At 59.5% G+C, this 57,671-nt stretch carries 46 protein-coding genes and 1 pseudogene (1 of these 47 cut by a window edge); 17 read left to right on the top strand and 30 right to left on the bottom strand.

Annotation, left to right across the window (positions count from 1 at the left end; translation table 11 throughout):
* Positions 1-226, bottom strand: partial view of a cytochrome oxidase putative small subunit CydP gene (cydP, locus tag WM40_RS05925; protein WP_024904983.1) — the 5' portion only. 86 nt of this gene lie to the left of the window's left edge; the window shows 226 of its 312 coding nt (coding positions 1-226); it begins with the start codon at positions 224-226; the stop codon falls past the left edge of the window.
* A gap of 12 nt (positions 227-238) precedes the next feature.
* Positions 239-880 (bottom strand): OmpW/AlkL family protein, encoded by a 642-nt coding sequence (locus WM40_RS05920; RefSeq protein WP_082102453.1) that lies wholly within the window; start codon positions 878-880, stop codon positions 239-241.
* On the opposite strand from WM40_RS05920, the gene WM40_RS29965 reads away from it, so the two are divergent.
* On the top strand, positions 879-1,019 hold the full coding sequence (locus WM40_RS29965) for a hypothetical protein (protein WP_157685731.1): 141 nt from the start codon (positions 879-881) through the stop codon (positions 1,017-1,019). The genes WM40_RS05920 and WM40_RS29965 overlap by 2 nt on opposite strands.
* Before the next feature lie 65 nt (positions 1,020-1,084).
* On the opposite strand, the gene WM40_RS05915 is transcribed toward WM40_RS29965, so the two are convergent.
* Positions 1,085-1,897: a helix-turn-helix domain-containing protein gene (locus tag WM40_RS05915; protein WP_024904985.1), complete on the bottom strand. Its 813-nt coding sequence runs from the start codon at positions 1,895-1,897 to the stop codon at positions 1,085-1,087.
* A gap of 184 nt (positions 1,898-2,081) precedes the next feature.
* Positions 2,082-3,410: an oxygen-independent coproporphyrinogen III oxidase gene (locus WM40_RS05910; protein WP_024904986.1), complete on the bottom strand. Its 1,329-nt coding sequence runs from the start codon at positions 3,408-3,410 to the stop codon at positions 2,082-2,084.
* A 254-nt stretch (positions 3,411-3,664) separates the two neighbouring features.
* On the opposite strand from WM40_RS05910, the pseudogene WM40_RS31210 reads away from it, so the two are divergent.
* The 3 genes and pseudogenes from WM40_RS31210 to hemF all read left to right on the top strand — a co-directional run.
* A pseudogene (locus WM40_RS31210) lies at positions 3,665-4,840 on the top strand (PAS domain-containing sensor histidine kinase); the annotation flags it as partial.
* A 167-nt stretch (positions 4,841-5,007) separates the two neighbouring features.
* On the top strand, positions 5,008-5,745 hold the full coding sequence (locus WM40_RS05900; RefSeq protein ID WP_024904988.1) for a response regulator: 738 nt from the start codon (positions 5,008-5,010) through the stop codon (positions 5,743-5,745).
* Between the two features lie 197 nt (positions 5,746-5,942).
* Entirely contained in the window at positions 5,943-7,076 is a 1,134-nt protein-coding gene (gene hemF, locus WM40_RS05895) for an oxygen-dependent coproporphyrinogen oxidase (RefSeq protein WP_096335617.1), read from the top strand.
* A 12-nt stretch (positions 7,077-7,088) separates the two neighbouring features.
* On the opposite strand, the gene WM40_RS28625 is transcribed toward hemF, so the two are convergent.
* On the bottom strand, positions 7,089-9,323 hold the full coding sequence (locus tag WM40_RS28625; protein WP_024904990.1) for a glycoside hydrolase family 15 protein: 2,235 nt from the start codon (positions 9,321-9,323) through the stop codon (positions 7,089-7,091).
* Positions 9,316-10,155 carry an SDR family oxidoreductase gene (locus tag WM40_RS05885; protein ID WP_024904991.1) on the bottom strand — a complete coding sequence of 280 codons (840 nt, stop codon included), beginning with the start codon at positions 10,153-10,155 and terminating at the stop codon, positions 9,316-9,318. The genes WM40_RS28625 and WM40_RS05885 overlap by 8 nt, the downstream gene beginning before the upstream one ends.
* Positions 10,156-10,382: 227 nt before the next feature.
* On the opposite strand from WM40_RS05885, the gene WM40_RS05880 reads away from it, so the two are divergent.
* The 4 genes from WM40_RS05880 to WM40_RS05865 all read left to right on the top strand — a co-directional run bounded on the left by WM40_RS05880 (position 10,383) and on the right by WM40_RS05865 (position 14,990).
* On the top strand, positions 10,383-12,353 hold the full coding sequence (locus WM40_RS05880; protein WP_024904992.1) for a peptidoglycan D,D-transpeptidase FtsI family protein: 1,971 nt from the start codon (positions 10,383-10,385) through the stop codon (positions 12,351-12,353).
* Positions 12,354-12,600: 247 nt separating this feature from the next.
* Complete coding sequence (gene pip / locus WM40_RS05875; protein ID WP_046152409.1) at positions 12,601-13,602, top strand: prolyl aminopeptidase; 1,002 nt, start codon at positions 12,601-12,603, stop codon at positions 13,600-13,602.
* Between the two features lie 99 nt (positions 13,603-13,701).
* A complete protein-coding gene (locus tag WM40_RS05870) occupies positions 13,702-14,004 on the top strand; it encodes a carbamoyltransferase C-terminal domain-containing protein (RefSeq protein WP_024904994.1) in 303 nt (100 codons plus the stop codon).
* Entirely contained in the window at positions 14,001-14,990 is a 990-nt protein-coding gene (locus tag WM40_RS05865) for an MFS transporter (protein ID WP_096335618.1), read from the top strand. The genes WM40_RS05870 and WM40_RS05865 overlap by 4 nt, the downstream gene beginning before the upstream one ends.
* Positions 14,991-15,340: 350 nt before the next feature.
* Here the strand turns inward: WM40_RS05865 and WM40_RS05860 are convergent, their stop codons facing one another.
* The 5 genes from WM40_RS05860 to WM40_RS05845 all read right to left on the bottom strand — a co-directional run bounded on the left by WM40_RS05860 (position 15,341) and on the right by WM40_RS05845 (position 19,049).
* Positions 15,341-15,670 carry a RebB family R body protein gene (locus tag WM40_RS05860; protein ID WP_024904995.1) on the bottom strand — a complete coding sequence of 110 codons (330 nt, stop codon included), beginning with the start codon at positions 15,668-15,670 and terminating at the stop codon, positions 15,341-15,343.
* Between the two features lie 10 nt (positions 15,671-15,680).
* Positions 15,681-15,926 (bottom strand): RebB family R body protein, encoded by a 246-nt coding sequence (locus tag WM40_RS28620; protein ID WP_236693407.1) that lies wholly within the window; start codon positions 15,924-15,926, stop codon positions 15,681-15,683.
* 326 nt (positions 15,927-16,252) lie between these two features.
* Positions 16,253-17,305, bottom strand: a complete 1,053-nt coding sequence (locus tag WM40_RS05855) for an alkene reductase (protein ID WP_046152408.1) — start codon at positions 17,303-17,305, stop codon at positions 16,253-16,255.
* A 131-nt stretch (positions 17,306-17,436) separates the two neighbouring features.
* A complete protein-coding gene (locus WM40_RS05850) occupies positions 17,437-18,606 on the bottom strand; it encodes an MFS transporter (protein WP_024904997.1) in 1,170 nt (389 codons plus the stop codon).
* Between the two features lie 62 nt (positions 18,607-18,668).
* Positions 18,669-19,049 carry an ArsR/SmtB family transcription factor gene (locus WM40_RS05845; protein WP_024904998.1) on the bottom strand — a complete coding sequence of 127 codons (381 nt, stop codon included), beginning with the start codon at positions 19,047-19,049 and terminating at the stop codon, positions 18,669-18,671.
* 491 nt (positions 19,050-19,540) lie between these two features.
* Here WM40_RS05845 and WM40_RS05840 point away from each other — a divergent pair, with 491 nt between their 5' ends.
* Both WM40_RS05840 and WM40_RS05835 read left to right on the top strand, forming a co-directional pair.
* Complete coding sequence (locus WM40_RS05840; RefSeq protein WP_082102451.1) at positions 19,541-21,205, top strand: phospholipase C; 1,665 nt, start codon at positions 19,541-19,543, stop codon at positions 21,203-21,205.
* A gap of 5 nt (positions 21,206-21,210) precedes the next feature.
* On the top strand, positions 21,211-22,770 hold the full coding sequence (locus WM40_RS05835) for a cytochrome-c peroxidase (protein ID WP_236693406.1): 1,560 nt from the start codon (positions 21,211-21,213) through the stop codon (positions 22,768-22,770).
* Between the two features lie 125 nt (positions 22,771-22,895).
* On the opposite strand, the gene dbpA is transcribed toward WM40_RS05835, so the two are convergent.
* From dbpA to WM40_RS05810, 5 genes are all read right to left on the bottom strand, one after another.
* Positions 22,896-24,296: an ATP-dependent RNA helicase DbpA gene (gene dbpA, locus WM40_RS05830; RefSeq protein ID WP_036012142.1), complete on the bottom strand. Its 1,401-nt coding sequence runs from the start codon at positions 24,294-24,296 to the stop codon at positions 22,896-22,898.
* Between the two features lie 193 nt (positions 24,297-24,489).
* Entirely contained in the window at positions 24,490-25,392 is a 903-nt protein-coding gene (locus WM40_RS05825; protein ID WP_036012132.1) for an alpha/beta hydrolase, read from the bottom strand.
* Between the two features lie 3 nt (positions 25,393-25,395).
* Positions 25,396-26,172: a DUF4118 domain-containing protein gene (locus WM40_RS05820; protein ID WP_036012135.1), complete on the bottom strand. Its 777-nt coding sequence runs from the start codon at positions 26,170-26,172 to the stop codon at positions 25,396-25,398.
* A 344-nt stretch (positions 26,173-26,516) separates the two neighbouring features.
* Positions 26,517-27,182, bottom strand: a complete 666-nt coding sequence (locus WM40_RS05815) for an amino acid ABC transporter permease (RefSeq protein WP_024905003.1) — start codon at positions 27,180-27,182, stop codon at positions 26,517-26,519.
* Positions 27,183-27,301: 119 nt separating this feature from the next.
* Positions 27,302-28,162, bottom strand: coding sequence for a transporter substrate-binding domain-containing protein (locus tag WM40_RS05810; protein ID WP_024905004.1), 861 nt, complete (start codon positions 28,160-28,162; stop codon positions 27,302-27,304).
* Between the two features lie 347 nt (positions 28,163-28,509).
* On the opposite strand from WM40_RS05810, the gene WM40_RS05800 reads away from it, so the two are divergent.
* Positions 28,510-30,912, top strand: coding sequence for an amylo-alpha-1,6-glucosidase (locus WM40_RS05800; RefSeq protein ID WP_024905006.1), 2,403 nt, complete (start codon positions 28,510-28,512; stop codon positions 30,910-30,912).
* A gap of 56 nt (positions 30,913-30,968) precedes the next feature.
* Here the strand turns inward: WM40_RS05800 and WM40_RS05795 are convergent, their stop codons facing one another.
* On the bottom strand, positions 30,969-32,468 hold the full coding sequence (locus WM40_RS05795) for a GGDEF domain-containing protein (protein WP_046152460.1): 1,500 nt from the start codon (positions 32,466-32,468) through the stop codon (positions 30,969-30,971).
* Positions 32,469-33,063: 595 nt separating this feature from the next.
* Positions 33,064-34,494 carry an MFS transporter gene (locus tag WM40_RS05790; RefSeq protein ID WP_201779123.1) on the bottom strand — a complete coding sequence of 477 codons (1,431 nt, stop codon included), beginning with the start codon at positions 34,492-34,494 and terminating at the stop codon, positions 33,064-33,066.
* A 943-nt stretch (positions 34,495-35,437) separates the two neighbouring features.
* On the opposite strand from WM40_RS05790, the gene WM40_RS05780 reads away from it, so the two are divergent.
* Positions 35,438-35,728 carry a hypothetical protein gene (locus tag WM40_RS05780; protein WP_157685730.1) on the top strand — a complete coding sequence of 97 codons (291 nt, stop codon included), beginning with the start codon at positions 35,438-35,440 and terminating at the stop codon, positions 35,726-35,728.
* A 66-nt stretch (positions 35,729-35,794) separates the two neighbouring features.
* Here the strand turns inward: WM40_RS05780 and WM40_RS05775 are convergent, their stop codons facing one another.
* From WM40_RS05775 to WM40_RS05765, 3 genes are all read right to left on the bottom strand, one after another.
* A complete protein-coding gene (locus tag WM40_RS05775; protein ID WP_157685729.1) occupies positions 35,795-36,184 on the bottom strand; it encodes a hypothetical protein in 390 nt (129 codons plus the stop codon).
* Positions 36,185-36,362: 178 nt separating this feature from the next.
* Positions 36,363-37,256, bottom strand: a complete 894-nt coding sequence (locus tag WM40_RS05770; RefSeq protein ID WP_024905012.1) for an aspartate dehydrogenase domain-containing protein — start codon at positions 37,254-37,256, stop codon at positions 36,363-36,365.
* A gap of 44 nt (positions 37,257-37,300) precedes the next feature.
* Positions 37,301-38,344 carry an isopenicillin N synthase family dioxygenase gene (locus WM40_RS05765; protein WP_236693404.1) on the bottom strand — a complete coding sequence of 348 codons (1,044 nt, stop codon included), beginning with the start codon at positions 38,342-38,344 and terminating at the stop codon, positions 37,301-37,303.
* A gap of 434 nt (positions 38,345-38,778) precedes the next feature.
* Here WM40_RS05765 and WM40_RS05760 point away from each other — a divergent pair, with 434 nt between their 5' ends.
* Both WM40_RS05760 and proC read left to right on the top strand, forming a co-directional pair.
* The gene (locus tag WM40_RS05760) at positions 38,779-40,299 is read left to right on the top strand and encodes an NAD(P)/FAD-dependent oxidoreductase (protein ID WP_046152403.1); all 1,521 of its coding nucleotides are present in this window, start codon (positions 38,779-38,781) and stop codon (positions 40,297-40,299) included.
* A 23-nt stretch (positions 40,300-40,322) separates the two neighbouring features.
* Positions 40,323-41,141: a pyrroline-5-carboxylate reductase gene (proC, locus tag WM40_RS05755; protein WP_046152402.1), complete on the top strand. Its 819-nt coding sequence runs from the start codon at positions 40,323-40,325 to the stop codon at positions 41,139-41,141.
* A 152-nt stretch (positions 41,142-41,293) separates the two neighbouring features.
* On the opposite strand, the gene WM40_RS05750 is transcribed toward proC, so the two are convergent.
* A complete protein-coding gene (locus WM40_RS05750; protein WP_157685728.1) occupies positions 41,294-41,764 on the bottom strand; it encodes a hypothetical protein in 471 nt (156 codons plus the stop codon).
* Positions 41,765-42,068: 304 nt separating this feature from the next.
* Between WM40_RS05750 and WM40_RS05745 the strand changes: the two genes are divergently transcribed.
* Positions 42,069-42,962, top strand: a complete 894-nt coding sequence (locus tag WM40_RS05745; protein WP_236693403.1) for a fatty acid desaturase — start codon at positions 42,069-42,071, stop codon at positions 42,960-42,962.
* A 21-nt stretch (positions 42,963-42,983) separates the two neighbouring features.
* Here WM40_RS05745 and WM40_RS05740 read toward each other — a convergent pair whose 3' ends face one another.
* The 3 genes from WM40_RS05740 to WM40_RS05730 all read right to left on the bottom strand — a co-directional run bounded on the left by WM40_RS05740 (position 42,984) and on the right by WM40_RS05730 (position 46,685).
* A complete protein-coding gene (locus WM40_RS05740) occupies positions 42,984-44,042 on the bottom strand; it encodes an aromatic ring-hydroxylating oxygenase subunit alpha (protein ID WP_046152399.1) in 1,059 nt (352 codons plus the stop codon).
* A gap of 103 nt (positions 44,043-44,145) precedes the next feature.
* Positions 44,146-45,747 (bottom strand): GH3 family acyl-acid amido synthetase, encoded by a 1,602-nt coding sequence (locus WM40_RS05735; RefSeq protein WP_046152398.1) that lies wholly within the window; start codon positions 45,745-45,747, stop codon positions 44,146-44,148.
* The gene (locus tag WM40_RS05730; protein WP_046152397.1) at positions 45,747-46,685 is read right to left on the bottom strand and encodes a fatty acid desaturase; all 939 of its coding nucleotides are present in this window, start codon (positions 46,683-46,685) and stop codon (positions 45,747-45,749) included. The genes WM40_RS05735 and WM40_RS05730 overlap by 1 nt, the downstream gene beginning before the upstream one ends.
* Before the next feature lie 159 nt (positions 46,686-46,844).
* On the opposite strand from WM40_RS05730, the gene WM40_RS05725 reads away from it, so the two are divergent.
* Positions 46,845-47,762 carry a lipase family protein gene (locus WM40_RS05725; protein WP_046152458.1) on the top strand — a complete coding sequence of 306 codons (918 nt, stop codon included), beginning with the start codon at positions 46,845-46,847 and terminating at the stop codon, positions 47,760-47,762.
* On the opposite strand, the gene WM40_RS05720 is transcribed toward WM40_RS05725, so the two are convergent.
* Both WM40_RS05720 and WM40_RS05715 read right to left on the bottom strand, forming a co-directional pair.
* Complete coding sequence (locus tag WM40_RS05720) at positions 47,750-48,871, bottom strand: hypothetical protein (protein ID WP_046152396.1); 1,122 nt, start codon at positions 48,869-48,871, stop codon at positions 47,750-47,752. The two genes, WM40_RS05725 and WM40_RS05720, sit on opposite strands and share 13 nt — an antisense overlap.
* Before the next feature lie 13 nt (positions 48,872-48,884).
* On the bottom strand, positions 48,885-49,613 hold the full coding sequence (locus WM40_RS05715; protein WP_046152395.1) for a hypothetical protein: 729 nt from the start codon (positions 49,611-49,613) through the stop codon (positions 48,885-48,887).
* 93 nt (positions 49,614-49,706) lie between these two features.
* Here WM40_RS05715 and WM40_RS05710 point away from each other — a divergent pair, with 93 nt between their 5' ends.
* Complete coding sequence (locus WM40_RS05710) at positions 49,707-51,167, top strand: fatty acid desaturase (protein ID WP_046152394.1); 1,461 nt, start codon at positions 49,707-49,709, stop codon at positions 51,165-51,167.
* A gap of 552 nt (positions 51,168-51,719) precedes the next feature.
* Here the strand turns inward: WM40_RS05710 and WM40_RS05705 are convergent.
* The 3 genes from WM40_RS05705 to WM40_RS05695 all read right to left on the bottom strand — a co-directional run bounded on the left by WM40_RS05705 (position 51,720) and on the right by WM40_RS05695 (position 57,272).
* Positions 51,720-52,754, bottom strand: a complete 1,035-nt coding sequence (locus WM40_RS05705; RefSeq protein WP_046152393.1) for a T6SS immunity protein Tli4 family protein — start codon at positions 52,752-52,754, stop codon at positions 51,720-51,722.
* Positions 52,755-52,767: 13 nt separating this feature from the next.
* Positions 52,768-54,387, bottom strand: coding sequence for a lipase family alpha/beta hydrolase (locus WM40_RS05700; protein ID WP_046152392.1), 1,620 nt, complete (start codon positions 54,385-54,387; stop codon positions 52,768-52,770).
* A gap of 122 nt (positions 54,388-54,509) precedes the next feature.
* Positions 54,510-57,272: a type VI secretion system Vgr family protein gene (locus WM40_RS05695; protein WP_046152391.1), complete on the bottom strand. Its 2,763-nt coding sequence runs from the start codon at positions 57,270-57,272 to the stop codon at positions 54,510-54,512.
* Positions 57,273-57,671: the final 399 nt, after the last annotated feature.

Genomic DNA, 57,671 nt, shown 5'->3' with positions numbered 1-57,671 from the left:
ATGAAGGGACGGGCCCGATGATCGCGGCGGCCACCACGTCGTCGGGCATATTCATATCGGGTGCGGCAGGGTGGGCAAAGCACGTCACGCGCAGTATCTGGATCAGCACGAGCTTGATCACCAGCACGATAACCACATCACGCATCAGGCCCTGCCGCCGCAGCAAGGTCCGCGCTTTATCCTTGGTCGATGCGACGCTTATCGCCAGGCGCGCCGTGGGCTTCATGGCAATACTCCGTCAGAATTTCATGCCGACGCCAAATCCCACCACCCACGGATCGATCTCCAACGTGCCGATAGGTTGGCCACCGAGTGTTGCGTCGGTCTTGATCCACAGTTTCTTGACGTCCAGGTTGACGAAGAATCGTTTGCTGACTTGTACGTCGACACCCGCTTGCAACGCTGGACCGAAGCTGTGATTGCGCACGCCCACGCCTTCACCGGCGACGTTCAGGTGGTTGTCATAGAACAGCGTGTAGTTGACGCCGACGCCCGCATAAGGGCGAATCCGGCCAGCCGGATTGAAATGCCATTGCAGCGTCAGCGTGGGCGGCAAATGACTGATCTGACCGAGACTGCCAACATTCGACGTGACCTTGTGCCGCGCGGTGCCGAGGATCAATTCGACACCGATGTGATTGCGCACCATGTACGTGAAGTCAAGTTCCGGCACCGTCGAAGGATTGACGCCCACGCCCAGCGTGGACAGCGTGCCGCTGGTCTTGACGTCGGGCAGAATACTGACCGAGCGGATGCGGGCGATGATGTCGCCCTGGGCCGCGTCGGCGCGGTGTGGGGAAAAGAAGCCCAAGGTCACCAGGACCAATGGCGCCAGCATGGTGGTGAGATGCGCTTTCCAGCGCCTGGTTGCTGCGGACATGTTTGAAAACCCCCGATTGCGGCCGGTCCATCCGACCGTCGTGCTGATCATCCTGCGAGGGGGCTTTGCAAACATTGACGCGCATCAGATAAACACGCGTTTCAAACCGGACTGCGGCAATACGGCGCAAGGCGCGTGACATCAAGCAACCTCGCGACACACGGGATCAATCGATGCCGTCCGGCCCCGCAAGAGAGGGGAGATTCAGATGGCTTCCAGGCGGGGGATATCGAGCAAACGCACGCGACGACCCGTCGCGGCAATCAATGCGTCCCGCTTGAAGCGTGAAAGGGTGCGGCTGACCGTTTCAAGCTTCATGCCCAGATAGCTTCCCAACTCTTCGCGGCTCATGCGCAGTTGAAATTCACTGGCGGAATAGCCACGTTGTTTCATCCTGTGCGAAATATTTAGCAGAAATGCAGCGACGCGTTCATCGGCGCGCATATTGCCCAGCAGCATCATCTGCCCTGACTCCCGGACGATCTCGCCGCTCATCATCTTATGCACATGCCGCTGCAGCAGTCGCACTTCACGGCATAACAGTTCGAGCAGGTGGAACGGAATGATGCAGACCACGCTGTCTTCCAGCGCAATGGCATCGCATGTGTGCTCGTCCGTATAGACGCCGTCCAGCCCCAGCGCTTCGCCAGCCAGGTCAAAGCGCGTGACCTGTTCGCGACCGTCGGGGTGGGCGACAACCGTCTTGAACGAACCGAGCCGAACCGCATACAAATTGTGAAACGCCTCGCCGGAACGATACAGCGCCTCGCCTCGCCGCACGCGCCGCGAGGTGCAGATGACCGCGTCCAGTTTCGCGTAGGCATTCGCGTCGAGCCCTTCCGGCATGCAGATATTGCGCATCGCGCAATTGGAACAGCGAACACGGGACGTGGTCACCAATGTCGAGTCGGATGGATCCGCCTGCGCGGGGCGCGTCTCCGATCGGCGATGAATGCGTATCGGATGTTCGGTGGTCCCGATCGATTCGGGGGCGGCGAAGCGGTGCGCGGTTGTCATCGGCTATCTCGTCAAATGCGAAGGCGAACGCAGGGCATGCAGCCAGGCATCAAGCCTTGATGGAGTAGGCGCGTAAAGGCCCTGCATCGCAGTATCCGTCCGCGCTTGGCGCGCTGCCATCAGCAATGGACGGATTGGACGTAGGAAGATTTTCCTTCGTGTCAGGAAATCCCTACGGGCAGCGCTATAGCGGACCGTGAAGGGGCATGCGCAGTCGGGCCTGCTTCACCGCGTCGTCGAATACCATCGCGATACTGCCGGCAATCAGGCGGCCGGCATCGGTCAGCTCGACCATCGCGTCGTCGAACAGCATCAGCCCGACCTGTTCGAATGCGCGCAATGCTGCGGTTTCCTCGGCAAAACCGCGGACGAAGTCGATGCGATGCGTCGTTTCGATGGCAGCGATGTCGATGAACAGATCCGTCACCAAGGCCTGGATGATCGCGCGTCGCGCCATGTCGTTGGCACCGAGGACGGCGCCGCGCTTGACGGGTAACTGATCGTGCATCAACGCCTGACGGTAGCGCGTGGGATCGGCGCGGTTTTGATAATACGCATTGCCCACCGTCCCGATGGCATCCGGGCCAATGCCCAGCACCAGCGATACGGGGCGCAGTGACGCACCGTGCGATTTGCGCAACAGGCGTCCCTGGCGATGGGCCACGGCAAGGGGATCATCGGTGCGCGCATACAAGTCCTGGCCGATGCAGCGATAGCCCGCGGCGGCAAGGATGCGTGCCGCGCAGACCAGCAGGCTCATCACCTCAACCGTCGAGCGGTCGCTATGCGAGCGGTCAAGTACCGGACGGAAGCCGCGCCGACAGTCTTCCGCGTGTTGCAAGACGACGTAGGACGGCCCTGCATCGAGCAGCGCGGTCAGCGCTTCACGCATGGCGCCGGCGGTCTGGCCTGGCGCACCGTAGACGAAGCCCGCGCCGATCGACGCAAAATTCATTACGGCCGCTGTTTGCACCCAGCGGCGTACCCCTTCGGACGCGTTGCCATCGTCCACGATCTCGATCCGCTGGAAGCCGTCGCCACGCAACATCTGGATTGCGCCGGTCCGTCGGCATGAGGCTGGCACCGTGACACTGCAGTGAGCATGGGGCGACATCGCGAAATGGTCGCGCAACAGGGTCATCAGCCACGGTGGTGACGTGCCATCACGTTCGGCATAACCGCCGTGCGGCGCCTCGTGCCAACTGAGCCGGACTTCGTCGACCGGCACGGCGCGGCCGACACCATCGGATGCCAGGCGCGCCACATGGAGCGCCATATCGCGGCCGAGTAACGCGGGAAGTTCGCGCCAGTCGCGGCTGGACCAGCCCATGCCCGGCGCGGGCAGGCGCAGATCCATGGCGACGCGCACGGGACCGAGGGACGAGCAGGCGGCTAGCGTGGCATCCAGCGCTGCCGCGTCGAATGCTTCCACGAACCAGTCGCTGGCGGGGTAGATATCGTATCGCGGCGCGCACCGGCGGTGCCGTTGGATTACGGCGGTATCGACGTCCATGGGGAGGTATACTCGGGCTCAGGCAAACGGAAGGGGTCGTGCCCAGGACCATACCGCGCCGGTGCCCTCTGTCGATTGACCTGCATCAAGGAACATTCTGGCTCATCGTCATGTCCGATCCCGTTTCCGCCGCGAATTCGTCACGCCCCGCCGTCGCATCGTCGTCTTTCGATGTGCCGTCGGCGTGCACGCCGCATGCCGCGTTGCCGCTCCCGCCCTTTGCCAACGCGGGCGATATGCAGCGCCAATTCGAAGGCATCATCCGCTCGGCATCCGAGGCCATCATCACGATCGACGAGGCGCAAACGATCCTGATTTTCAATCCGACCGCGGAAAAGTTGTTTGGCTGTACCGCACAGGACGCGATAGGCACCTCGTTGGAGCGCTTCATTCCGCAACGGTACCGGCATGCGCATGCACAGCAGGTGCGGCAGTTCGGCGTGACGGGCATTAGCGAACGGCAAATGGGCAAGCGCAGGCCGTTGTTCGGCCTGCGTGCCGATGGCACCGAGTTTCCCATCGAGGCATCGATTTCCCAATTCGTCGAATGCGCCGGGCCGGGTAGCCAGGATGGGGACGCGAGCAGGCGCGGTGGCGAAGAACACGGCGACGGTGACGGTTCCGGCGATACCGGGCGCCGTGTGTACACGGTGCTGTTGCGCGATATCACCGCGCGTTTGCAGGCAAGGGCCGAACTACAAGCATCACGCAATGAATTGCGCCACCTGTCCGCCAGTATTCAAGCGGCGCGAGAAGATGAGCAGTCGCGTATCGCGCGCGAGCTGCATGACGATCTCGGACAACGTCTCACGGCGTTGAAAGTCGATCTGTCGTTGTTGGAGGCGGATCTGGACGAAGAAGCGTCGCGTTCCGAGACTGCGTTGCACCGATGGCGAGGTCGCACGTCGGAAATGAAGCGCCTGATCGACGATACGGTGCAGGCCGTCCGTCGAATTGCCGCCGATTTACGCCCGGTGATGCTCGATGACTTGGGGTTGGTGGCCGCCATCGACTGGCTTGCCAGTGAGTGGCGCCGGCGGCATGGCATCGTCGTGACGGTTCGTTCGGGAGCATCGGGAGAGGGCCTCGCCGTCGAAGGAAGCGAGGCCTCTGCCGACGATGCGGACGACTGGCCCATTACCGATAATGCCACCACGGCGATCTTCCGGATCGTGCAGGAATCGCTGACCAATATCGCACGACATGCCAACGCGACGCGCGCCATCGTGACGCTGCAACGGACGACCGCCGCGCCGTCCCCCGACGCACCGCTCCAGCCGTGTTATCGCATATGGGTCGCGGACAATGGCGTGGGGGTGGGCGGATCGAATACGCCGCCCCATGCGTCGTCGGCCGGGGGGCCGCATGCGCGCGGATCGTTCGGCTTGATCGGCATGCGTGAGCGCGCCACGTTGATGGGCGGCGTCTTGCGTTACGGCAGCCCTGCCGAAGTGAGGCAAAGGGTGTGGGAGATGGACGACAAAGGCGTCCATGAACCATGGCCAAAGGCGGCATGGGACACCGCGGTGATGTTCGATAATGGGTTTGTGATCTGCGTGACGGTGCCATCTGCGGCCATTGCCCGCGAGGAGACGCGATGAACGGCGGGACATTGGCCGATGGTATCGGTGCCCCGGATAACAAAGGCACATTTGATGCAATCGGCACTGATCCCGTGGTTATTCGTGTGCTGATCGCCGATGACCATGCCTTGGTCCGTGAGGGGCTGGGTCATATCCTGCGGAAAGCGCGGTGCTTCGAGATAGCGGGCGAGGCGGCGGATGCGGAAAGCACGCTGGCCATGGTCAACCAGGCCTTTGCACAGGTCTTGTTGCTGGACCTGTCGATGCCTGGCGGGAACGGACTGGATTTGATTCCAAAGATCCGCGCGATGCGGCCGGCGTTGAAGATCCTGGTATTGACGATGCATGCGGAACGCCAGTACGCGTTGCGGGCTTTTAAGGCCGGAGCGAATGGCTATCTGACGAAGGAAAGCGCATCGACGGAATTGGTCAATGCGGTATCGCGTGTTGCCGGTGGACATCCGTATGTGAGCATGGCGATGGCGGAAAACATGGCGGTGGCGCTGACGCGCGGCGCGAACGATGCTGACGGGCCGCCGCCACAGGACACGCTGTCGGACAGGGAGCTGGACGTGTATCGACGGTTTGTCGCGGGCCAGAGCATTAATGAGATTGCGGCGGCATTACACGTCAGCCCGAAAACCGTCAGCACATACAAAGCGCGCATTCTTGAAAAAATGGCGATGACGACCGATGCGGCCTTGATCCGCTATGCCGTGAAGCACGGGCTCTTCGACGATCTGGGCGATTGAGGAGACGGTGGAAAACCACGAGCATGCGGGCCTATCGGGGGCCGGATGCTTCTTGCCGGACCCATGAGCCGTCGATTCGCGCCACGCGATGCGGGATCCGCGTCTATCTTGACCCATATCAACATCGCTGTTGCACCCTCCCGCTAGACTGACAGTCATGTCCTTTGGCGAGGCGCCGTTTTGCGGCGCGTCCGATCATGTCCGTGCCGTCCGCTTCGTCCTCCGTTCGCCGCACCGCGGCCTTGCAATCACGGCGGGTCCAGCCCGCCGTGGTGCTGCCGTCGCGTGGCGCCCGCGTCTCGTCGGGACCCAATTGGCTCGCGGCCGACGTGTCCCCGGCGGACACGTCGATACCGGACGCGTCGCTGACCAGCGCCATACTCTCGCCCGACGTCGCCGCTGTCCGTGCCTACCTCTTGCAACTGCAGACCCGTATCGTCGATGCCTTGACGCAAGCCGATGGCCAGCCGTTCCGCGAGGATGCCTGGACGCGACCGGCAGGTGACGTGCTGGAGGGGGATGGCATTACCCGGGTGATCGAGGAAGGGGGTTTCTTCGAGCGGGGCGGCTGCAATTTCTCACAGGTACGTGGGGCGGCATTGCCGGAATCCGCCAGCGCCGGTCGTCGCCACCTGGCGGGCAGGCCTTTCGAGGCGCTGGGCGTTTCACTGGTGCTGCACCCACGCAATCCTTACTGCCCTACCACGCATATGAACGTGCGGATGTTCATCGTGCAGCCGGAGGCGGGGAGTAGCAAAGCACCGACTTTCTGGTTCGGTGGCGGGATGGACCTGACCCCGTTCTATGGTTTCGATGACGACATCCGGCACTTTCACCAAACCTGTGCCGACGCGTTGGCGCCGTTCGGCGCGGAGCTTTATCCGGCATTCAAGCTATGGTGTGATGCGTATTTCCATCTGCCGCATCGCAATGAGCCGCGCGGTGTGGGCGGCATCTTCTTCGACGACTTCGCTGATTTTGGTTTCGAGGGCAGCTTTGCGCTGCTGCGCGCGGTGGGCGATGCTTTCCTGAGCGCCTATCTGCCGATCATCGAGAAGCGACGCGATCGTCTCTATGGCGAGCGCGAACGCGACTTCCAGGCCTACCGGCGCGGACGGTATGTTGAATTCAACCTGCTGCAGGATCGCGGCACCATTTTCGGCCTGAAAGGCGGCGGGCGCACGGATGCAATATTGATGTCGATGCCCCCGAATCCGATTTGGCGGTACGACTGGGCGCCCGAGCCGGGCTCCGTGGAAGCGCTTTTTACCACCCGATACCTTCAGCCGCGCGATTGGTTGACAGGGGAGGGACTGTCCACGTCGTGCTGAAGATCACACCGCCTAGAGATTCCGGTCCAGCTCATACGCCGCGCTGATCAGCGCGAGATGCGGCAGACATTGCGGGAAGTTGCCCAACGGTTCACCGGCGGCCGATAGCTCCTCGGAATACAAACCGAGGTGATTCGCATAGCCGAGCGTTTTCTCAAAAATCAGTCGTCCCTCATCCACGCGTCCGGCCCGCGCCAGCGCTTCCGCATACCAGAAACTGCAGGCGAGGAAGCTACCTTCGCTGCCGTCCAGGCCATCGCCGCCGTCTGGCGGATAACGATAGACCAGCGGGTCCACGACCAGTTCGCGTCCGATCGCATCCAGTGTGCTGAGCCAGCGGGGGTCCTTTGGCGAAATGAATTTGACGAGCGGCATCATCAATGCCGCGGCATCCAGTCGGTTACCGCCTCGGGATTGGACGAACGCTTTCAGATCCGGATTCCAGAAGTGGGTGAAGATATCGTCGTAGATGTCGCCGCGGACGGCGGTCCAGCGCTCGACCGGCGCCGGCAATGAACGCTTGGCCGCCAGCCGCAGCGCACGGTCAACGGCCACCCAGCACATCAGCCGCGAATGCAGCAGGGGTTGGTTGCCGGGGCGGAACTCCCAAATGCCGGCATCCGGTTCACGCCAATGTTCGACGACATACTCGATCATCTTCGTCACATTACGCCACCCGTCGTGGGAGATGGGCGTACCGTACTTATTGTCCAGGTAAAGCGCGTCCATCAACGCGCCATAGATATCCAGCTGCAATTGGTCGGCCGCGGCGTTGCCGATAAGCGGTGGCTGCTGAGCGTGCCCATCGGCAAGCGATGCCAGTGCCACTTCCTCCGACGGACAATCGCCGGCCAGGCCATAGACCACCTTGAGACGGCCATCGAAATCCGGATGATCCACGCGCCGGTTCATCCAGCGCACAAAGGCATCCGCCTCGTCCGCGTGGCCCAGCCGGATCAGCGCATAAATGGAAAATGCCGCGTCACGAATCCAGGTGTATCGATAGTCCCATCGCCGATGGCCTTCGGTTGTCTCGGGCAGGCCGAAGGTCCCGGCAGCGATGATGGCGCCGTGGTCGCGCGAGCTTAGTAATTTCAACAGCAACGCCGAGCGCGTCACCATTTCACGGTAGCGGCCGCGGTAGGTTGCGCGATCACTCCAGGCGCGCCATCCGGCAATCGTCGCATGCAGGCACGGCACGATCGCCGCCAGTGTTTGCCGTCCGGGGGACATCATGCCCTTTTCGTCGTTCGCAGGCGACCGGCGTCCTTCGCCTTCCTCGTGTGACGATGCCTTGCCGCAGGCTGGGGCGCGCGATGGTGAGGGCATTGCCAGTGACGCATTGATATCCGCTTCCGGGCTATGAATCGCACGGGCAATGTCGCCCGTTGCACCTTGCCCGAGGCCGTCGTCGTCGGCACCAAAAACGAATGCCACGCGTGTTCCTTCGCTCAGCGCGAAGTGCGCGCAGGCGTCGCCGTTGGCGATCGACAGCGGCACCGATGCACTCAGCCGCAATGGTGGTTGCCGGATGCGGTCTTGCGCGGGGGCGCCCACGCCGTCCGATGCGGCCGCGACGTCCTGTGGTGGCGCGTCGTCGTAACACGGGATGAACAGTACGTCGCCGTGTGCGTCTTGCGTGGTCTCGTGCGGCGTGCGGGCATAATTGAAGCGGGGTGCGCAAAGCAAGTCGAATCCAATCGTGCCGCGAATGATGGATACGATCCGGATCAGCTGATTGGCCTCGGTGCATTGCGGCGCGGCGTGCCCTTCCTGCGGCACACTCGTGCCGGGGGCATGATTGCCGTCGTTGCGTCCGGTATGCAACGGCATGAAATCGACGATCTCGACAACGCCTTCTTCGGACATGAAGCGCGTCAACAGCACGTTCGTCTCCGGCAGGTACATCTGACGCACGCGCGGCCGTTGCAAGCGCGGTGCAATGGCGAAATGGCCACCGCGCTCCGCATCGAGCAGTGACGCGAACACCGTAGGGGAGTCGAATGCCGGATAACAGAGAAAATCGATATGTGCTGCCGTGCTGACCAAGGCAAGCGTGCGCATGTTGCCGACCACGCCATGGTCTCCGATGGCGGCGCTTACCGGTGTGATGTTCGCCGGACCGCGCGGCGTGTCATCCGGGGTGCCGAATGACGCATCGGATGCCGAATGGTTATCCGTGGCGCCGTCTCGCGCGGCGGGACCTTTTTGCGTGGATGCGCCTCGCGGCTGGTTTGTATCAGCCATTGTCTTCAAATCCCGGATACAAGGTCATGCCGCCATCAACGTACAGGGTCGTGCCAACGACATAATCGCTTTCGTCCGATGCCAGGAACACGGCGGCATTACCGATGTCTTCCGCCTCGCCGATGCGCTTGTACGGCACCAGACGCAGTAACTTTTCCAGCGCTTCCGGCGTTTCCCATGCCTCCTGGTTGATTGGCGTACGGATAGCGCCTGGCGATATGGCGTTGATGCGGATTTTCTTCGGTGCGAATTCCTGTGCAAGCGTGCGCATCATCATGTTGATCCCGCCTTTGGTAGCGGCATAATTCACGTGCCCTGCCCACGGGATGACGTCATGGACGGAACTCATGCAGATCACCTTGCCCAGCGCCTTCGAGTGCGGCGGGTGCCCATCGGGAAACTGTTGCTTCCGTTGCCGTGCCAGAAAGGCTCGCGCCGCGGCCTGGACGGTCAGGAACTGGCCGGTCAGGTTTGTCTCGATGACTTTGTGCCAGTCTTCCAGCGTCATATCGATCGATGGCGCGTCTTTCTGGATGCCTGAATTGGCAACGACGATATCGACGTCCCCCAACTGATCGTGGACGGTCGCGAACATGCGTGCGATATCGTCCGGCTGGCCGACATCGGCCTTTATCGAGACGGCACGGCCACCTGCACGTCGGATTTCGTCGACCAACTCATGCGCGCTGTCGGCATTGGCGTGGTAATTGACGGCGACCGCGGCACCCTCCTTGGCCAGCGCCGTTGCCACGCCAGCGCCGATGCCGGAACTGGCACCGGTCACCAGTGCCACCTGGTTGGCAAGTTTGCCGACGGGTTTGGGATCATTCATCAGTCGCTCCTGGAAAATAAGGTGGCACGGTCAGGCAAACGGCTGCCATCCGCACGGGGGACGTCCGTTTGCCGAGCGCGGTTGATGGTGCGTGTGGCCCGTCACGGCGCGCCCGCGCCATCGATGAAATGCACAGGAATGCAGCATTCGTGCCACGACGCCGCACGATGTAACGGACAGGGGCATCGCGATAGGGCTAGACTTAATGCAATTTGGGCAGTTCGCTGATGGTGTTTATCTGGCTGATGGGCAGTATGTGCGGCGACGATATGGCAAACGAGAACGGCATGAAGCACAGCGTAGGGCGTGGCAAGGCAGGTAAAAACGGTCGTGTGGATGGTCGTATTGGCGCATCCGGACGCGCTGCCGCCGACGTATTACCGCTGCTGGCCGGTTTGTCTGCCTGTTCCGGGCGGCCAACCCGCTCAGGGGCGACCCATGGCATGCGTTCGCCAATGGTGCCGGGCGGATTGCCGCGCTGGCGTTCGGCGGTGGTGATGGCGCTCTTGACCTTGGCGTTCATCGGTTTGGGCGCCCGGGCATTTTGGGTGCAAGTCATCGATCAGACTTTCTACGATGCCGAGGGTCGCAAGCGGTTCTCGCGCGAGCTGGCGATGCCGGCGGCACGTGGTGACATCGTCGACCGGCATGGCCGGTTGCTGGCGATGAGCCAACCGGTACGGACCGTGTACGCCATGCCGTCGGCATTGGCGCGGCCATTGCCGGCCGACAAGCGGAATGCGCTCGCCGCACTGCTCGACCTGTCGCCGGATCGGCTGGAGGCGATGCTGGCAGTGGACCGGCACTTCATTTATCTCAAAAGATTGGTGCCGCTGGACGTTGCCGAGAAGGTGCGGGCGTTGGGGATTCCGGAAGTGCGGACATCGGAAGCGTGGCAACGGGTATATCCGGACGGCATCGCCAGCGCGCAATTGCTCGGCTTTACCGATATCGACGGCATGGGCCAGGAAGGCATCGAGGCCGCATTCGACAAGCAACTCCAGCCGCGCCCAGGCGCGCGCGCGGTGATCCGCAACCGTTTGGGCGAGATTGTCGATAACACGATATTGCGTGAGCCGGTGATGGGCGAGCGGTTGCAACTGACGGTGGATGCCCGGTTGCAGCAGGCCAGTTATGAGGCACTGGAACAAGCGGTGCATGCGCATGGTGCGGCAGGCGGCGGCGCCGTGGTGCTCGATGCCCGCACCGGCGAGGTGTTGGCGATGACGAACTGGCCGTCTTTCGATCCCGGGAAGCCGCGCGCCCGCACGGGTGATGCGTTGCGCAATCGCGTGATCACCGATCAGTTCGAACCGGGTTCCACGGTTAAGCCGATCCACGTGGCGAATGCGCTGGAGCGCAGATGGGTGAACCCGGAGACCGTCATCAATGTATCGCCCGGTTGGGAGCGGGTGGGGCGTTTTGTCGTGCGTGATACCATGCCGCGCGATGCGCTGAGCGTGGGCGGTGTCCTGCAATATTCGAGCAATGTCGGCATGATCCGGCTGATGTCGCGTGGTACCGCGGAGCAAGTCCACGAGGGGCTCGAGGCGGCGGGATTCGGCATTCGCCCGGATTTGCCGTTTCCCGGCGCGTCCTCGGGGCGTTTGCGCGCATCGTCGGCCTGGAGCGGGACGGACAAGGCCGCTTTCTCGTACGGCTATGGTTTCTCGGTATCACTGCTGCAACTTGCGCGCGCCTTCACGATGTTCGGCCCTGAGGGCCGCATATTGCCCTTGAGCCTCACGATGGCGGAAACGATGCCGACGGCGACGCGGGATGACGCGGGTCGTGGTGCGCAGGCCGATGCCGCGCAGAGACGATTGTCGCCAAAGACGACCGCGGCGGTACGGCGGATGCTGCGAGAAGGCGTGGATGGTGATGGTTCCGCCAAGCGTGCGCGCGTGCCGCATTACGCGATTGCGGCCAAGACGGGTACCACCCGGAAGCTGGCGGGCAAGCAATACGCGAAAAACGCCTATCTGGCCACCGCGGTGGGGCTGGCACCGGAAACTGATCCGCGCTATGTGGTGGCGGTGATGATCGATGGCCCGACGGGCGCGGTGCGGGGAGGGGGTACCGTCGCCACGCCCGTGCTGTCGGAGATCATGAGCGAGGCGCTGAGGCTTGGCGCCGTCATGCCGGACAGGATGCCGCCGAGGGAGGTGACCGTGGCGCCGGCCGAGGTGGAGGGATAAAAGGTCGCCGCTGTGTGGACGATCTCCGCGTGACGCGTGGGTGTACCAGGTCGCGGCTTGCCGTTCCGGCAGGCCAGGGTTTTGCTGGCCTTTTGGTGCGACGCCAGCATCCGGCGCGGATGCGCGGCTAACGGTAGACTGACGGGTGAATGACGATCGCGCCGGAGACACGCGCTGGCGATGAGTTGGTTTGGCCGGGTTTGGCGATCGTTGCGGTACCTGTTGATACCTCGATGCCGGATAGCCCATGACGACTGCTGCAAACGACGATGTCACCTTCCCCCATTTCGCCGATGGTCAATTGCCGGTAGGTCATGGGCACGCCATCTATTGGCGTGCCCATGGCCGCCCCGATGCACCTGTGGCATTGATCGTTCATGGCGGGCCGGGTGGTGCGTTGAATCCGTCGTGGGCGCAGTTTTTCGACCCGCTGAAATGGCGCGTGGTGTTGTTTGACCAGCGCGGCTGTGGTCGGTCGACGCCATTCGGCAAGACCGAACACAACGGACTGAGCGATCTGGTCGGTGATATCGAGGCATTGCGGACCGCGCTGGGTATTGAAAGATGGGCGCTGTTTGGCGGTTCCTGGGGTACGACGCTGGCGTTGGCTTACGGCATCGCGCATCCCGAGCGGTGTACCGGCTTCCTGCTGCGCGGCATCTTCCTGGCGCGGCGTGAGGATATCGATTGGTTCCTGTGGGATGTGCGGCGCGTGTTTCCGGAGGCGCACGATCGATTCCTCGATGCGATCGAACGCGCGGACGGGCGGCGGCCTCGGAATCGCGACCAGATTCTCGAATATGCCGCGGCGCCGCTATCGCGCTTCGACGCGGCCGGCGTTGCGCTCGCCAAGGCGTGGTCCGGGTTCGAGGCCAAGCTGTCGTCGGTGGGAAGCGTGAAGCCGAAGCCAGCACCGGCCGCGCCCGTGGAGGAGGGCAGTTCGCGAGAAGCCGAGCAGCGTGCGGTGTCGATGGCATTGCTCGAGCATCATTACATGGCGCATGAACTGCCCGCGCCGGATTTTCTTTCACGCGTGCACGCGTTGCAGGATCACCCCTGCATCATCGTGCATGGCCGCTTCGATATGGTGTGCCCCGCCGATCAGGCGGTGGCCCTGCACGCCGCGTGGCCGTCTTCGCAATTACGGATGATCGATGCGTCAGGACATTGGACGTTCGAGCCGGGAATCGCCGCGGCGTTGCACGACGGGGCCGATGCGTTAGGGCGGGCGATCGGTGGGGGAAGATGACAGCACCCAGCGATCAAAATAAATATCTTTGGCGTAGCTTGCCGCATAGTGCCACTGCGAGTGGTGTATTCCAAAGAAATACAAGCCTACAGGCGCGGGATGCTTTATTTCACAACTGTACGGAATAAAGGACTACGTGCGATAACGCACGTGGACGGATCGTCTCGCGTGCAAACAGTAAGCCAAGTCGACAACGGCAAACTGCACAAATTACTCCAAAGCTTCAAACTAGAAACGGGTGTTGGCGTACTCTGTAACACGTCTTTGAATTTCAACGGGAAAGGGTTTATTAACCGGACTACGGATCTCGTTGCGTATGCTGAGGAGGTAGGCCTCGACGGGTTTGTGATCGACGGTGAAATATACGTACGAGATGCGCATCGGTTCCAGCAATTCAGATGAAAGAACCGTCACCGCTCGCCTGGCCGCGAGGATATCGTTACCTGCTCCTCGCTCGCGCCAATAGTTCCGTCATACTTCGGGTTGATTTCACGTTGATATTTTCAGCGTTAACCTACTTTTGGCACGCGGAGGCAACGACGATCGGCATTGCCTCCGCACTTTATGGTTTGCCTGGCCTGCTGCTCGGCCCGTTCTTCGGACGTCTTGCAGACAGGCATCCACCCTTGATCTTTTTGCGCTACAGCTATTTAGCCAGGAGCATCACATCGCTTTGTTTGCTGCTTGCGCCCAATGCCTGGATTTTTGTTTTCTTTGTGTTATTGAAAGGGCTAAGCAATTTGGGAGCCATGCCGGCAGAGCAGGTGCTTATTCGGATGATGCTGACTCCCGGGCAGTTTGTGGATAACGCGCGTTGGATGACGCTTATCGATCAAGGTATCAAGATCATGGCACCATTACTTGCTGCTGTCATCGCCGGTCTTCACGTTCCCCTGCTAGGATTTGCTTTCTCCGCAACGCTCGCTTTATTTGGGGTCATGCTCCTGTTGCTATTAGCGCATGTCGGCCTGTCCGCCGACGACAACACGGTAAAACGCACGCAACCTCGTGTCCTTGATCTTTGGAATTTTCTCGCGCGGCATCGCGAATTCAGAAACGCCTTTATTGCATCGCTTGTTCAAACGTTGACACTAGGTTTATACGATCCGATGCTCGCGTTATTTCTCCGGGCGCAGGGATTTGCCGCGTCGACATTTGGCGAGATCGTCAGCTGTACAGCAGCCGGGGGGATTATTGGAGCACTGTTATTTAGGCGAATCTTGGCTACCTGGAACATGACATGCGTTTCCACGGCCGGCCTGATCGGTTTTGGCGTGACGGTATTGCTACCGGGAGCAGCTGCGCTTGCTGGCGCTCCGTTAGGGAAAGAGGCGCTCTTTATCATCTGGCTGGCAAACGGCGCGTGTTTTGGTATCACCGAGATGTGACGTTCGGCGTCGTGATGCAAACCGCATCGCCGCCACAGGCGCTGGGTACGATTAGCGCGACTGCACGTAGTGCACAGCTTGCTGCATTGGTTATTGGACCTTTGATTGGATCAAGTGCAATAAGTGTCGTATCGCTGCCAACGCTTTTTGTTATTAGCGGCACATTTGCAATTGGTTCGGGCGCGCTTGTCGGATTGATGCGATAGATAAGGGAAGACGACAGTTCATGCGATCGATGATCGTTCTGTCCGGTGGTAACGCACGTTGGTCATATGCTGGGCTTTATACCGAAAAAGTGCCGTATCTAATGCCAAGCGCGCGGTTCACATTCAAGTCACGACCGCGTTCGGTTACTGGTCTGGCGGGAGGCTGCGTAATACCGTCAGCAGACTGGTCAGGTTATCGGCAATGCCACCCTGGGAGACTTTCTCGGTGGCTGCGGCCCCGGCCATGGTGTTCTCGCTATAGATTTGCATCACACCTTGATTGTCGGCCGCCTGGGCCAGCGTGTTTTGCTGTTGCTGTGCAGACACCGCATTCTGGAACAGAATACCGCTGGAGTGCGCCATCGTCTCGTAGACCGATCCCAGCGCCATGGCCGGGGCCTCACCCACGACCTTTACATTCGACTGCGTGACGGCATCGGTAATCTGGTTATTGACGGAAGTCGGAAAAGTCATCTTGTTTCTCCTATCGCGGAATGTTTAGCGCACGCGGCGCATTAACGGTTTTAAAACGCTTGCAAGGTAGCAAGCATGCTCGTGAGGTTGTCCGCGATCCTCCCTGCGATACCTTCTCCGTTCCAGCCGCGCCTGCCATCATGTCCATACTATATATCTGCATCACCCTCCTATTCGACGCTGCCTGCGTCAAGGTGTCTTGTTGTTGCTGCGCCGATACAGCGTTCTCGAAGAGGATGCCGGTCGAATGCGCCATCGTTTGATATATCGACCATGTATCGAGGCTGCCTGGTATGCCCTGGCGAAGGCATCAGGGGTTGTCGCTTTATACGGTTGAATGAATTGCGCCCCGTGAAGAATCGGGGCTTGCGTTGTCATGCTGGTGGGTTATCACGTGTCATCGCGTCTTAGCTTACGCCGACGAGCTGCAGTGGCATTGCCCCAATCGCGGTTACTAAAGGGCGTCGGCGCATCATCGGGCTGACCCTGCGCCGCTGCTTGCTCCGCTCAGAAGTCGGAGCAGGGTGGCGTGCCGAACGTAAAGCCGGTCGGCACGTATCAACGTTTCTTGGTCGACCCTCCTTATGCGAGTGCCGGGTAATCCGTATAGCCCTCAGCGCCTGACGTGTAGAACAGATCCGGCCGTGCTTCATTCTGCGGGGCACCGGCTTTCAGCCGCGCGGGCAGATCCGGATTCGCGATAAAGGGCACGCCGAACGCGACCGCATCTGCGTCACCTGCATCAATTACCTGCTGCGCCGTATCCCGGTTGAACTTTTCATTCGACACATACACACCGCCGAACGCTTTCTTCAGCGCAGGTCCGATACGTTTTTCACCCAGTGATTCGCGGGCGGCGATAAACGCGATACGACGCTTGCCCAGTTCGGTGGCCAGATACGAAAACACTGCCAGGGGATCACTATCGCCCATCGTGTGCATATCGCCGCGCGGCGACAAATGCATCCCCACACGATCCGCCCCCCAGACATCGATACAGGCGTCGGTCACTTCCAATGCCAAACGTGCGCGGTTTTCAACCGAGCCACCATAATCGTCATCCCGCTGGTTCGTGCTGTCTTGCAGGAACTGATCAAGCAGATAGCCGTTGGCGCCGTGCACTTCCACGCCGTCGAAGCCGGCCGCCTTGGCATTTTCCGCAGCGCGCCGGTAATCGGCGACGATCCCCGGCAATTCCGACGCATCCAGTGGGCGCGGCGTTTCGAACGCGGTGATTGGACGCACCAGGCTCACGTGTCCGCCCGCCGCAATCGGGCTCGGTGCTACCGGCAACGCGCCATTCAAGAAGCGGGAATGCGAAATGCGGCCGACGTGCCAGAGCTGCATCAGGATATGTCCGCCCTTCGCATGCACGGCGTCGGTCACCTGACGCCAACCGCCCACTTGGTCATTGTTCCAGATGCCAGGGGTGCCGGCATATCCGACACCCTGCGGACTGATGGAGGTCGCTTCAGTGAGGATCATCCCCGCCGACGCACGCTGCGCATAGTACTCGGCCATCAAGGCATTCGGCACGCGGCTGTCGCCTGCGCGCGAACGCGTCAATGGCGCCATGAAAACGCGGTTCGGCAGGGACAGTGCACCTACTTGAATCGGATCGAATAACGATGTCATTGCACACTCCTTTAGGGAAAACTTAAAAGACATACGGTGCCAATAGACACCGCGTCACATGCCACAAGGGAATACTTTTCAAGCAAGCAAGCAAGGCATACGCCACGCCTATTGCCGCATTTCAATCTAATTCACGCGCCTGTTGCTACGGCGAGGCCCGTGGATCGTGCAATCCGCAGTGACTGCAATGTCGCCAGCAATGCGCAAATGGCGAGCCCCGCGGCTGCAATAGGTACATAGTGCAATTCATGTGTTCGCGCGATGACGGTCCCACCAACCCACGCCCCTAACGCATTCCCGATATTGAACGCGCCGATGTTCAGCGTGGCGATCAGGTTGGGCGCATCCTTGCCGAATGTCATCACATTGATCTGCAGCGCCGGCACCGCGCCGAACGTGACAATGCCCCATAGGGCCAGCGTGATGATCGCCCCCACCATCCCGACACTGGTCCAGAAGAACGCGACGCTGGTCAACACCATGCCAATGAAGGCCAGGATCAACGTGCGTCCCAGTGACGCATCCGCCATGCGGCCGCCGATGTAGTTTCCAACCGTCAGGCCGATACCGATCACGAACAAGGTCCATGTCACCGTCCGCGGTGATACATGCGTGATCTGCTCCAACATCGGCGCGATATACGTGAACAGCGCGAACATCGCGGCCGAAAACAGCGTGGTGGTCAGCAATGCGCAATGCACGCCAATGCTCTTGAGCCCACCTATCTCGGAAAGCAGATCGATACGAGGTTCGTTCTTGTTGACCGGCAACACGCGCCACAAACCAAGGAGTGACATCACGCCGATGACGGCAACGGCCCAAAATGGCGAACGCCATCCGGCTGCTTGACCCAGTCCGGTACCAAGCGGCACGCCCAGCACGTTGGCCAGGGTCAGCCCGGTGAACATCAACGATACTGCTTGTGCGCGACGGTTGGGTGCCACCAGGTTCGCTGCGGCCACGGAGCCAATGCCAAAGAACGCGCCATGGCAGAGCGACGTGATCACGCGCGCGATCATGAGGAAACCATAGTCGGGGGCGACCGCGCACAGAACATTGCCTATGATGAAGATGCCCATCAGCATCAGCAACGCGCGCTTCCGAGCTAGCCGGGCGGTAAGCAGCGCCATGATCGGCGCGCCGATGGCAACGCCCAGCGCATATCCGCTGATGAGCCATCCGGCGCTGGGAATCGAGATATCGAGGCTGCGCGAGACGTCAGGCAGCAAGCCCATGATGACGAATTCCGTGGTGCCGATCGCAAAGGCGCTAAGGGCAAGGACAAATAAGGCAATTGGCATGATAAGGAACACTAAAAAGTGAAACAGACTAACCACGCGATGTTGCGATTGTGACAGCCAGCTCAGATCAAATCGTCGAGCCGCTGTTTGAAGGCGGCTATCGCATCATCATCGCGGCGGAAGAAATGCCATTGCCCGAAGCGGGTTGACGTAATCAGGCCGGCGCGAACGAGCGTGGCCAGATGCACGGAGACGGTGGACTGCGAGATCCCGGCACGCGCGTCGATTTGGCCTGCGCAGACCCCGAGTTCACGCGCATGCGTCTGCGCTGGAAACTCCTGGCCCGGGTCTTTGAGCCACGCAAGAATCTGGCGTCGCAACGGATGACTCAACGCCTTCAGCACCACTTCGAGATCGGGATCGTTTGCGTCCGCGTGCTGTCGTGCAACCGAGTTGCCATTGCCCGATGCCTTCGCGGCGCTACCGTTGTCTTTTCTTGTCATGCCTTTCGTTATTACCGTGGAACGCGCCATTTTGGTGTCATGTAATCGCTTTGAAAGATATCGCCATGGTTCGGCACCGCGCTGTAGCCCGCGGATGCCACCGCCCGATGCAAAAAGAATGACGGACCTACAACTTTTTCCATTGCACTCGTGGGGACGCAGGCGGCCGAAGCGCAACGCGATGCGACGTATATCGTTAAGTCACGAAGTTCATATCGTGATTCTACGATATAAGTGAAAACACCATCGGCGTCAGGGGATTCTCTCGCTATCCGATGTCGGTGAAGTGTAAGAAAACCTTCGCCATACCTGCCGAAGCCTTTCACTCAAGGGCACGATTCTTGAATAAACGTCGCACAACTGTCAGCCAATGTGCATTGTTAGAAAGGATTGCGTCAGCAATTCGTCATGAGGGGGCCTTTTATTGTCGATACCCTTTCCGCGCATTTCCCCACAAGACGCTCTCCAGACATCGGGAATCCGAGGAAAACATGCCACGCATTAAAACGACTGCCATTGCGGCAGGACTCTCTATCGCCATGGCGGCGGGCATTCTGGCCGCCTGTGGTGGTTCGAATGGGCATCCTGCGACCGTGAGTCTCAGCGCGCAAGACGCGCTGGCGACAAAGACGCCGATCAAGCACGTTGTGGTGATCTTTGGCGAAAACATCTCATACGATCACTATTTCGGTACGTATCCGAATGCGTCGAATCCAGAAGGCGAGCCGGTGTTCACGGCGTTGACGGGCACGCCTGCGGCGAACAACTACACGGCGAATGCGTCGCTGTTGACCGCTAACCCGAACTACACGAACACGGCCAACGGTACCGGCGCGTCAAACCCGTTCCGCCTGGATCGGTCGCAGGCCTACACGGCGTCGATGAATCATAACTACGGTCCGGAACAGCAGGCATTCGACAATCTGGCAATGGACCTGTTCCCGAAGTACACGGGCAGGGCCGGCGCGATCGGGTCCGCCACTTATGCCACCACCGGCCTGGTGATGGGTTACTTCGATGGCAACACGGTCACCGGGCTGTGGAACTACGCGCAGCATTTCGCGATGAACGACAACTCGTTCAACACCCAGTTCGGCCCGTCGACCCCTGGTGCGCTGAACCTGATTTCGGGTCAGACGAACGGCGCGACGGCTGCTTTGTCGTCCTCCACCACGCCTGCGGCGGCGTCTGTGACGTCCGGCTACACGGTGGCGGATGGACAAGCCGGTTATACGGTTATCGGTGATCCGGACCCAACCGGGGATGCCTGCTCGTCGACGACGAACGCGACCGTGTCAATGAGCGGCAAGAACATCGGCGATGTTTTGAATGCATCCAACATCACCTGGGGCTGGTTCGAGGGCGGCTTCGACCGCACGAAGACGAATCCGAACGGCACGACCGGGTGCCAGCGCTCGTCGTACTCGTCGGTGGTGGGAGGCTACAAGAGCGATTACGTGCCTCACCACGAGCCGTTCCAATACTACGCCTCCACCGCGAACCCGACGCACGCACGGCCGACGTCGACCGCGATGATCGGTTATACCGATGCCGCGAATCACCAATACGACACCGATGACTTCTTCACGGCCGTGGCGGCGGGCAACTTCCCGTCGGTCAGTTTCCTGAAAGCCCCCGCGATCCAGGATGCCCACGCCGGCAACTCGGACCCGCTGGATGAGCAGGTATTCGTGACCACGGTCATCAACTTCCTGCAAAAGCAAACGGACTGGAGCAGCACGGCGGTGATCCTGGCCTACGACGACTCGGACGGTTGGTACGACCACGCGTATCAAATCGTGAACCCGTCGTTCTCGACGCTGGATTCGCTGAACGGCACGTCAACCTGCGGGTCGGGCTCGCCACTGAACGGGGTCAATGGTTCGCCTGTCAATGGCCGTTGCGGCTATGGCCCGCGCCTGCCGCTACTGGTGGTTTCGCCGTATGCGAAGTCCAACTACATCGACCACACGCTGACCGACCAGACGTCCGTGCTGCGCTTTATCGAGGACAACTGGCTTTCGGGTCAACGTATTGGTCAAGGCTCTTTCGATGCGAAAGCCGGCACGATCGAGAACATGTTCGATTTCTCGAACAACGGCGCCACGCAGAAGTTGTTCCTGGATACCGGTACGGGCCTGCAAGTTTCGAGCTGACAACAATGATGATTCTTGCTCGGCGGCGCATCGCCGTCACCCTGGGCGCCATGCAATCGCTACTTGTGAGCGTCCTGCTGGCGGCCTGTGGGCAACAACATGATGGCGGCAACGCGGCGCCGCAATCGGCTGTTCGTGCCGCGGCACCCTCGTCGGTCTCGTCCGACGTGACATCGAACACGCAGGCCGCCGCGCCCTCCGCATCCAAGCCGTCGACCGGCGATTCGGCCGCGCCGTCCGTGGCGCCGGATGCGGTACTGCGCGCTGCGGCGCCTGCCAAGGGCGCAAGCGTGCCATACGACGCGGCGCCTTGGCGGGATCACCCGGTCCCGCTCAGCGCCATGGCGCAGTTGGGCAAGCAGTTGTTCTTTGAGAAGTCGCTGTCCGGGTCGGGCAAGATGGCCTGTGCCTCTTGCCATGATCCGTCGCATGCCTATGGACCGCCGAATGGCCTTGCCGTCCAGCTGGGTGGTCTCGATATGCAAAAGCAGGGTGCCCGCGCGGTGCCCTCCTTGAAGTATCTCGAACACAATCCGGATTTCACGATCGGACCGAACAGTTCCGTGCCTGATACCGATGTCGCCACGGCTGCACCGGCCGCGCCGGTGAGCGACGTCAAGGTGGCGTCGGTGGCGAAGGGGGGGAACCCGACTGGCGCTGCGGCGGCGGCACAGCAGGCGGCAGCGAACAATGTGCCGCAGGGGGGCTTCGACTGGGACGGTCGCATCGATACGTTCCAGGATCAAGCCACCGGTCCCCTGCTCGATCCCCATGAGATGGCAAACAAGAATGCCTCGGAAGTGGTCAGCAAGCTGCGTGACTTGCCGTATGCGGCCAAGTTCAAGCAATTATTCGGCGACCGTATCTTCGATGATGAACATCTTGCCATCAGCGAAGCATTGTTTGCATTGACGCGATATCAATTGGAAGACCCGAGTTTCCATCCATACGACAGCAAGTACGACTACTACCTGGCCGGCAAGGCCACGTTATCCGAGCAGGAGATGCGCGGGCTGAAGCTATTTGAAGATCCGAACAAGGGAAATTGCTCGTCATGCCATATCGACAAGCCATCGGTGGACGGTAAGTTCCCGCCGGTTTTCACGGATTTTCAGTTCGAGGCATTCGGTGCGCCGCGTAACATGGAAATCGCGGCTAACCGGAATCCGCATTACTACGACCTTGGTTTGTGCGGTCCGGTTCGCAAGGACTATACGCATGTGGATGCCTACTGTGGTCTCTTCAAGACGCCGACGTTGCGCAATGTGTTATCCAGGAAGGTCTTTTTCCACAACGGCGTGTTCCATTCCATTGACGATGTAATGCACTTCTATGTACAGCGCGAGACCGATCCCGCGCGCTGGTATCCAAAGGGCAAGAATGGCAAGTTGGACGTGTATAACGACTTGCCCGCCAGATACAAGAAGAATGTCGATGTGGCCGACGCGCCGTTCGATCGCAAGCACGGCGATGCGCCGGCGCTGAATGACGGCGAGATCAAGGATGTGATCGCCTTCCTCGGGACGCTGAACGATGGCTATCAACCGGAGCAGGCCGCGAAGTAACGGAGCGGGCAGCGCTTGATGCCGGGGCGATCGGTGCCGGTACCTTCGCATGAATGAAAACGGGCCGAACGGATGCTGCTTTCGGCCCGTTTTGCCTGCGTGGCAGGTTCGGTGTTGTCGACGATTCAGTCGCGCAACAATCTGACGCGCACGGTCTTGCCTTTGATCGTGCCGGCATTCAGCCGCTTTGCGGCCTCCTTGGCGATGTCCCGGCCTACGGCGACATAGGTCGAGAACTCGGTGACGTTGATCTTGCCGATCTGGTCGCCGGCGAAACCCGCGTCCTTCGTCAATGCGCCCAGCACGTCACCGGGCCTGATCTTTTCCTTGCGTCCGCCCAGAATCTGCAGCGTCGCCATCGGCGGCAGGAGGCGGGTCGAATTATCGGCGGGCAGCTGGTCCAGCGTTTCCCATTTCGCATCCTGACCGCTTTGCCGCTCGATCGCGGCCACGCGCGCGATCTCCTCACCGGCGGCCAACGTCACGGCAGTTCCTTGCTGGTCCGCGCGTCCGGTCCGGCCAATGCGGTGGACGTGTATTTCCGGGTCCGGCGTCACGTCGACATTGATCACCAATTCCAGATCCGCGACATCCAGTCCGCGCGCGGCGACGTCGGTTGCCACTAGCACCGTGCAACTCCGATTCGAGAACTGGATCAATACCTGATCCCGATCCCGCTGCTCCAGGTCGCCGTGCAACGCCATCGCTTCCAGGCCTGTGCCGCGGAGATACTCGACCACCTCGGTACAGCGCCGCTTGGTGTTGCAAAAGGCAATCGCACTGACCGGACGGAAATGCATCAGCACTTGCGCGATGGCGGGAAGACGCGAGTCGGCATCGATCTCGATATAGCGCTGGCGGATCTTCGTTGGTGCATGCGGGGCATCGATCTTGATTTCACGCGGATCGCGCAGAAACTGGCGGCTCAGCTTGCCGATGCCTTCAGGATAGGTCGCGGAAAACAGCAGTGTCTGGCGTTTCGCCGGACACTGCTGTGCAATGCCGGCGATGTCGTCGTAGAAGCCCATGTCGAGCATCCGGTCGGCTTCATCCAGTACCAGCGTGCGCAACGAATCCACTCTGAGCGAGCCGCGTGCCAGATGATCGATGATCCGGCCCGGCGTTCCCACGACGATGTGCGCGCCGTGTTCGAGGCTGGCCATCTGCGGCCGCATCGTCACGCCGCCACACAGCGTCAGCACCTTGATATTTTCTTCCGCTCGCGCCAGACGCCGGATTTCCTGAGCGACTTGATCGGCGAGTTCCCGCGTGGGACAGAGCACCAGCGCCTGTGGATCGCTCATGTAGCGGGTCTCCAGGTGCGCGAGCAGGGCAAGCGCAAAGGCGGCGGTCTTGCCGCTGCCGGTCTGCGCCTGCGCGATCAGGTCATGCCCGGCCAGTGTCAGCGGCAAGCTTTGCGCCTGAATGGGCGTCATGGCGTGATAACCCATTCGCGCCAGATTTTCGCGCATCGAGGCGGAGAGTGGCAGCGTATCGAAACGCAGGGCCGCCGGAACAGCGGCCAGGGTGTCGACGGGCGTGGCCGAAAGGTCGGTGGTGACGGGCGGGACGGGGGCGGTCATGATGGTCGATTCTCGGACGGGCGGCGAGGCGCCGCGACGGCTGCGGCAAAGGGCGGCGGTGGCCACGATGGCAGCACACGCCGCGCTGTCCGCACACCTCAAGGCCGCAAGGGTAGCAGATTCCCCGAACCGCCCGCTATTTCCCGATGGATGCCAATTGCCGCAAGCGTCGCGCCAATGCCTTCGATACCACGGCGGCGTTCGTGCCGCCGGCCCGTGACGCCGCTTCGCTCTCGCGCAGAAATACAACGATTTCACGAGCAACGATCTCGCGTTCGTTGTCGACGGTGACCATATGGTAGGAATCGTCGAGAAAAATCATTCGCTGAAATGCCGAGCGTATCGAGGCCGTCACCATTTGCGCATTCTTCGGGCTGGCCGTCTCGTCGTCGATCGCGTGCACGACCAGGCAATCGCGCTCGATCGTCGGCAGCACACGCTTTACATGTCGCGCCAGTTGGTTCGCCGTATGCAACGCCGGCATCGAAATCGTGGCGGGCCCCACCTCGCTGAGCTGCCCGCTTTCCATCGCTCGCGCGACTTTCGTCCGCAGCGCCTCGTTCTTCAACCCGAACGGTTCACTCTCACGATAGCGCCAAAGATGACGCAACGGCGTGTGATAGGCCCAATCGAGGAGGAAGCGATACCAGGGAATGGCCCAGCCGTCGTAGTGAATCGTCGTGGACAGCAAGGCAAGTGCCTGCGCCTGGGGACGCGCATGCAACAATGCAAGTGACAACGTGGCGCCCATCGAGAGCCCGCAGACGGATACGCGCTCGCAGCGGGCAGCCAGCGCATCGTAGGCTTGCGTGGCGGCATCGATCCACCGCTGCAGCGTAGGGGCATCCGGGTCCAGGCTGTAGCCGTCGAGGACGGGCACGTCAACGGTGAAGCCTTCCCGATGCAATGCACGGGCAAGAAAGCGCATTTCCAGCGGCGAGCTCGACAGCCCGTGCAACAGCAACACGCCGTGACCGTCGCCGGTATATTGGATGGGCGCAATGGTGTGCTTGGCCGCACGAATGGAAGCACCGGTCATGACTCAGCCCTCCAGGCGCAAGATCAGAAATTGCCCGTTCGGGGTGGTATACCGCTCGCAAATCGCATCGACAAGGTCGGCTGGCGCGGCGGTGCCATCAGGGGCTAGGTCCTCCTGCGTCGCCGCGCGGCGTAGTCGCACTTTCTGCGCGCCGAGCGTCGGCAGGTTGCCCAGTCGGGCGATGTCGTCAGGATGCACGTCGTCAAAGCGCGCGCATGGCTGCATGGCCGCCGCTGCGCCGGGCATCTGATCCGGTGTCGTGACCTGAATGAACACGAGCTTGTCGTTTTTCTCGGTAAGCATTCGTAGCAGCCGATGCGTTTCGCCGGCATCGCGCCGCGCCAGCAGACGGTCATTGTCCGCACGCAGCAGCATCTCGTAACGACAGCGCGCCACCGCGGCAACCATCTCGGAATGATATTGGCCGCGCCGTAGCCGCTCGATCAGCCCGATGATCACCGTCCCCAGCAATGGATAGCTGATGCCGAGGATGATGTCGTTTCTGTCGATTTGCTGAATTTGGCCGTACGGCGGCACGAACATGACGTCCGTAATGACGAAGCCGGTGGTCATTACCGCGATGGCGGGCCAAAGACCGAAGTAATACTCGATGATCGCAGCGGCGATATAGAACGCGAAATCCGGGCGCGCCGGACCAAGCAGTGGTTGCAGCGACAGCCGGACGCCGGTCGCCACGATAACGGCGATGGCGGCGAAAAACCAGCCGCGCTTGCCACCGGGCGCCCAGCGCCGGGCATTTTTGATCGAAGACGTGGTCATGCGCAATGTCACGGGAAGTACAGGAGCCTCGGCACAAGCACAAGTGGCGCTTGAAAGACAATGAAAGGAATTGGAAGGCAAAACGGGATGTACCCGTGTCGCGTTGCCCTACTTCGCGTCAGCCGAGATTTCAAGATTGCAATCCGGCGATGTCCCACAAGGATCAGTGCAGGCCGAGAGGACAGGATAGTACGATGTCGCGGTTGATGCTCCGGAAATCAGGGAAAGTAGGGACAATCGCCGCGAATTGTTAGAAATAGTGCGTAATCATCGCGGCGTGGCGGTCCGATTGCAACATTTTTGAGACAGCAGGCCCCTTGGCTTGTCGCCTGATCATGAGCCGTTCAGCGACCGCGCCGTGCCAGCCGGATTTCGAGTACGCGCACCAGCAACGTGGCCGGGAACAGCACGACGAAATAGCAGATCGCGACGATGGTATAGATTTCCAACGGTCGGTAGGAATCGTGCGCGGCCGACTGCCCTTGGTACAGCAGGTCCGGTACGGCCAGTACCGATAGCAGCGAAGTGTTCTTCAACTGCATGATGGATTGGCTCATCAGCGGCGGCAGCATGCGTTTGAACGCTTGCGGCAGGATGATATGCCACATCAGTTGCCAATGGCTCATGCCGAGCACCTGGCCCGCTTCGGTCTGGCCACGATCCAGTGAATTGATACCGCCGCGGACGATCTCGGAATAAAACGCGCCACCGTAAAGCGACAACGCGAGTACTGACGCCATCGATGGCGTCATCGCGATGCCGGTCAGAATGGGAAGCGCGTAGTAGAACCAGATCAACTGCACCAGTAGCGGCGTGCAGCGAAACAGTTCGACGTACGCGTGCATCGGCCAGGCGATGCATTTCCATTTCGAGCGGCGACCCATCCCCGACAGCACGCCGGCGGCGAAACCCAACACGACGCAGACGAGGGTGAACAGGACCGTGTACAGCAGTCCTTGGGCCAGCAGCCAGCGATAGATCCAAATGGACCCGAAATCCCAGTGATACACGACAACTCCTACGCGACAACCGGATGGGGGCAGGGGCGGTGCCTCCCGCGCCCAAGACGGGACAGCGAAAATTCGCGCGCATCAGTCGCCAGACCTCGAATGCACGCGTCAAGCAACCGTCAGAACGACACTTCCTTCGGGAAAGAATCTGGCGCGATATTGGCCAGTTTTTGCATGTTGGCGAGGATCGTCTTGCGAATATCGCCGCTTGCATGTGCTTTCGCCAGCCAGGCATTGATGACGTTCGTCAGGCCTGGATCGGTTTCCTTTTGCACCCCGATAGACGTTGGCGCGCCGCTGGCCGGCTGCGGAATCACCAGGTGACCGATGGTCGGCGCCTTCGCCAGTACATTGGTCGCCAACAGCACCACAAGCACTTGTGCGTCGACTTGCCCGGTCTGCAACGCCAAGGTCGCGTCTCCTGACGTCTCGAAGCGACGGATGGATGCTTTTTTCAAATTATCGGTCGCGAACGTATCCTGGTTCGAGCCCACGTCCACGGACAGCTTGACGCCTGGCTTGTTGACGTCATCCCAGCTCTTCGGATCGAAGCCCTTGCGTGCCACCAGCGTGAACGTATTACGAAATAACGGCTCCGTGAAGCCAACCGTCCTCATTCGTTGTTCAGTGGGCGCGAGGCCGAACATGCAATCGATCTTGTTCGATTGAAGGTCCAGCACCGAATTGCCCCAGGTGGTCTCCACGACTTGCAGTTTCACACCGAGCGATTGCGCCAGTTGCTTCGCGAAATCGACGCAGAAGCCCTGCCACTCCCCGGTGGCGACCGACTTGACGAAATAGGGCGATGCACCTGCGATGAACCCGGTCCGCAGCACCCCGGTGCGCTTGACCCGCGCGAGCGATGTTTCGCCGGCCGCGCCTTGCGCCCATGCGGCTTGCGGCAATAGCGCGCCTGCGCCCGTAGCCGCTATTGCCGCCGCCGCGCCGAGTCCCGAAATACATCGCCTGCGTGTCACCATCTGAATGCCTCTTCGTGTCTGGTTGGAGCGTGCCGTGCCTGCCGTTGCCGTCAGCCCGGCCGATTTTCTCGAAAATGCGCACATTGCCACACCTAGGTCACGGATATCTGCCCGCGGCGTGGCGTGAAGTCGCCCGCGCCATTGTAGTGCGTTGGAGCGCCCTGACAAAAAGCATCGCTGGTGATACCGTCGGGTCATGGCAGGTCCGCTATCGGACATGTCGTGGCGAAACCCGCGGCGCAAGTTACTCGGTGCGCGTCTTTCGACGTCTGTTTGCGCCTGCCACCGGGCCGCGCGTCGCCACGCCACAGGCCAGATTGATACCCGCTTCGCAGGAGTGATCTTGTATGACCGACCGCACTTTTCCTTCCGCCTTGCCCGAGTCGCCGCCGCAGGACGACGCTCCGGCCCTATCCGCCGGCTCTAGCACCACCGGACAAGGAGAGGCCCCGGTCGAGAAGACCGGGCCGTCCGGGTCGCAACTGGGCACACGTTTTGTTCTCAAGTCGGACGACACGTTTATCGTCAACGATGTTTTTGGTGATATCGGAGGGGGCGAGGATGGCTTGTTTGTCGACGACATGCGGGTGCTGTCGCGGCTCAGTTTGACGGTCGCGGACGAAATACCGGCGTTGCTTTCGGGCAACGTCAATCACGGCAATACCGTCTTTACATCCCATTTGACGAACGTGCCGCTCCCTGGCTTGGGTGACGAGCGCGTGGCGAAGGGGGTGGTGCACATCAAGCGCATGCGGGTATTGACGCCCTGCGGCGTGCATGAGGCCATCGCGCTCTCGCATTTCGGTAGCGGGCCAGTAGCCGTGCCGCTGTCGATCGCGTTCGGGGCCGATTTCAAGGACATGTTCGAGGTGCGGGGCCGACTCCGCGCTCAGCGCGGTACCCAGTCCGCGCCGAAGGTAGAGACGGATGTGGTCACATTGCACTACGCGGGCCGCGATAACGTCGAACGGACCGTGCGACTGATGTTTTCGCCGGCCCCGCGGACATTGTGCGCGGATCGCGCAGACTACCTGATCGAGTTGCAGCCGCATCGCTGTACCACGCTGTATCTGACGGTGGACGTAGCGATGCGCCCGGTGGGCAGTGACGTCACGCGGGCGGCGACGATCGGCGGGAATGTCGTGCCGGCGCCGACGGGCGTGTCACGTGTCACGCAGGCTTTGGCGACCGCGGCACATCATCATCCACACCGTGGGCGTCGCGCCTTTCGAGACGCGCTGGTCGAGGCGCATCGGACCATGCGCAATCGCCGCCATCAGTGCGCCATCGTGCGCAGCAGCAATACGCTATTCGATGCATGGATCGCCCGGTCAAAGGCGGATTTGGACTTGTTGACGTCGGACCTGCCGACAGGTCCCTATCCTTACGCCGGGATACCGTGGTTTTCCACGGCTTTCGGCCGCGACGGCATTTTGACCGCATTGCAGATGCTCTGGCTGCAGCCATCGCTGGCGCGCGGGGTACTGCGTTTCCTGGCGTCGCGGCAGGCCAAGGAAACGTCGTCGTTCCAGGACGCGGCGCCGGGGAAGATCCTGCACGAGACGCGCAAGAACGAGATGTCGGCCACCGGCGAGGTGCCGTTCGCGAATTATTACGGCGGGGTGGACACGACACCGCTGTTTATCGTGCTCGCCGGCGCGTATGCGGCCCGCACCAACGACCATGCGCTGATTGACGAATTGTGGCCGGCGCTGACGTTGGCGGCAAAGTGGATCACACAGGTGTGCGATGAGAGCCCGCTCGGCTTGCTCGCGTATGCGCGCGGCGAGTCTTCCGGCCTGGCGAACCAAGGCTGGAAGGACAGCCAGGACTCCGTGTTTCATGCCGATGGTCGTTTTCCGGATGGGCCAATCGCGCTGGTCGAGGTGCAGGGCTATGCCTGCGCGGCGCTGGAGACGATGGCGCGCTTTGCGGCCACGCGCGCGAGCGCGGACCAGGGTGATGCCGATATCGCCGACGACGCGGGCGCGGATTACGCGGCGCGCGCGGCCGCCCTGCGCGAGAAGATCGAAACGCTGTTCTGGATGGAGGAACAGCGCTTCTACGGTATCGCCGTGGATGGCCATGGCGCATTGTGTCGCGTTCGTGCGTCCAACGCAGGGCACCTGTTGGCGTTTGGGTTAGTGCGGGAAGACCGGGCGCAGGCGGTGGCCGCGCAATTACGCGCCAGTGCCTTCGACAATGGATGGGGCATCCGCACCCTGGCCTGGGATCAGGCCCGCTATAACCCCATGTCCTATCACAACGGCTCGGTGTGGCCACACGACACAGCCTTGTGCGCGAGGGGCATGGCGCGCTATGGGGACAAGCGTAGCGCGGTGACGTTGTTGCAGACATTGCATGAAGCGGCTACTGGCTTCCAATTGCGGCTTCCGGAATTGTTCTGCGGTTTCCCGCGGATGCATGGTGAACCGCCGACGGCCTATCCGGTGGCGTGCTTGCCCCAGGCGTGGGCCTGTGGCACCCCGTTCATGCTGTTGCAGGCCTGCCTGGGCGTGGAGATCGACGCCGCGCGTGAGGAGGTGCTGATTCAGCGACCGGAGCTGCCACCGGGCGTCGAACAATTGACGATCCAGGATCTGGCGGTTGGCACGAAGACGGTGTCACTGCGCTTTACGCGGATCGACGGTCGCGTCGTGCCGTCGGTGCTGACCAGCGCGGAAGCGACCGCTGCCGAGCTGCACCGCGATCCCCCTGCCGATGCGCCGCGGGTGGTGACATTGCTGTAGCACGGCCCGAGGGACGGTCGATACCCCCGGTATCTGCGGATACCGGTGATGTGCTCTTACGCCATGATCGGAGCCGCCGTCGACGGGATCGGCACATCCGACACAACCCGATTACGGCCTTGCGCCTTCGCGCGGTACAGCGCCTCGTCGGCGGCTTTCACCAATGCATCAATCGAGCGATCCGACTGTACCGTCCAACTGACAATGCCGATGCTGGCGGTGACGCAGGCATGCACGCTCAGTTCATGCGGAATGCGCAGCGCGCGGATCGACTGCAGGACTTTATGAGCAATGGCGTTCGCCGCCACCGGGCCGGTGTTCGGCAAGACGATGACGAATTCCTCGCCGCCGTATCGCGCCGCGCTGTCGACGTGGTCACGGATGCTCTCGCGGATGCAGCGTGCAACCGCGGACAACGTGTCATCACCGGCTTGGTGCCCATACGTGTCGTTGAACATCTTGAAATGATCGATGTCGACGAACAGCAAGGAGAAGGCGCTACCGGTGTTATGTGCGTGCAACCACTCCCTCTCGAGGATCTCGGTCAACATCCGGCGATTGCTGAGGCCTGTCAGGCCATCGGTACGCGCCATCACTTCCAGTTCGACTTCCGCGGCCATCCGTCGGCGTAATTGCTTGCCCAACGTTGCCGCCATTGCCACGAAACCCAGGCCACTCAGTAGCATCAGCATGCCGATCGTCAACGTTCTATGCCACCACGTGGCATAGATCTGATCCAATGACGACGCCACTGCCACGACCAGCGGCAACCCCGGCAAGCGACGATAGGCGTACAGCCGGTCCGTGTTGTCGGAGCGCGAATGCGCGATAAACGAGCCTTCGTTCGTCGCATTGAAATGCTCGAATGCCTGGCTTCCGGCGAATGACTGGCCGATGATTCCTGGATTCGGCAGCGGCTCACGCATGATGAATTCGCCACTGTCCTTTACCAATGCAACCGATGTTTCCGGCCCGAGGCGCAAGCTTGAAAACAGGTAATGAAAGTATTCGAGCCGCATGCTCAGCGTTGCAACACCGGCAAATGAGCCATCAGGGTTATTCAATCGCCGGGACATTGCAATGGTCCACGCTTCGTTGCTCAAACGCGACTTGAACGGGTCACTGACGTATAGCCCGACGCCTGTGTTCTCGCGATGCACGAGAAAGTAATCGCGATCGGCGAAGTTCCCGGCGCGCGGAATATCGTGTTCGGAGTCGATGATGATGTCGCCGGCGGGATTCAGCACCAGCATCGAGCCAAGGAATTGCGCGGATGCCGCCCGATCGAACAACACTTGCCGTTGCAATCCCGGCGGTAAACGGAGCACTTGAGGCTGTTGCATGCCGTCCACGACGGCTTCGAGTGACAGCGAATACAACTCGAAATTGCGTTCGATGTCGCGCTCGACGATCGACGAAATATTCTCGAGATGCGCTCGCGCGTTGTCGAGCGTATCCAGGCGACTTTGATATAGCGACCATCCGCAAAGGGACATCATCAACAACGCGCATACCGTTCCGCCCGCCACGACCAGATGCGACCACGCCCACAACATCCAGCGGCGATGCGTGGCAAGACGTGCACGGGCTTGCTCGCGTACGCCGCGTAAGGAGCCCTCGCCAGATGGCCAGCGCCACCGCAGGCCACGCGCGGGCGCACCATGGTTGGTGCTGCTGTCCATGCCAGGGCGCTCCAGATGTTGCCGATGTATAAACGAGCCGAGATTCATTTAATACATGCCATATCAGTCATTTTTACACGGCGGCCGCCATGTTGTTTACAGCATATGGCATAACTGACTCATTTCTGAAGCATTCCTGATCACACCGGTGCAGTAAGCGTTTTCCGCGTAACGAAGTGTCGCGTGGCGCTCACCTTCGGCCGTCCGATTCAATCGGGTGTTTGTAGTATCCCCGCGATATCGAGGCCTTTTTGTGCAATGCGGTACCTTTAAAGCTTGGCGCGGGGTCGATGCAAAAGGGCACAAGCGGTGCTTGCCTCGACGACTTTCTTCGTCATGCTGCAAGACTGGGAGAACACGAGGGGAAATCAGGCAGTGGGACCAACGGATGATTCATGGCACATGCATCGCCTCATCCGTGGTGGCGCGAGCGCTGGAACGCGCTCGGCAAGGGGCAGGCTAAGACCGTTTAGTGAGCGAGCGAGGGTGCGCCTGCTTCATCGGGATTTTGCTCGGCATACGCCTTCGCCTCCGGAGACACGCTGAGGAAGAAAGTCAGGGCGGCCGAGATGAGGTACATGCCCGAGAACACCCAGATCACGCCGCCGATCCCGATCGAATCCTGAAACAACGTCACCACGAGGGGGCCCAGCCATACGCTGATACCGGCACCCAGGCCAAGGATCGACAAAGCCGGGCCCTTCTCCTTCGGGCACAACTGCGGCACGAGCCCGGACAGCGGAACGAAGCAGGCCAGCGTTGCGCCGTAGAACACGCCGAACACGGCGATCATCGTGAAATCGCCTTTGAACAACAACGGCATGTAATACAGCAGCGGCACGCTGATTGCCGATCCGATGCCGCCGGCAAACCCGATCACGCGGCGATAGCCGATGCGGTCGGCCATCATGCCGGATGCGAGGTTAAAGACGATATTGCTGAGGAAGATGATCGACAACAGGTGCAGCCAATCCTCGAGCGTCAGGCCGATGACCTTCGTGAAAAAGGCCGGCATGATCACCAGGAATGCGTATTCCGACGACGTATTGATCGCGCGCACCACACCCGCCATGGCGATCTTCGGTTCGCGCCAAAGGATGGTGACGCTGCCGAGAACAACCTTGACCGGGTGCGTATCCGGATTGGCCATGCGAACCATTCCAGCTTTGTCACGGCACCCCACCAATGTGATCATGCCGCCTACGACCACGAGACCCAGCGACGCCCAGAACGTCTGAATCTGGCCGATCAGCGGGATCGCGATGCTGGCGAACAGGGACCCGAGCGTTGGCAGGCCCGCGGAAAAGGCGAACCAGAACCACCCCACCGCGGAGCCCATCTGCCGCGCCGGTGTTGCGGCGGCGATCCAGACCAGAAAGCCGAACGCGAACAACGGATAGCCCAGACCCCGCACCGCGTAGGCCAGCAGCATCATCGGATAGCTTTGGGTTTGCACACCGGCGGTGAGGAATACGACTTCGAACACCATCCAGATCGCGAGGCCAATCGTCATTACGCGCTTCGGGCCCCATAGGTCGGACAGCGCGCCAGAGAGCCAGGATGAAATGGAGACCGTCACACCGTAGATCGTGAACAGCAGGGCGACCTTCGCGTTCGAGACGCCGTGGCCATGCAGGAACGGTGCGAGGTAGCCGGCTTCCACGCCATCGCCAATCATGAACAGCAGCAGGCCGACAAAGCCCACGGCCAATGATCGCGGCATACCGATACGTTCCAGTATTCCGACGCGGACGGCGGGTTCATGTTGCACGCCGCGCGGCACGGCAGCGGTGTTTTGCTGCGGCCGCTGCGTGGACGCCTGCTTCGGGCGTGCATGTTGTGCGTTGCGCGCGGGCCGGGCGTGCGACCGGTCCAGCGTGTGGTCTTGATGAGCTGACATCAGCGAGATAACTCCGTGTTGGGGTTCCAGGACGCGTCACGACAATTCGGGACGAGCGAGGCCACACTCGGCAAGGCGCGCATTCGCGAGCAATGGACGAGCACGGGCGTGCCACGCGATCGGCAATGAACGAAACCACGGCAAATATGGCCGTTGTTTGTCCCGCACGATGGCATGACGGTACTGCGCATCAGCGGCAACGCCTCATAGTGGGGGCGCTACTGCCGTGGAACCGGTTTCGACATAAGGCAAAGCACGGGCCGCGCGAGGCGAATGGCGATGCTGAGCCGATAACGCCAAGCGTGGCCTGACCCGCGACATATCGAGGGTTGACGAACGATTGAGCACGATCTGAAGCCGCACTTCGGAGAAGTTGCCAGTGTCTCCGCTGGCCCTTCACCGCCTGCATTGCAGACGACAGTCCAGTCGCGGCTATTGCAGCGCTGAACAAGTGGCGTACCGAGCATGCGCCCGTATCAATTCACGGACGGGCGTCTCACGCGGTACAGGTGAGTGACAATGGTCCCGCTCGTGTCGCGGCTGGCGTTAAAGCACCATCCGGCGCGACAAACAAGACCGATTGACGATGGTTGCCACACGTACGCCGACCGGCGATGCCCGTCGCGGTGTATGTATGGCGCGGCAAGTCATTGCCGTTTCCATCAACCACAGCGCTTAATTATACAGACAATTGACTTGGCATCAAAAACGCCGATAGCGGATGCCAGCGAATTAACCGACGATCAACGGATATTCGCCAGGGTTATCGCAATGCAGTTTGCATCGTTGAATATTGCGCTTGCGGCACGTTGTCACAGCGGGGATACTGTAACGTCAACGTAAGGCGACGATCAGTGCAACTTGCACGATGTTGGCCCACCTAAGTGAAGCGCCCCCGCATGTTGGGCCGTGCTTTCCGTCATGACTTGTAATGGAGCCACCGATGACCCCCGAAACCCTGTCCTCGCTCATTTCCCTGCTGATCACATCGCTGGCGTTTGCGGTGGTCGGCGGCTTTATTGCGCGAGACAAAGGCCGTCACGTGACGGTGTGGACAATCGTCTGTGTGATCCCGCTTGTGAATTTCTTCTGCATTCTTTATCTCGTGGCGGCGTCGAACCTACGCCTCGAGCAGAAACTGGATGCCCTGTTGGCACAGGCCGGTCGAATTGACGAGCGTGTGGGCACGGCCGGTTCCCTCGGCGCCGGATTGCGTGCTGAGACAGTGCTGTAATGACCGCCGCGCCATGAGGCACGGTGTCCCGCTCGGGGCATCCTGCGCCGTGGCGCAAAGGGCCGATCAGTCGTGCGCGATACCGTCGCCGACGCGTGCAACGGCCAGCATCAGATCGCTGGCGCGGCTGGACAGAAACTGTAGTTCCGCCAGCATCAGGTAAATCGGGCGGCCCACGCCGCCGCCATGCGCGGCATTCGAGGCGCGGCGCGCGACGATATCCGTCTGTTGCACGAGGGTATTGATTTCCGACACCAGCATCGTCAGAGCATCGACGTTCTCGCTGATCTTCCACTCTTCGGTGGCGGCACTACGCATCATCTCGATCAAGCCGAGCAGATTGTAGATATGGTCGTTAAGTACCGATTGATCGTCGGGTACTTCTCGAACGGTGCATTCGATGGCGTCGAGCGTTGCCATCACGGTACGGACTTCATCTGGAGCGAAGGGCCACATACGCGTCATCCCGGTCGGTTTGCTGGAAAGAGGCGATATGTCGCATAACGACCGTACGTTTTCGCCCGTCCTGATGAGGTAAACGGCGTGTTTCCCGAAACCTGAAGAACGAACGTTCGATATTTCCATGATCGAGAAACGAGCCTGGCGCGCTCGGACAGGCGCCGAGATGGCCAATTTACGAACCGACCTGCAGGATATCGACAAAATTTCGCAGCGCCGCCATCACGCTTGGCGCGACGATTCGGGAGGTGCGCGGATTGCGCGAGGGGCGATTGCGACTGATCAGCGTCAAGTCGGCGGCGTAAGCTTTGACGTCGATTTCTTGCACGGCGCCTTCGACGGCGCCATCGACCCACACTTCGACATCGGTCTTGTCGAAGCCAACGCCGCAAAGGCTCAGCGCGATGGCGACATTGAAATGACGTGGAAATGCGGCGGCCGCTTCTCGCGCGGTGCCGGCAAACACTTTGGTATTCGGCACCGATGCAGCAGGCACACTGCCGAAATCGAATCCCAAGCCGCGCACGAATGGCTCATGAGCAAGGGATTCGGGACGAAAGGTTGTCTTCAGCCGTATGGTGTCGATGCCATCCTCCTTGACCGCTCGTACCGCATCGAGGCCGGGCAGGCCACCGCTGGCCACGCGGATGCGGCCGCCATGACGCAACGCCAGGTCCATCAGGTCCGGTGTGTTCGGCAAGCCCGCCACGCTGACGGTGATCATCGTCTTTCCCGCGCTCACCACCGCCCGAGCGATGGCGGGGAAGGATTCCGCGGTGGCACATTCGCAGACGATGTCGACCTTGTCCAGCATCGCATCCAGGCGCATCGCAGGCACCGTTTTACCGGCGCCCGCCACGTCGTCCAGTGCATCCAGGCGCTCGCGGGCGGCGTCGAGCCGGTTTGCGCAGACGGCACTGAGCACCGCGCCCGGCAGATCGCCCCGCAGCAGTCTGCGAGCGAGGTCCTGGCCCACCGCACCAAAGCCGGCAAGGCCAACGCGCAGCGGTGGACGCGCAACGCCCACTGAAGATGCGTCCTCCTTGGCTGGAGCAGGGGCCGATTTCATTGGAAGATCGTGTGTATCTCCTGCGGTTTTTGAGATTACCTGGCTCATTTCACCGCCCCATATTGCGTGAAGTTCTTACGGTTCTTGCCGTGGATATAGTCGGACGTCGTCACCGGCGGGTAGGTCTCGCGGCCGGCAGGGAAGCCGAGATCCGACGGATCGATGACGGCGTCAGGATCCGGATCGAAGAACACGACCAGGGAATGCCGGGCGTTGCCGGAGCGATTGATCACGCGGTGGAGATTCGAGCGTAATGTCGCGTTTGACCAGCGGTGCAGTAAATCGCCGATATTACACACCAACGTCCCTGTTATCGGTTGCGCCGCAATCCATTCGCCATGGCGGTTGCGCACCTGCAGTCCGCCATTGGCATCCTGCAACAGCAAGGTCAGCACGCCGAAATCGGTATGCGGGGCGGAACCGAAGCGTTCCTCGCGTTCATCAGCAGGGGTGGAGGGGGGATAGTAGACGAGTTGGCCGCGCGCCATCGGCGATGTATAGCGGTGCGAGAAGAACGCCGGGTCCTGGCCTAACCCCTTGGCAATCGCCGATAGGAGCGCGTGACCGACCTGTTGCGTTGCCAGGTAATACGGGATCAAGTCCTGGCGCAGCCTTGGAAAATCCTCGTCGGGCCAGACGTTATCGGCAATCAACGAATCGGCCCGTTTGCGTGCGGCCAGTCGGTCGGCCCACTGTTCCGGGCCCCAGAAGAAGATCTCTTTCAAGTCATGGGTTTTCGAGCCTTCCAGGCGCGCAACACCGGTCGCCATCCAGCCGCGCTGGCTGGTATTCACGGGGTGCTTGCTTTTCACCGCTGGGGGCAGCGCGAAGTAATCCCGCATCGCCGCGGTTGCCCGCGTCGTGACCTCCACGGGGATACCATGGCCGCTGATGTAAAAGAAGCCGATACGTTGGGCTGCCTCCATCACTTGCGCCGCCACTGCGTCAAGCGCGCCGGGCTGACCCGCCACGAGGCCGCCGATATCGATAACCGGGATATCCTCTGTGTTGACGGCCTTGGCGTGGTAATACGTGCCGGAGGGGACGTTCGGGGCGTGGGGATCCATGGTGGGTGGAGGCGGAGGCATGGTTTCAAGGGAGGCAGAGGGGAGCGGGCGGCGGGCGCGCGAAAATCGTCGCTCAAAAAAATAGTCCGCGCAACCAAAACCGGTGGTGACGTGTTCCGACATCGCGTGGAGGCGACGAAGCGGTGTCATCGACAATCGATGAAGATACGATCTTTCGTTGGACTCCGAAGCGTTGCAAGCAATACATGCCCCAAGGCCGCTGTCTGGCTGTGCCGACATCGAACCCGGGGCTGCGTTGTGGACCAGGGTAGAATTGTGGCAATCGGGACGTTGAAGCACCTCTTCGGCGCCTGTAACAACCCGCGCGCTACGTTGCCTCTGGAGCGGTTCCGGCAACACTGACACGTTGGCGCGTGTTCTGACATTCACCGTTTCATTGTTCCCGTCGCGGCGGCCAGGCGTTTGCACGCTGTAGCGACGATGGCGTCTGGATCATGCTGCAAAGAAATCAGTCGGTGGCCATTGTCGGCGCCGGAATTGTTGGTGTCTGCACCGCCTATCATCTGCAACAGGCAGGCTATCGCGTCACATTGATCGATCGCGATGCAGTGGCCGCCGGCGCCAGCCATGGCAATGCCGGCTGCATCAACCCCTCATCGATTATCCCGGTGGCCATGCCCGGCGTGCTGAAGAAAATGCCGTCCTGGCTGTTGGACCCCGATGGGCCGCTGGTGCTCCGGCCGGCGTATCTGCCGACCATGCTGCCGTGGTTGATACGTTTCCTTGCCGCGGCCGATGCGGCGCGGGTCGCCCATCATGTGACGGCGCTGCGCACGCTTGCCGGGAGTGCACTGCGCGAAAGCCTGGCGCTCGCGCAGGCCGTGGGCGCGGGCCACCTGCTGCGCTCGGCCGGCCATCTGATCGCGTATAGCACGCAGGCGGCCTATGATGGTGACATCGATGCGATGCAGCGACGTATTGTCGAAGGCGTCGTCGTCGAGGACATCGATCGTGACGCATTGCGCGCCCGGGAGCCGCACCTTGCCGATCAGTTCCTGCGTGCGCGTTACATCGGCGAAACCGGGCATGTCATTGATCCTGCCGCTTATGCACGGCATATCGCACGGCATGTGCTTGCCAACGGCGGCACGTATTTGCGTGTGAATGTGCGGGGCATTGCCATGCGCGACGGCCGTGCCATTGGCGTGGAGACGGATACCGGCGTGATTGCCACGGATGCCGATACGATCGTCGTGGCCGCCGGTGCGTGGTCCGGAGCGCTCGCGCGTGGTGTGGGCGATCGGGTGTTGCTAGATACCGAGCGCGGCTATCATATCGAGATTCCCCATGGGAGGCCGATGCCCGCCGACGTGGGGCGTAAGGTGCAAGGTGCTGGATCGGTGGCGTCAGGTGCGCAAGGTAAGACGTTTTTGGCACAGGACGAGGTAGTCGGGGCGATGGAGGCGATGGGCTTGCCGCAGGACCTGGCCCCGATCGGACCCCGGATTCCCACGTTGTGGGCCGAAGCCAAAATTTTCGCCACACCGATGGCCGGGCGCGTGCGCGCGGCGGGGACCGTCGAGCTGGCCGGCTTGAAAGCGCCTGCGAACTGGCGTCGTACCGATCTGCTCGCGCGCCAGTTGGCGCGCATGTATCCGGCGCTGGCGCCGACGATCAGCAAGATTGCCATCTGGGAGGAGAGCCGGGTCGACGCCGCGCCGCGCGATGCCGCGTCGATTAATACGCCATGCGGCAAGGGGAATACGAGTACGGAGACAACGCAAATCGACGCACCGTGCATGCCCCGTCGCTGGCTAGGGTTCCGTCCTAGCACGCCGGATTCGTTGCCGGTGATCGATCGTTCACCGCGTGCGCGTAATCTGATTTATGCATTCGGTCATGGCCATATCGGTCTGACGTGCGGCCCGGCCACCGGTCGTCTGGTGGCGGAACTTGTCGCCGATGAAACGCCGACGATCGATCTGCGACCGTTTGCAATCACGCGATTCCAATGATTTCTCGAAACAGGAAAGACAGCATGAATATCGTTTTTATCGGCGGCGGAAACATGGCCAGCGCGATGATCGGCGGCTTGCTCAAGCAAGGCCATCCGGCGAGCGCAATCCACGTCGTCGATCGTAACGAGGAAGCGCGCGCACGGACCAGATCCGATTTCGGTACGCCGGTCAGCGAATCGCTGGCGGATGACGCGGCGCGTCAGGCAGTCAGCGCCGCCGATGTGATCGTGTTGGCGGTGAAGCCGCAAGTGCTCGAAGGGGTGGCCGGTGAATTGGGGGGCTTGTTGCAGCATGCGCTCGTGCTGAGTATTGCCGCAGGTGTGACGGTGGCATCGTTGCAGCAATGGCTGGGTGGCCGCTATACGAATTTGATTCGCGTCATGCCAAATACGCCCGCGCTGATTGGCAAGGGGATGACGGGGGGGTATGTGCCGGAGGGTGTGCCGGGCACCAGCCGTGACGCGGCGCAGTTCGTCCTGGAAGCGGCCGGTGAGGTCGTCTGGTTCGACAATGAAGAAGCGTTGGATGCCGTGACGGCCTTGTCCGGAAGCGGCCCGGCGTATGTGTTCTATTTCATGGAAGCGATGCAGCAGCAGGCAATCGAACTAGGGTTGCCACCAGAGGCCGCGCATCAGATGGTTCGCGCGACCTTCGTCGGCGCGGCGGAGATGGCAAGGCAGTCGCCGTTGGACCTGGCGCAATTGCGCCAGAACGTGACCTCGAAGGGCGGAACAACCGCTGCCGCAATCGCCGCGCTGGATGCAGGCAATTGCTTCGAGACCGTCAAGTCGGCATTGGCGGCGGCGCATGCGCGCTCGGTGGAAATGCGTGGGAGGTAGGGTTGCAGGGCGTTGTCGGTCGTTTTCCAACTTATCTGGATTGACCGACTTTTGCGGAGATGAATGAATAAATTGCAGTCGTAAGGGCTAGGTGCCTAGCCTGATAGACGCGTGGTTGATGCATACTCAGAAACTGTCGAATCGACAGCATCTCACTGCATGATATTAAGCCATGGCTTGCACTTTTTCACGGCAACTTCTTTCCAGGCAAATCCTTTTTTATTCATGCATGCGTTGGTAAGGGATTGGCTGATATACCAATAATATTCTTTGCCCTCCCCCCCTCCCAGAGCGCCTTTGCAATAGTCCTGAATCGAATCGCTACGCGCTTGCCCAATGATTTGGGTCCCATCAGGCCGGAAAAATTCAGCGCTCCTGAATGGACTCGCACTTTTGCATTCCGACTTGCTTAACGCTTCCGTCGCTTGCTCACATTTAGACAATGCCGCGTCTGAGTTGGCAAACCAACCACCGCCAACCCAACGAAACTCGGTTGTCTTATACGAGCCGCTCAAACAGACCGTAAATGCCAAGGCATTTACGGGTGACAGGGATGAAGCGAGGAGTGACATGGCAAAAAAGCGTCTACCCAAGACACGAAGAATCATTAGAAAGCCGGCCATGTCGCTCTTGTTGTCTGGTGGGGTTCGAACGCTTAGTTAAGAGAATACTATATCACTAGGTATTGGTCGATTCGCCCAGGGCATGTGAGAAGGGTCTTTTTCGCGAAAGCCGGGCAAAAAGTGGAAATACCAGTACCAAGAGGCCGATGACATTCTCGGCGGGCGGCGGGAACCACGGTCGGGAGAAGAGGGAATACCGCAAGCTTAACCGATCGTTTTTCTACCGGTACAATGCCGTGTCGACTAACCTGACTGTTTTACAATGCGCAATAACGCTCTCCCGCCACTTGCCGAACTTACACGAATGCTGCCATTCATTCGTGGCGCCCGGCCATGGAGGCTGGTGCGTTATGCCTGTGTCGACTGGCTTTGCATTCTCGTCTGCTGGCTGACGATGGCGGCTACGTCAAATCTGTTGGTTCGTATAATTGGCATCGTGCTGATTGCCGGAAGGCTGCAAGCGCTAGGGGTGATTTTGCATGATGCCTGCCATCTCCCGATACGCCGCATGACGCTACCACTTGCGCTTGTCGACGTGTTGGCCGGCTGGTCGATCGGCTCGTCGATCGCGGCAATGCGCTATCACCACCTGCGCCACCATCGCGCGGTCGGCACACCGGAAGATCCCTATTTGCACCCACTCGCCGAGCGCGGTGGCTCCATTCGACGTGTGATGATGTTGCGCGGAGCACTACTGCCCATCTGGTGGCCATTGCGCGCGATCACTTCTCCATTTGCTTTGATTTTTCCGGCTTATCGGCCTATCTACGCACGCTACTTCATGCAGGACCGTTCCCGTGACAACCTGCGTCAGCATCCAGAAGTACTCTCCTGTGCGAAACGCGATATGCCGCATTGCATAGCTTATCTGCTCGCAATAACAGCAGTCGTACACTGGGATCTGCCGTTTTTCAATTACTACGGCTTATCGTGGATACTAGGTGGCATCATGAATGCGAATCGCGTGCTACTTGAACATGAACACGAGACGATCACTCATCGCTCGCCCGAAACGATATGGCGCATGACACGCACGCTCACGCTAGGAATGTTCGGCAAGCTTGTGTTGTACCCACGCAATATTGGCTTCCATCAGGTCCACCACGCGTATCCGTCGCTTGCATTAGAGTATCTGCCTGCCGTACATCGCCATCTGCTTGCGCGGGCTTCCGCTGAAACGGCGGAAGCACCTCGCTGACATGTCGCGATACGCTTTTTACTATAGTTCGAAGCGCATTGGCTTCTCCCCGCAATGCTTGTCGGGCAGGAGTTCACCGCGCTTGACCGCATTGAGCAATCTGTCGATCGATAAGTGCACAATATCCGCTTGCACACTGTGCTGCCGCATATCGGGCGCATTGTCGAGCCCTTCGCGGTGCGCCCGAATGATTCGCACGTCCTGCAGAATGACGAGGCGAGTATAGAGGTGCAATAATGGGCGCAACGCGCGCAGCAACCAGCGCGGCAGCCTGAAGCGATAAGCGATATAGGTGTAGACGCGCGAACGGCGCGCATCGATCGGCGTGATTTGGCTGACGATCAATAATCCGGAACGTTCGCCCCACCGGTACTCGCAGTGCGTGACGTTTGGCGCGATGAAGCAGTCAGTATGCGAAAGCGGCAAGCGGTCGGGATTGATCAACCAGTCGAGACCGAAGCCAATCCGATCATCTCCGTCGTGATAGGTGACGAGCACGCTATCCGGGCGCGTCGTTACGGTGGTGTCCATTGGCTTTCCGCGGCTGCTGCGGAAGATGCCGTGATGCACGAAGACAGTGTGCGGCACGTCCATGAAATTCTGCGCAAGCATGCCGATGTCGCCATCGAAAATGTTGATCATGTAATACGATTGCCACGGAGCCTCATCGCGCAACGGCATCCTAAATATCGTTCTTGCGGCCGGGTCGTCTTCGCCGAGATAAACCCAAACCAGATCGTCAAGTACTTGTACAGGTAGCGCGCGTTGCCGGAACGGGTGGTTGCGCGGTGTCAGAAGTGGCCGCGTACCATCTATGCTGGGTACCTGAACCACTTGTCCTGTACCGCTGTAGCGCCAGCCATGGTAAGGGCAGACGAGCTGGCCATCATCGATCTTGCCAGCGGACAGACGCGTGCCTCGATGAACGCACTGATCAATCAGGGCAACCACGTTTCCTTCGTGCTCACGGAAAACGACGATGCCGATACCAAGCACTTTTGCGCGCAGTGGCTTGTCGCGGTGCAGTTCCTTTACAGCGCAGGCGACAAACCATTGTTCGTGCAGACCATCGGTCTGCATTCTCGCGTTTTCTTCTGGCTCGTGAGCGCAGGTACTGGAGGCTTCGCAGCGTGCATTGACGCCTTCCGACTAAAGCGCATCAGCGGTAATGGAGATCGTTCGCTTAATCATCCGGCCACCGTTGACTCATGCTAAGAACAAGTTCGGCCATCGGCGGTCGCGTTATGAGCAAGCGCGGCTTGACGTCCCCAGCACGCAGGCCGGACCGCTCTGCCGCATACTGCAGTAAGTCCCCAAGTCCTGTAGCGGAGTCGGATAATCCACGCACGCGCAGCGGGCCTAACTGCCCCATCCGGCGTGCGTGCGCATAATGAAAAACATGGTTGAGCCTCGCTTCAATGGCGTCGCGCAACGTTTCCGCACGTTCTGGCGTTATGCCTGCCAGCAACGTGACGTAATGCGGGACATCCGCTTTTGCATCAGGAACAAGACACGCGCTTGCGCCGATCGCAAACGCGGGGCCTAGCGCCTCCTCTACCATGCGCTCATCGAGCTTCTCGCCTACCAGGTCGCAACTCGCGCCCGCACGGCCCACAAACGTAATGCACGGCGTGCGCCCTGCGAATCGCGTCACGCGTATGCGATCACCAATTGCATAACGATAGAGGCCACCGCCTGTCGTGAGCAGCACGGATGCCTCGTCCCCAAGGGCTAGGCCGGAGACATCTGAGACACGGCCATCATCGAACACAAATTCAAGGTAGTGACTGTTGATAGCCAAGGGGCATCCTGCGCCTTCCCCATACGGAATGCTAACGATGCCTTCGGTGGCAAACAACCCTTTGGGTAGCCATTGCACCGCCGCAGGGAACCGCGTGCGTAACGACTCGGCATAGACGCGGCTAGGCCCATCCATCCAGCTACTGACAGCAGCAAGGCGCGGCCACAGCGCGTCGCACCGGCCGCTGGCAGCGGCCTTGCGCAACGCCGCTGCACGGGCTGCCGGCAGGTTCTCCTCGATCCATGCGAGGTCACGCATGCTGTCGGGCTCGCTCGGCGAAAACAGTGGCCGCAGAAGGCTCGTCAGGAATGTCGGGCTCCAGACGCTGAGCATCGCGAGCGTCTCGTCAGCTACCAGCGCGCGCAGCGTCTGTCGCCGCCAAGCTACGGGGGCGCTTTCAAGCGGCGGCACAAGGAGCGTGGCTGCCAGCGCCGCAGCGCTGCTGGTGCCCAAATAGTCGAGGTCACTGGCGGAGCCTATTGCAATGCCGTTTGGTGTGCTGCCTGGCGCTTGCAACGCCGGCGACATGGACCAGTACGCGCGGCCGGTCGTGATGCCCGGATGCTCGCGAGCCATGCCTGCCAGCCAAACGATCATTGCCCTCTGCAATTCACGTAAGAACGCGGGCGTATAGGGAATGAGTTTGTTGTGCGCGGTGCTGCCGCTCGTGCGCTCAAAGAACATAGGCCGATCGCTCGTCAGCACTGGTTCTGGATCCAGCGCCGCGCGCTCAAGCCACGGCAGGAATGCTGCGGTATCCCGAATCGGTACGTGTTCGCGATACTGCTCGGCAGACTCGATCTCCGCGAACCCGTGCTGCCGCCCGAATGCGGTGTCGCACCCGGCTTCGAGTAATTGCGCGAGCCTGCGCGTCTGCGCGGGCTCCGGCATATCGAGAGTGGCTTCCCATTGATCAACCTCGGGTTGTGCCGTGCTGATGAATTTGACCCATGCATCACTTGGCGCAAAGTTCCTGGTGTCCATTAGAAGTAGGTCTTGTCGAGTTGCGAAAGATCGTCGGGCAGTCGGCGGGGCGGGAGAAAAATGCTGAGCCAACTGTACCAAATAGGCCTTGTTTCGCCAGGATCCGACGCAAGATGCAACTGCTGCCAGCGTAACGCCGGATGCCGGTGATGCGTAAGGTTATAGTTGAAATTGAGTAGCAGCAATCGAACGAGCCGAGGAGCGCGTAGATTGTAGGTGCCTTCGACCACATCAAGTGGCGTACGCATATGATAGATCCATTGCATCGACGACCACGAAAACGCAAACGCGGCATAGCTGATCAGTACGACGATTGGCGACCACCCGAGTAGACAGCCCAGCACGAGCCAGATGATGACGATGCCTAGCGTTTCGGCACGGACGCGCCGGAAATCGGCCGCGCTGAAATCGCCAAACGCGATGGCATACGTGTTATCGCTACCGTGCGTCGACCAGCGCTCCGTTACCGACGTTGGCAGCAATGAAAGCACGATACTTCCGACGCATGCACTAATCCAGATACCGCCGAGAATGGCGAGGTAGTACTCGATGCGCTTGCGAGCCAACGACTCTTCGCACAGCGCGAAATCGGCACGTTCAGCATTGGTGCGATTACGGACATGATGGCCTAGATGGTTCACGTGGATCAGCGTCGCGGCCGCGCCGAACATCGTCGACGCCCAAAGCATCATCGTATAATTCACCGTGGGTCGCTGATGCGCCGAACCGTGGAAACACTCATGCATCATCGAGAACACGCCCTGCATCATCAGGCAGAACGGCACCAGCAAGAGCCACTTGATCGGCCCTGCGTCGGTGCGGGAAAGCCAGGTCAGCGTGCCGGCCCACGCGCAGGTCTGCAGCCCTACGATCAGCAGGTTCACCCTGTCGTGGCGCTGGAGTTGTGCAGCGTTAGCTGCAGGGGGCGGTAGGCTCATGATTTGAAATTGCGTTGTATCATCCTGGAGAATACAACAGATGCCGGACCGATTGAGAAGCGCGCCAACCCGATCCCTGATCTGGCTGCTCGGACGTGCGCAGCTGCTTCGCCAGAGCCGGTCCAGCGCGGTCCATCTCGCCCAAGTGGATTCGACGCGTTGAAACGAGCTGCTTGGTTACCCGACGGGTTTGACGACTGGCGGACTTTCTATCCAACAACGCCATTCTTTCGCCCGGCTATCGGCCTGGACCTGACGTCCCGTTTCATTGAAAGCTGGGTAAGCAAAACGGTGCGGTTGCCCGCCACCACTACCATTGTGCTGATAGCGGGACTGTATTCCGAATGGTTGCCAGGCTGTCATCGCGCGGCACGCCGAACCTTACAAGCGGCCGGTTATCGTGTGTTGACAGCCCCGGTCAGCTCGGCGCGCAACGTTTTTGAGCAGGGCACGCATATAGCCGCTTTTTTGCGCGCGCGCCTGCCTGCAAAGGGCGATTTTGTCGCGCTCACGCACAGCAAGGGGGGGATCGATGCGCTGGCCGCGCTATCTGGCGATCCGATGTTAAGGGCGCGTTGCAAAGGCATTGCGCTGGTACAGCCGCCCATAGGGCCGTCTGCGATTGTTGATAGGATCTTCGGTTATTCCGCTGGACGATCCAGTCTTGTGATGTTCGAGCCGGATCGTCTGGCGCATCGCCTGTTGAATTCACGTTGGGTAGGAGATGGCACGCGGGATATCAGCAGTCAGCGTGATCCGCGCGTCGGGGCGATGTTGGCCGCGATTCCCGAAGATCTCCATCTCGTGCATGCAGTCAGTTGGTCAATCACGGCGGCCACGCACTTCGATTCGCATCATGCGCAGCTAAATGCCTTAAGGCCCGGCTGTGCACACGACGGACAGTTCTATCTCGAACATCAAACGTTGCCGGGCTATCCACAAATTTGTCTACCGCGCCTCGACCATGGTCAGCCCGTGATCGGGGGGCTTGGTTTTGACGCCGGCCGTTTCTGGCTAGCGCTTGCCGACTTGCTCCACATTACGCTTGGCCAGAGCCAGGGACTTCACACCAGATAGATTTCAAATCCGGGAATTGTATTGGCTGCTGGAATATAGGCGGGCATGTTGCTGTCGGTGTCTCCAGTCGGCAACGTGTAGAGATCCATTGGAGTTCCGGCATAGCGGTAACCACCCATTGCCTTCCAAAGGGGATCGCCGTCGTACAGGCAAAACTGCATCAGCGAATGCCGATGGCGCAGGCGTGACCATGCAGTGTCGATCAACGCCGCGAAGATCGCGGGGTCCCGCCCCCGCACCTGCAAATGCGTAAGGTACACGTCACTCAATGGCGCTCCCGGTGCCGGGATTCTTGGTCTGCGCAACAACGGGGAGAGGCTGTTAAACACGGCACGCACCGCACGCAGCGATGCCGGCAGTTGCTCAAGCACGATTTGCTTGATCGCGGCTGCATCCCAGGGGGCAACGCAGCCAACGAGTTGGTCCCGTGCATCAAACGCGAGCAGGAACGAATGAATACCAAAGGCGGGCCAAATATCGAGACGGCGTGCAAACTCTTGCTCGGTGAACACGCATCCGAACGGCTGCAGGCGCGACTGCGCGTCGAGGAAGGAGCGCAACAGGTCGGCATGGTGCGTTTGTGCCTCGACGATGCGAACGCCCGCCGGTAGTCGACTCGTATTCCGCAGGACACGCCTTCCGTAGATGGAGACGTTCTTGTAACCGCGCCAGTGCGAGAAGTGCAAACGGTCGACGCGCCTGGATTGCAACAGCGACTGCACGGCCAACCGGTTATCGCGAATCATGCAGCAATACGCATATTCGACACCCGCTTCGTTTCGCAGCGCCGCTAGACGATTGCGCACCATGGTCATCCATTCGCGCGATAGTTGTCGATCTGGCATCAAGCGTAAGTCGCCAAGGTAGGCCACCGGCATGGAGACTCCGCCAAGGTATCCGTCCCGCACTACAAGGCTTGCAATCCCTTTCAAGGTGCCCTGTCCGTCCTCGGCGCACCAGACTTCATGGCGCGGACTATGGCAACGAGGCAATGCGAAATAATCGGGCGACCGATCAAAGCGCATTGGCAGGCTGCCTTGCATCGCGTGACGCGCCTGGAATTCCAGGATGCGCGAATTGTCGTTGGGCAGCGCCTGGCGAATTTTCATTATCAGCTAAGGCTTACACGCTATCGAACAGTCGCCGCGCAAGTGGCCGCAGGTTTGCCGCCGACAGCTCGCAAATGCAGACGAGTTCGTCACCGCGCGCATATCCGGGATTGCGCTGAAGGAAATATGCGACACTGTTGATGCGGCGATGCGCGTCGGATACATGGGCGAGTGATGGCGTAAGTCGCCCTTGTGGGACGTCGAAAGCTAAGATGCCAGTGGCAGGGTGGTAGGCTCGACCGTAACGCTCGTTTGCGAGATGGTCGAGCAGTTCTTGCATCGCTTCGTCAGTTGAATCGTACTCTTCAGCAAGTCTGCCGGGGCGCGGCAGATAATGGCGCGCGAAAGCACCAAGATAACGGAAGGTGCGATGACCCTTGCAGATCAGAAACCAGTAAAGCGGCACCGAAGGCGCAGCTCTTTGGACCTCGCCGGCAAAGCGGATCCATGCGAAGGCCAGCTGTTGCGTGCCCCAGTGTGCGGGGTCGACGATCGTATCACCCGAGAACATCACACGGATTGATGTTTTGCGCCAGTACGTCTCATATAGCTTCAGCGTAGAGAATCCCTGGATCGTCTCGTCTTGATCCCGCAGAACAATACAATGCGTCTTGTCGCCGAGATCGTCGAGAAAGCGTGCGCGGTGGGTGTCGTTATACGAAGCCGCGTATAGCGCGTACATGCGTTCAACGTCGTCGGAGCATAAAGCCGCACGCGTGACTACGTTGGCGTGCAGATCCATCGCGTGCCTCTCCCGGCTCGAACAGCCTATTAAACAGCTTGTTATGATATCAGTTCACTTATGATAGCGGCTCACTCGCGTCCGGTTCCGAACATGCAGTCTGCCTCTCAACGCCCCAGCGCTAACGCGGTACCACCGTCCCGGCCTTGGCTCGTGCTCGCCATTTATCTGACTGTCACCGGCATATTCTACGGTTTTGTCACGCACTATCCGCTCGCCCCCATCGAGTCGATCAAACCGGGCCAGCTCGATGGCGGAATCCCGCACTTGTCATTCACTGTGCCGCTATATCTCAGCTACCTGCTCGTGATGCCGGCACTCGTGGCGGTAGGGCGCGATCGTGTTTACCTATTGCCGGCGTTCTTCGCTGGTGCGCTAGCTACCATCGTATGTCTGTTCTGTCATTTGTTTCATCCGTCCGAGGTCGTGCGGCCCGAGGTAGCTGACGGATGGCTTGCGTGGTTGTATCGGATCGATTCACCGTTGGCTGCATCGCCGAGTGGGCATGTCGCCCTGCCTATCGCAATCGCGGTAGCACTGGCAGGCCTGAGAGAGCGCATCAGTGTCTTGTTCATTGTCTGGAGCGGCGTATTGGCCGTGACTGTGCTCACGACCGGGCAGCACGTGGTGGTCGATGTCGGAAGTGGTATTGCAGTGGGTTTGACCGCCGGGATAGCTACGCTTACCTTGCTTAAACTTGAGGTCGATCTACGGACCATGGGTGCACTGCTCATGGAATGGGGGGGCATCGTCATTACGATACGGCTTGCCGTTTTTAGTGGAAATGGTTACCTGTATGCGTTGGCGGCGCTCGTGATTGCAACCCGTCAGCATGCACTCTTTATCCTTTATCACGACGCGACACACTACCATTTGACCCATCGCCGAAGCGCCAACGATTTTCTGATCAACACTGCCATCGGCGTACCGGGCCTCGTGCCGGTGGAGTTCTATCGCCCGCTGCATCTCGCCCATCATCGCGATGTCGGCACAGCGCTTGACCCCGAGCGCCAATTCCTCTATCACAGCCAGCCATGGCGTTTCCGGCCGCTCGCCACACTCGCGCTCATGCGGCAACTGCTCGGGGATGCGCTCGTACTGAACATGGTTCGGAACATGATTGCCTATCGCCGCTCCAATCCCAATCCGATTCGCCTTGGCAAACCGTTTCTTGCGGCACTAGTGGTCTGGATCATAATCGTTACGACGCTACTGGTTACCTGTTCAAATCATACGCTAGCGGTCGTTGCGCTACTTTGGTTCGGACCACTGCTAACGCTGACCGTTATGATTCAAAAGATCCGCAGCATGGCCGAACATAGCGGCGGCCCACATGCTACGCCGGGTTGGGACGATTGGACCTATTCATGGCGCACGGGATGGATCGGACGGGTGCTCCTGTGGCCGTATCACATTAACCTGCATTTGCAGCACCATCGGGCGCCATCGACTCCCTGGCATGCGCTGCCTTTTGAGATAAGGCAAAACGAAGCGCGATTAGACGCCGGTACGTTGCTGTCCCTACTGTGGGCGCGACGCAAGCCAGATCGATGATCTGCCCCGCAAGCTTCGACATATCGTCTAGTTAAGCGTGAGATACATGTATGAAAGAGGTCTTTACATTTCCTTGATCGTTATCGCTTAATGGCTCGAAGTGCAAGAGCGAGGCACAACCCCCCGTGACTTGCATGCTTGCACATACAATAAGTAATTTTCCAGCGTATCTTATCAGACCTGCCATATCAGCTCTCTTTGTTTTGTAATCCAAAAGAAATTACGGTAGGCGTGCGTTCGAATCGCGAAAAAGGGAAGTACATAGCTGCACGGCTCACCTATGCATCGCTTTCAGACAACTTCAATTTTAGGTAGGATCCTTTGAGGTCAGTTACATGGACTACGTCGATGCTGACAGCGCGGGATCCCATCAAATCTGAATTAACTTTGAAGCATTGACGATCGAGGTTAAAAAATCTGGCTCGGACATCACTTCGATGTACAACAGGAACAGCGCAAAGTGGATGGCCACAGTAGCTGCTATAAATCAGCTAGTAAAATAAATTAAATCCGTATATCCAAGCCGCTATTTCGTCTCGTTGCTGTTCCATATCACCGAACTTGAAATGAAGCGGCGAGCGTCTCCCATAGCTGTAACGCGTCATCCGTAGACGAAATAGTGCTAACTCCCTGGTGTAAGTTCGGATCAATACGAAGATCGAATTGAATAACTGGTTTGAGCGGATCCCCTGTTTTACCTGGGCCAACCCATGTGAAGATGTAAATCGGTTGGTGTTCAGTTGCTTCGACTTTTACCGCAATTTCGTATCCTGATTGCCCGACAAGCGTCCTCTTTCCTTGTTTAAGCACTGTCACATGCCCGCCAGCATCCTTCAAAAGCTGTATCTCACCCTCGGCATTCTTTTCAAGATCGTTGAAAGCTTGACTGTCGCTCGTTCGCGTTGTGGTCTCCACGCTCAGTTCGGCATCCTTATGACCAGCTAATGTGGCCGATAGTCCGGCGTGTTCGTTGGTAGTAGAGTGGGCGTTGTCATCAAAGCACCCCTCCTTTATGCAAAAAGCGTGAGTAGGCAGAGGGCCACCGTTCTCTGCAAATTTGAACACCGAGGCCGCATGCCGGATGTCGTTATAGGACCCGGTGACGCCCGCGGCGCTACGGTTGTTGATTTCGAACGATGCTACACCTGCTGGCCCCAGCTTTGTCAGTCGTGCAATGGCATCGCTTGAATCTGGTGTCTTTCTGTAGGCGATGAAGGCTTCGTTATTCGCTTGGTCGTATTGGTATCGTATTAATTGTTTAGATCCAAAGTCTTCGTCGGGATTCAGCCCAGCGGCCTTCCAAAGCTTCAACGAACTCGCAGATACCTGCATCTGAGAGTTTTCATATTTATGCGCCTGGGCATCTTGTTCTGCTTTGAACTGTGCTGGAGTCGGTTTTTCATGATGAAAAACAACGCTAACCCCTAGGTATTTAGCATCAATCGCGACTGAAGATAGTTTGGGAATATCTACGGAGAACCGTCCAAACCGAACTTCCTGACTGTTATAACTCATAGGGGCTGCACCTGTGTTGATCGTGATAAATGCCGGCGCCAATAACAACAAGATATTTTTGAATAACTTCATCTAGCCCGTCCGGTCATTCCATTGTCGATAAGATTTTACCGATAGCGTAAAGAGTAGACCATCTTACATCGTCATTATCGTAGGACCCTTGATGATCAAATCCAGGCATTCGAAAGCTTTGCTTGATATTGCTCCCACCATTCTTAAATGGAGCCTCTCCAGAGCACGCGGGAACTGTGCCATCACCTATTTCTGATGCCGGCAAATCTTCGGCTTCGGGGATTTTGAACGTTACGCCTCCTAAACCTTTCTTCGCGTCAATCGAAACGCTGCTACCAGGTGATCCGGAACGGTTCGCTGAAACAATTTCCGCATCTTTTATTGGATCTCCAAGCCAGTTATATTTTCCCTGCCATGTAATTGTATTCCATGTCCTCATCGCCGGGTCAGCACCATATGAAACGTAAGTCACCGGATGATATTGATTTGCAAGCGTTTCGTGAAACTGCATTGCTTTCATGAGGTTATTTACATACGATTTCCAACGTTCGGTGTCGTCGGGAAGCAGTTTTGCCGGGTCTATGTAACTTACTGGCATGAGCCCATACCATTTATCTTTAACTGCATAAATCTCGCTATATGGATCATCAACCGGTAGCGCTAAACCAGACACTTTACGACCATTTATTTCAGCCTTCAGCCAAGCCTTTTCACCACCCACCCTATAAAGAGCATTCGGTAATAGCTCCATTGCACCAGGACCGTTTGCGAACACGGCTGAAACACGATCGCCCGAAGACCCGAGCACGTTTGCAGTAGCACCGCTACCGTAACCGACTATGCAATGATGATAGGCTGCCGCAGCCCCCGTTGCAGGTTGCACGCCGTGCACTATACCAGCTACTAAAGATGCGGCGTTTCCAAGATTACTACCGCTCGCGATCGCTGACCGAGTCACCAAGCCGCCCATGGAGTGACTCACAAGAATAACCTTATCGCACTTTGGTTTGTGCGGCATATTTTGGCACTCTTCAATGATGCTCTTAATTCGATCGGCTAGCCTTTGCCCATTTACCGCATTACTTAACGTCCAGTTATACCCTTGAACGTACACTGGGCATAGAAACTTTGACCAAATCTTCCTCGCATCAATTAGGCTGAACGGGGCGAAAGCTTTTTGTGCATGCCACGGCTCACCTGACTTTGGAGTATAGCAATACCGAGCCCAAGGACTGGCATTTTCGCTGTGTTCATCAGTTGTACTATTAAGCTGGTTGTCCAGCCAAACACAGAAGTTTCCGTAGAATTCTTTCGAGGTTGTCCCTTGGCCGCGTTTGAGCCCCTCTGCTTCGTTATGGACTGTTTTGCTTACCCCGTACCATGGACCTGTGTGATCTAAATCCGTGACATTCGAGGATAGTTTGATTTGCCTTGTGTCTGCGCCCCGGAAAGCCCACTTTGCGGCGAGCGATAGTCCGCTGTACGCTGGCCAGACTTTTTCGTCGCGGTTATTGATGTTTACCAAATTCGAACCCATGATTCCTGGGACGAAGATCACCGGTACGACATGATCGGGGGGTATATAGAAATGGTAGCCTTTTGTGTCCGAGGCAGGTGTCAAACTGAACTTCGCTTCGACGTCACCGTTGCTCACATGCTGCGACTGTAGTGGATTTGTCGTGGTATCAGTCATGCTTTTAGTATTAGTCTAAGAAAGTTGCCTATCGCACATCTATGCGCACCGATGTTCGGCTATCGCTCATATAAATGCTGACCGGATTCGATGCTCACTCGATAATTTTGAATGGAAAGGGACTACGCTTTGCCTTTCCACACGATACTTGCGCCTTCCATTTTTACGCCCTTTTGAATCTGAGCCCAACCTCCGCCGTCCGTAACTCCTGATATAACCGCACCATCAGTGCGTCGAATTTCGTACTTCTGGTTAGCTGCGGGTGAGCCATCGCGCATCATCATGCGGACACGCTGGTCATATCCAGCGCTCGACCACTGATTCATTTCGCGCGATAAATGTGTCGGGCCTTCGAAGCTATGCTCGGAGGCCTTCACGATCACGCCCATCTTTGTGCCGATTGTCACACCGTCGCCGATGATGATGTAGGACCCATCATCCGCGATCAGCTTGATCGTTTTGCCGCTTACCGTGATTTCATCGCTGTTGCTGGCGATTCGCAATGCTTTCTCAGAGGCGACTTCGAGCGTGTCGGATTGCGCCTGGATCGTAACCGGCCCCTGATTCGCTATTGCTTTTACGCCACCGGAATTAGCAAAGACACTTGCTCCCTTGCCGGCCACCATGTTGAGCGACTGACCACTTGTCACTTGAAAGTTCGCCTGCGCGACATGGTCGATGTTTTCACCGGCGTGTACGGCGTGCGATTTGGGTGTCGCGTGTACGGTCCCATCCAGCGAGTCGGTCGCAAGCACGGCATTACCAGAGGCGGTGCTTGCGCTGTCCCATTCCGAGACAGACTTCACCAAGGCATCCTGTCCCGATAAGTCGTGGGCCGCACCGCCGTGTTGCGCCGCGTAGCTACTGAGTTGTTTTGCCAGATTCGCTGTGAGGGTCATTAACTCAATAAGCTCTGTGCGATCAAGGTGCGTCCCATTGGCTTGCGCGCGGGCATGCGTCGAAATCAATACCCCGTTCGCCGCGCGAATGGCGGCAGCCGCGTCCGTTCGCAACTCTGCGCCTTCCCCTCGCGCATCACCCGCACCGTCGGTCCGAGGGTGCGTCAAATAACCCATATTCAACTGCGTATGGGCGTGCTCGCTGGCCAACTGCGTGCTGATCTGCTCGGGCGTATCGTCAAACCGCAATTGGTTATATCGTTGCCCACTGATTTCCTTGGTCTTCGTCCCGGAAACATACCGATTGCCGGGCAGCGATCCAACATGACTAAACGCGGCAGGCGCGTTTCTGCCGTTCGCCATGACACCAGCAATAAACATCTTATCCGGATCGCCGTTCAGGAAATCGATAACCACCTCCGTGCCAACCCGATAAAGCGGCGTATTCCCAAAGCGATCCCCCGCCAACGCCCCGCTAGCACGCACCCAGGCGCTGTCGATGTCGGTGCCACTGGTACCGGCGCCGCTGGCGTGCTCGTGGTCTGCCGAATCCAGTCCTTGAAGTTGTACCTTGATTCTTCCTAGCGCATCGGTATGCACTTCCTCCCCTTCAGGGCCGACAACGATGGCAGTAAGTGGGTAGACCCGTGGCAGGTGCACCTCGGGTATGAAGCTGGGCCGAATTGGAACGTCGAGTTGCACTGCCGTGAAATGATTTTCATATCTCGTTTCAACGGACTGTGTGGAACTGACACGGGTGGAGGATTTCGCCCCTGAGTCACCTCCCAACGGGGATGCCCAGCCGGTTGCCTTGAACAATGCCTGGGCTTTTTCGTTCAGTTCCTTCGGCAGATTATTCTCGCCCTTGTGGTGCACGGAGACGACCACGAACAGCTTCTTCTTGGCATCCAGCGATGTCAGATCGGGATGTCCGACCATCTTGAACCAGGTGCCAACAGTCAGGTCTCGCACGCTACTAGTACCCGATGCGAGCATGGACTCGAATTCGAGCGCGGCAATGCGTGCGTCGGTCATACGAGTCAAATGCGCATTGCTGTCCCCGGCGTGGGGGACATCCCACAGTCTATTGGTGAGCAATTTAGCCAGGTCATTTCCGGTCGTACCCTGATCGATGGTCGTTGGGCGCTCAACGCGCGACATGCGGACATCCTTACCGCACCACGAGCCGTTGTCCACGGCCGCGGGGATCAATTTTTGAGACAGCGAGAATTGCGTGATCGCGTCTCGCTCTTCCGTTGCCGCGTTGCGGTGATAACGCACTTCCGCGACGCTCCCTTGTTTCAGCGTTGCGTTCGAATCAAACAGCACCAGCGTGTGTACTGGAGAACTGCCTGTTGATGCGTTTGCCGTGCCTTGATCGCGCGCTCCAGCGGCGATGTACCAACTGATCCCCTCACGCCGACACAAGCGCTCCACGAAATGCCTGTCGGACTCGTTAAGCTGCTGCGTGCACTCTCGTTTTGGGTGGTTGTCGGAGCTCAGGCCCGATAGGTCGAAGTCGAACGCCGACGCGATGGTCGTGCTCCGCGAGCGCCACTCGCTAAACAGCACCCCCAGGATTTCCGGAACGCTCTTGGCGCGAAATACTCGGGTATTGACTCGGCCGTCCATGATGGACAGGGCATCGCGAACCGTGACCTGGTAGCTGGCCAACGATCCATCCGACTCGCCCGAGCGGACATCCGTAACGATCGCATTAATGGAATGCAGATTCCCGAGATCCGTCACGAGCTGCACCGAAATAGGCATGCCGATGAAGGAATTCAGGGGCAGGTCGGATCGCGTGGCCAGGCAGGTGATGTGCCCCTCGATACCCGTAAACATCCCTTCCCGAATATCAATCCGCTGAGGCAACAGGGCCTGTCCGAGGGCTTTATTCTGGCTACCCCAACGGAGCTTGATAGGACTGTTGATTTGCGTCAGTGACGACGACTGAATCGCACTAATTATCTCAGATAGGTTCATGCTGCATCACCGAATGGATCGACATCCTGCAAGATTTACGGGATTGACTGTCAGAAAATCCCTTTGGAAGTAAGAAATACTTCTAAGAAGTGCTGATTTTCGAGATGATTGTACCAAAGTATTTGTAAGAATTTCGATGTTGACAGACGTGTCGACAGAGGTGATACCGATAGGTATTTACGATATGGGACACGTATTAAGATAATTCGTGGCGTACCAGCATTGGCGGGATGTAACAGAGCGAACTGCCAGCATTGGGGCGAAGATCTGGTCCTCGGAATGCAATTCACTCCTTGGACTCTTGCCCAGATCGGCTTGGCAAACTGCCGTTGTCCGTCGGCTACCGATGCCACGGATTCACCACCGCTGCCGGATAGCGTGCATTTTTAGCCGCGGCAA

Origin of the sequence: Robbsia andropogonis, assembly GCF_000970345.1 — a bacterium.
GTDB lineage: Bacteria > Pseudomonadota > Gammaproteobacteria > Burkholderiales > Burkholderiaceae > Robbsia > Robbsia andropogonis.
The sequence above is the reverse complement of the archived record's forward strand: the minus strand, read 5'-3'. Positions and strand labels throughout refer to the sequence as shown.

Excerpts from the sequence above, each read along its gene's own strand:
- WM40_RS29965 (WP_157685731.1), top strand. The coding sequence starts at position 879 with ATGTTTGAAAACCCCCGATTGCGGCCGGTCCATCCGACCGTCGTGCTG.
- WM40_RS05920 (WP_082102453.1), bottom strand. The coding sequence starts at position 880 with ATGTCCGCAGCAACCAGGCGCTGGAAAGCGCATCTCACCACCATGCTG.
- WM40_RS05915 (WP_024904985.1), bottom strand. The coding sequence starts at position 1,897 with ATGACAACCGCGCACCGCTTCGCCGCCCCCGAATCGATCGGGACCACC.
- WM40_RS05910 (WP_024904986.1), bottom strand. The coding sequence starts at position 3,410 with ATGGACGTCGATACCGCCGTAATCCAACGGCACCGCCGGTGCGCGCCG.
- WM40_RS05900 (WP_024904988.1), top strand. The coding sequence starts at position 5,008 with ATGAACGGCGGGACATTGGCCGATGGTATCGGTGCCCCGGATAACAAA.
- hemF (WP_096335617.1), top strand. The coding sequence starts at position 5,943 with ATGTCCGTGCCGTCCGCTTCGTCCTCCGTTCGCCGCACCGCGGCCTTG.
- WM40_RS28625 (WP_024904990.1), bottom strand. The coding sequence starts at position 9,323 with ATGGCTGATACAAACCAGCCGCGAGGCGCATCCACGCAAAAAGGTCCC.
- WM40_RS05885 (WP_024904991.1), bottom strand. The coding sequence starts at position 10,155 with ATGAATGATCCCAAACCCGTCGGCAAACTTGCCAACCAGGTGGCACTG.
- WM40_RS05880 (WP_024904992.1), top strand. The coding sequence starts at position 10,383 with ATGGTGTTTATCTGGCTGATGGGCAGTATGTGCGGCGACGATATGGCA.
- pip (WP_046152409.1), top strand. The coding sequence starts at position 12,601 with ATGACGACTGCTGCAAACGACGATGTCACCTTCCCCCATTTCGCCGAT.
- WM40_RS05870 (WP_024904994.1), top strand. The coding sequence starts at position 13,702 with ATGCTTTATTTCACAACTGTACGGAATAAAGGACTACGTGCGATAACG.
- WM40_RS05865 (WP_096335618.1), top strand. The coding sequence starts at position 14,001 with ATGAAAGAACCGTCACCGCTCGCCTGGCCGCGAGGATATCGTTACCTG.
- WM40_RS05860 (WP_024904995.1), bottom strand. The coding sequence starts at position 15,670 with ATGACTTTTCCGACTTCCGTCAATAACCAGATTACCGATGCCGTCACG.
- WM40_RS28620 (WP_236693407.1), bottom strand. The coding sequence starts at position 15,926 with ATGGCGCATTCGACCGGCATCCTCTTCGAGAACGCTGTATCGGCGCAG.
- WM40_RS05855 (WP_046152408.1), bottom strand. The coding sequence starts at position 17,305 with ATGACATCGTTATTCGATCCGATTCAAGTAGGTGCACTGTCCCTGCCG.
- WM40_RS05850 (WP_024904997.1), bottom strand. The coding sequence starts at position 18,606 with ATGCCAATTGCCTTATTTGTCCTTGCCCTTAGCGCCTTTGCGATCGGC.
- WM40_RS05845 (WP_024904998.1), bottom strand. The coding sequence starts at position 19,049 with ATGACAAGAAAAGACAACGGTAGCGCCGCGAAGGCATCGGGCAATGGC.
- WM40_RS05840 (WP_082102451.1), top strand. The coding sequence starts at position 19,541 with ATGCCACGCATTAAAACGACTGCCATTGCGGCAGGACTCTCTATCGCC.
- WM40_RS05835 (WP_236693406.1), top strand. The coding sequence starts at position 21,211 with ATGATGATTCTTGCTCGGCGGCGCATCGCCGTCACCCTGGGCGCCATG.
- WM40_RS05825 (WP_036012132.1), bottom strand. The coding sequence starts at position 25,392 with ATGACCGGTGCTTCCATTCGTGCGGCCAAGCACACCATTGCGCCCATC.
- WM40_RS05820 (WP_036012135.1), bottom strand. The coding sequence starts at position 26,172 with ATGACCACGTCTTCGATCAAAAATGCCCGGCGCTGGGCGCCCGGTGGC.
- WM40_RS05810 (WP_024905004.1), bottom strand. The coding sequence starts at position 28,162 with ATGGTGACACGCAGGCGATGTATTTCGGGACTCGGCGCGGCGGCGGCA.
- WM40_RS05800 (WP_024905006.1), top strand. The coding sequence starts at position 28,510 with ATGACCGACCGCACTTTTCCTTCCGCCTTGCCCGAGTCGCCGCCGCAG.
- WM40_RS05795 (WP_046152460.1), bottom strand. The coding sequence starts at position 32,468 with ATGTTGTGGGCGTGGTCGCATCTGGTCGTGGCGGGCGGAACGGTATGC.
- WM40_RS05790 (WP_201779123.1), bottom strand. The coding sequence starts at position 34,494 with ATGTCAGCTCATCAAGACCACACGCTGGACCGGTCGCACGCCCGGCCC.
- WM40_RS05780 (WP_157685730.1), top strand. The coding sequence starts at position 35,438 with ATGACCCCCGAAACCCTGTCCTCGCTCATTTCCCTGCTGATCACATCG.
- WM40_RS05775 (WP_157685729.1), bottom strand. The coding sequence starts at position 36,184 with ATGTGGCCCTTCGCTCCAGATGAAGTCCGTACCGTGATGGCAACGCTC.
- WM40_RS05770 (WP_024905012.1), bottom strand. The coding sequence starts at position 37,256 with ATGAAATCGGCCCCTGCTCCAGCCAAGGAGGACGCATCTTCAGTGGGC.
- WM40_RS05765 (WP_236693404.1), bottom strand. The coding sequence starts at position 38,344 with ATGCCTCCGCCTCCACCCACCATGGATCCCCACGCCCCGAACGTCCCC.
- WM40_RS05760 (WP_046152403.1), top strand. The coding sequence starts at position 38,779 with ATGCTGCAAAGAAATCAGTCGGTGGCCATTGTCGGCGCCGGAATTGTT.
- proC (WP_046152402.1), top strand. The coding sequence starts at position 40,323 with ATGAATATCGTTTTTATCGGCGGCGGAAACATGGCCAGCGCGATGATC.
- WM40_RS05750 (WP_157685728.1), bottom strand. The coding sequence starts at position 41,764 with ATGGCCGGCTTTCTAATGATTCTTCGTGTCTTGGGTAGACGCTTTTTT.
- WM40_RS05745 (WP_236693403.1), top strand. The coding sequence starts at position 42,069 with ATGCTGCCATTCATTCGTGGCGCCCGGCCATGGAGGCTGGTGCGTTAT.
- WM40_RS05740 (WP_046152399.1), bottom strand. The coding sequence starts at position 44,042 with ATGCAGACCGATGGTCTGCACGAACAATGGTTTGTCGCCTGCGCTGTA.
- WM40_RS05735 (WP_046152398.1), bottom strand. The coding sequence starts at position 45,747 with ATGGACACCAGGAACTTTGCGCCAAGTGATGCATGGGTCAAATTCATC.
- WM40_RS05730 (WP_046152397.1), bottom strand. The coding sequence starts at position 46,685 with ATGAGCCTACCGCCCCCTGCAGCTAACGCTGCACAACTCCAGCGCCAC.
- WM40_RS05720 (WP_046152396.1), bottom strand. The coding sequence starts at position 48,871 with ATGAAAATTCGCCAGGCGCTGCCCAACGACAATTCGCGCATCCTGGAA.
- WM40_RS05715 (WP_046152395.1), bottom strand. The coding sequence starts at position 49,613 with ATGGATCTGCACGCCAACGTAGTCACGCGTGCGGCTTTATGCTCCGAC.
- WM40_RS05710 (WP_046152394.1), top strand. The coding sequence starts at position 49,707 with ATGCAGTCTGCCTCTCAACGCCCCAGCGCTAACGCGGTACCACCGTCC.
- WM40_RS05705 (WP_046152393.1), bottom strand. The coding sequence starts at position 52,754 with ATGAAGTTATTCAAAAATATCTTGTTGTTATTGGCGCCGGCATTTATC.
- WM40_RS05700 (WP_046152392.1), bottom strand. The coding sequence starts at position 54,387 with ATGACTGATACCACGACAAATCCACTACAGTCGCAGCATGTGAGCAAC.
- WM40_RS05695 (WP_046152391.1), bottom strand. The coding sequence starts at position 57,272 with ATGAACCTATCTGAGATAATTAGTGCGATTCAGTCGTCGTCACTGACG.